Genomic DNA, 57,671 nt, shown 5'->3' with positions numbered 1-57,671 from the left:
CTCTTCCGTCAGGCCATGGCCAACATCGGCCTCAAGGTTCCGGAAAGCGGCATCGCCCGCAACATGGAAGACGTGCGCGCCTGGGGCGAAAAGATCTCCTTCCCCATCATCGTCCGTCCCGCCTACACCATGGGCGGCACGGGCGGCGGCGTGGCCTACAACATGGAAGAGCTGGAAGCCATCTGCGCCCACGGTCTCGCCCTCTCCATCAAGAGCGAGATCATGCTGGAGCAGTCCGTGCTCGGCTGGAAGGAATACGAGCTGGAGGTCATGCGGGACAAGAAAGACAACTGCGTGATCATCTGCTCCATCGAAAACCTGGACCCCATGGGCGTGCACACGGGCGACTCCATCACCGTGGCTCCGGCCCAGACCCTTACGGACCAGGAATACCAGAAGATGCGCGACGCGGCCTTGGCCATCATGCGCGAGATCGGCGTGGAAACCGGCGGCTCCAACGTGCAGTTCGCGGTCAATCCCGAAAACGGCGAGCTGGTGATCATCGAGATGAACCCGCGCGTGTCGCGTTCCTCGGCCCTGGCGTCCAAGGCCACGGGCTTCCCCATCGCGAAGATCGCGGCCAAGCTGGCCGTGGGCTATACGCTGGACGAGATCCCCAACGACATCACGCGCGAGACCATGGCCTCCTTCGAGCCGACCATCGACTACTGCGTGATCAAGATTCCCCGGTTCACCTTCGAGAAATTCCCCGGCTCCGAGGATTACCTGACCACGGCCATGAAGAGCGTGGGCGAGACCATGGCCATCGGCCGGACCTTCAAGGAAGCGCTCCAGAAGGGGCTGCGTTCCCTGGAAGTGGGCATGCCGGGCCTGGGCAAGGATTTCGAGACCTGCCCCCAGGACAAGGACGAGCTGCTGACCCTGCTGCGCAAGCCCAATTCCCAGCGCCTCTACGCCGTGCGCAACGCCATGCGCTGCGGCTTCAGCAACGAGGAGATCCACGAGACCTCCAAGATCGATCCCTGGTTCCTGCGCCAGATCCGCGACGTGCTCGGCATGGAAGAAAAGCTCAAGGACTACGGGATGCTGCACGGAGTGGACGAAAAAGATCCCGAACTGCCGATCTTGCTGCGCAAGGCCAAGGAATTCGGCTACTCCGACCAGCAGCTGGCCACGCTCTGGAAGATGTCGCACAAGAGCGTGCGCGCCCTGCGCCAGCGCCTGGGCATCACCCCGACCTACTACCTCGTGGACACCTGCGCCGCGGAGTTCGAAGCCTTCACTCCCTATTATTATTCCACCTACGAGAGCGGCGACGAGATCCGGCCTGCCGAGGGCAAGAAGATCATCATCCTCGGCGGCGGTCCCAACCGCATCGGCCAGGGCATCGAGTTCGACTACTGCTGCTGCCACTCCTCGTTCCAGCTCCGCGAAATGGGCATCAAGTCCATCATGGTCAACTCCAACCCGGAAACCGTGTCCACGGACTACGACACCTCGGACCGGCTCTACTTCGAGCCGCTGACCTTCGAGGACGTGCTCAACATCGTGGAGTTCGAAAAGCCCGACGGGGTCATCGTCCAGTTCGGCGGCCAGACTCCCCTGAACCTCGCTGTTCCTCTCATGGAAGCGGGCGTGCCCATGATCGGCACCTCGCCCGACGCCATCGACCGCGCCGAGGACCGCGAGCGCTTCAAGCGGCTGCTCAAGCAGCTGCACCTCAAGCAGCCGCTCAACGGCACGGCCATGAGCCTGATCCAGGCCAAGGAAATCGCCGAGAAGATCGGTTTCCCCCTGGTGCTGCGGCCGTCCTACGTTCTCGGCGGGCGCGGCATGGACATCGTCTACTCCATGGACGAGTTCGAGCGCTATTTCCGCGAGTCCGCGCTGGTCAGCCCGGAACATCCCGTGCTCATCGACAAGTTCCTGGAACACGCCGTGGAAGTGGACGTGGACGCCCTGGCCGACGGCGAGGACTGCTACATCGGCGGCGTCATGGAGCACATCGAGGAGGCGGGCATCCATTCCGGCGACTCCGCCTGCGTTCTGCCGGCCCATACCATTCCCAGGGAGCTGGTGGAGGAGATCGAGCGTCAGACCAAAGCCATGGCCCTGGAGCTGGGCGTGGTCGGCCTGATGAACGTGCAGTACGCCATCAAGGACGGCGAGATCTACATCATCGAGGTCAACCCCCGCGCCTCGCGCACCGTGCCCTTTGTTTCCAAGGCAACGGCGGTTCCCCTGGCCAAGCTGGCCACCCGCATCATGCTCGGCGAGAAGCTCAAGGATCTCGATCCGTGGTCCATGCGCAAGACCGGCTGGGTCGCGGTCAAGGAGGCGGTCTTCCCGTTCAACCGCTTCCCCAATGTGGACGTGATCCTCGGACCGGAAATGCGCTCCACCGGCGAGGTCATGGGCATCGACGGCAGCTTCGGCCTGGCCTTCATGAAGGCGCAGCTCGCCGCCGGACAGGTGCTGCCCAGCCAGGGCACGGTCTTCGTGGCCGTGAACGACTGGGACAAGCCGCTGATCCTGCCCGTTGTGCGCAAGTTCCAGGAAATGGGCTTCCGCGTGCTTGCCACGCGCGGCACCGCGACCTACCTGTACGACAACGGCCTGCGAAAGGTGGAGCCCGTGCTCAAGGTCTACGAAGGCCGGCCCAACGTGCTCGACCACATCAAGAACAAGGAGATCAGCCTGGTCATCAACACCGTGTCCGGTCGCAAGACCGTCCACGATTCCAAGGACATCCGCCAGGCTGCATTGCTTTATAACGTTCCCTACGTGACCACGCTCGCCGGCGCCAAAGCCACGGTTCAGGCGATTGCCGAGGTTCGCAGCGCGGGGTTGCAGGTGCAGTGCCTGCAAGAATATTACGGCAACCGCGACGCCTAGCGCGTTGCCTCGGAGATCGTGCATGAAGAAAGAATACTGCGGCCTTTTCGGTATCGACCGACATCCCGAGGCCGCCCGCATGACGTATTTCGGCCTCTATGCCCAGCAGCACCGCGGCCAGGAATCCGCGGGCATCTGCACCTGGGACGGCCAGCGCATCCGCGAGCAGCGGGGCATGGGCCTCGTGGCCGACGTGTTCAACGAGCGGCACCTCGGCAAGGAACTCAAGGGTCAGGTGGCCGTGGGACATATCCGCTATTCCACCACGGGCGTGTCCCTGATCCGCAATGCCCAGCCCTTCCTGGTCCGCCACGGCGACTACCGCATCGCCGTGGCCCACAACGGCAACCTCGTGAATACCTACGAGCTGCGCCGCGAGCTGGAGGCCCAGGGGTCCATTTTCCAGACCACCATGGACACGGAAGTCTTCGTGCACCTGATCGCCAAGCATCTCAACGGCAGCACGCTGGAAGAGGCGATCATCAAGGCCTGCTCCAAGATCAAGGGCGCGTACTCGCTGCTGATCCTGGCCAACGACAAGCTCATCGCCATCAAGGATCCCAACGGGTTCCGCCCTCTGGCCATGGGCCGGATCGGCGAGAGCTACGTCTTCGCCTCCGAGACCTGCGCCTTCGATCTCATCGAGGCGGAGTACCTTCGCCCGCTGGAGCCCGGCGAGATGGTCGTGGTGGAGAACGGCCGGATGCGCAGCATGCGCATCTGCGAGCCGCAGCCGCGCACGTCCTGCGTGTTCGAGCTGATCTATTTCGCCCGGCCCGATTCCGTGGTCTTCGGCGAGGTGGTCTACGAGCGCCGCAAGGAAATGGGCAGGATTCTCGCCCAGGAGGCCCCGGTGGAGGCCGACATGGTCATGCCGTTCCCGGATTCGGGAAACTACGCGGCCATCGGCTATTCCCAGGAATCGGGCCTGCCGCTCGAGCTGGCCATGATCCGCAATCACTACGTGGGCCGCACCTTCATCCAGCCCTCGCAGGACATGCGCGACTTCGGCGTCCGGGTGAAGCTGAACCCGGTGCGGAGCATGATCAAGGGCAAGCGCATCCTCATCGTCGAGGATTCCATCGTGCGCGGAACCACCATCCGCACCCGCGTGAAGAAACTTCGCGAGCTCGGCGCGCGCGAGATCCACATGCGCGTCGCCTGTCCGGCCATCCGTTTTCCCTGTTATTACGGCATCGACTTCTCTTCCAAGGGCGAGCTCATCGCCGCCAACAACACCACGGAAGAAATCGCCAACTTCATCGGTCTGGACAGCCTGCACTACCTGAGCATCGAGGGCCTGCTCAAGGCCGTGAACAACAAGAGCCAGTACTGCCTGGCTTGCTTCGACGGCAATTATCCCGTGCCTCCCACGGAAACCACGGGCAAGGATTGCCTTGAGGATGTGGTGCGCCCCGGCATCGTGGGCCAATACTGCAAATAGGACGGCTGCAATGAGCTGCTGCAAGGCGGACGTGGACCTGCTGGAGGTCGCCCGCGAGGTTCTGGATATCGAGATCGAGGCTCTTTCCGAGGTGCGCAGGCAGCTCGGAGCGGGGTTCGAGGCTGCCGTGCGCCGCATTTCCTGCTGCACGGGGCGGCTGGTGGTCACGGGCATCGGCAAGTCCGGACTGGTGGGCCGGAAGATCGCGGCCACGCTTTCCAGCACGGGCACGCCTTCCTTCTTTCTCCACCCGGTCGAAGGCGCTCACGGCGACATGGGCATGATCCGATCCGAGGACGTGGTTCTTGCCATCTCCAACAGTGGGGAAACGGACGAACTCAACGCCATTCTGCCCACCCTGCGCTCCCTGGGAGCCTTCATCGTGGCCATGACCTCGCGCGAGGATTCCAGCATGGCCCGACTCGCGGATGAGGTCATCAAGGTGGCGGTGCCGCGCGAAGCCTGCCCCATGGGCCTTGCGCCCACGGCAAGCACCACGGCGACCCTGGCCGTGGGCGACGCCCTGGCGGTCTGCCTGATGCGTCTCAACGGCTTCAATAAAGGCGACTTCCGCCGCAACCATCCCGGCGGCGCCTTGGGGCAGCGTCTGAGCAAGCGCATCGCCGACCTCATGCACGCCGAAGGCCTTCCGGCGACTTCCGCTTCCGCCCCTCTTCGGGATGCGCTCGATGCCCTGAACGGAGGCGGCTTCGGGCTCGCGGCGCTCACGGACGAAGCGGGCAGGTTGCTGGGCGTGCTCTCGGACGGAGATGTGCGTCGTCTGGTCTGCAAGGGGGCTTTGCCCCTTGATCGCCCGGCGTCCGAGGTCATGACCGTCAATCCCAAGGCCGCGCGCATCGAAGAGACGGCGGCCCAGGTGCTGGACGTCATGGAAAAGCATCAGATCACGGTGTTGCCCGTGCTCGGCGAAGACCGCAAGCTCCTCGGATTCGTGCATCTGCACGACCTGCTCGGCAAGGGGCGGGTCAAATTCGCTGCGAAGTAGAGATACGAGGCGTCGTGACTTCCGATCCTTCCGTATGTAAGCGCTGCGCCCTGGAGGGGCCGACCTGCTGCCGCCTGGAGCCAGGACAGGAGGAGTTCTGTTTCCCGCTTTCCAACAAGGAAAAAGAGCGGATTCAGGAATTCCAGCCGGACGAGGGCGGCTTTGCGCTTCAGGAAAACACGGAAGGGTTCCGGCTGCATGTGTCCCGGCTTTTTCCCGGTGAACAGGGATTGATCCGGGAGCTGTTCCCTCCGCGCAAATTTCATTTTCGTCTGGCCGTGGACGAGAAGGGGGCCTGCCGCTTTCTCGGCCGCGCCGGCTGCCGGATCCCTTCGGAGCTGCGACCCTATTACTGTCGGCTCTTTCCCTTCTGGGTCGTGGACGGAACGGTCAACGTCTTTGACGCCGCTTCTTGCCTTGCCCGCAGGGAGGCGGTAAACCTTTTTCGCATGTACGATTCCTTCGGGCTGAACGCGGCCCAGGTGCGCGATCTCATGGGCCGGCTGCGGCTGGCCTGGGGTCTTCCCCCCACCTCCGGCATGAAACCGGTGAAACGCAGCTTTTAATGTGAGATTATGAAAATCCTGAAATATCTGCTGTATGCAGCTGTGGCGCTGAGTATCCTCTCGGCTGGAGCCCTTTATGGACTCTACCGCTGGGCCTCCAACGATCTGCCGAACTTCACCAAGATCACGGACTATACTCCCGCGTTGGTGACCACGGTCTATGATCGCGACGGCGGAGTGCTCGGTTATTTCTATCACCAGAAGCGCTTCCTGGTCCGTCTGGACGAGATGGACAAGTGGCTGCCCATGGCCTTTCTCGCCGCGGAGGACGCCTCTTTCTACAACCACGAGGGCGTGGACCTGGTGGCCATCTTCCGCGCCGCGCTGATCAACCTCAAGTCCGGGCGAACCAAGCAGGGCGGCAGCACTATCACCCAGCAGATCGTCAAGCAGCTCCTGCTCAGCAACGTCAAAAGCTACGAGCGCAAGCTCAAGGAGGCGATTCTCGCCTATAGGCTTGAGAACTACCTGACCAAGGAAGAAATTCTCACCATATATCTTAATGAGATTTTTCTCGGTTCCAACAGCTACGGGGTGGAATCCGCCGCGCGCACCTATTTCGGTAAGCACGCCAAGGATCTGACCCTGGCGGAGAGCGCCATGATAGCGGGCTTGCCCCAGGCGCCGAGCCGCTACAGCCCGTATGCCAACCTCGACCTCGCCAAGGACAGGCAGCACTATGTCCTGGGGCAGATGCGCAGTCTCGGCTGGATCACCCAGGAGCAATACGAAGAAGCCATGACCCAGGAAATCGAGCTCAAGCGGATGCCCGATCCTTCCTGGGGCACGGGCGCATATTATCTTGAGGAAGTGCGCCGCTGGCTCATCGACCAATACGGCGAAAACGCCGTGTACGAGCGCGGCCTTTCGGTTTACACGGCCTGCGATCCCAAGCATCAGGCCGCGGCGGAAAAGGCTTTGCGCCACGGATTGCAGGATTCCGCCAAGCGTCGCGGCTGGACCGGTCCGGTGGGCAACGTGGACGAGACTCCCGTGCTCATGGAGCGGCTGGACAACCAGGTGGTCGAGCCTGCCTCCCTTGCCGTCGGAGATCGGCTTCTGGCCATGGTCACGAGCGTGAAGCAGTCTTCGGCCACGGTCAAGGTCGGTCCCCTTTCCGGGGAGGTGCCCGTGGAAAGCATGTCCTGGTGCCGCAAGCCGGACATTCACGTTCGAGGCGCTTATGCCCCCAAGGTGACGGATGCTCGCAAGGTGGTCAAAAAGGGCGACGTGGTCTGGGTTTCGGTCAAGGCGTTGCCGCCGGAAGGGAAGGACGTCTGGACCTTCGATCTGGAAATCGAGCCGGAAGTGGAAGGTGCGGTGGTTTCCATCGCTCCGCAGACCGGCGAGGTCGTGGCCCTCGTGGGCGGCTACGACTACATGCGCAGCGAATACAACCGTGCGGTCCAGGCCCGGCGTCAGCCGGGATCGGCCTTCAAGCCCATCGTCTACTCCACGGCCATCGACAACGGCATGACCCCGGCCACCCTGATCAAGGATACGGCCATCGTCTACGAGAACGACGACGGTTCCGTCTGGCGTCCGGAGAACTACGAGGAAAGCTTCTACGGATGGCTTTCCCTGCGTACCGCGCTGGTCAAGTCCAAGAACCTGGTCACCATCCGCGTGGCCCAGAAGGTCGGCATCAACAAGATCATCGAACGTGCCAAGGCCCTTGGACTGCAAGCGGATTTCCCGCATGATCTGTCGGTCGCCCTGGGCTCGGCCTCGGTGACGCCGCTGAATCTCTGCTCCGCCTACACCGTGTTCCCGCGCGGCGGCTCCTGGGTGGAGCCGCGCATGGTCCTCGACGTCAAGGACGTCTGGGGCGAGGATATCTATACCTCGGAACTCAAATCCCATGACGTCATCAGCCCCCAGACCGCCTACATCATGACCTATCTGATGCAGGAGGTGGTGCGCCACGGCACGGGACGCAAGGCCCTCGTGCTCGGACGCCCCCTGGCGGGCAAGACCGGAACGACCAACGACGAGCGCGACGCCTGGTTCATGGGCTTTTCGCCGTATCTGCTGACCGGGGTGTACGTCGGTTTCGACGAACCGCGCTCCATGGGCGCGGGCGAAGCGGGCGGTTCCACGGCGCTGCCCATCTGGATCGAATATCGGCAGGCTGTGGAAAACGATTATCCGGTCCAGGACTTCACGCAGCCGGACGGCGTGGTCATTTCCCGCGCCACCTTCGAAGAGGGTTCCCGCGAGGGAATGCATATGGTATCCTACTTCCTGCCGTTCAAGGAAGGCACCCAGCCCGCCCCGGCCTCGGTTTCGGACGAACCCGGAGGCAGCGCGGGCAGCCCGCAGGGAGTGGACGACGATCTGCTCAAGCAGGGCTTTTAATGGGCTTTCCGATGGAGGCGCGCGGGTCGTCCGGCCCGGCGCGTCCCGTGCGGCGGAGCTGCGGAGGATCGTCCTTCGCGGCCAGTGGAACGCCCTGAGGCGTTCCGATTCCCGGACCGCCAGCAGGGGGAAGCCATGAAGCTCGACATCTTCCAGGTGGACGCGTTTTCCGCCGAGGTCTTCGGCGGAAATCCCGCCGCAGTGTTGCCGCTGTACGAGTGGCTCAGCGACGAATTGATGCAGCGCATCGCTCTGGAGAACAATCTTCCGGAAACCGCGTTTTTCGTGCAGCGCGGAGAATACTACGAGTTGCGCTGGTTCACTCCCGGCGGGGAGATCGACCTCTGCGGCCATGCCACCCTCGCCGCCGCGCACGTCCTTTTCGACTACCTTGAATACCCGGATGAGTGCATCGTCTTCGCCACCCGAAGCGGACGGCTGTTCGTGGACCGCGAAGACGGGTGCAGACTTTCCATGGACTTCCCCGCCTGGCCTGCCAAGCCGTTCCAGGTTACGGAAAGAGTCCAGCGCGCGTTGGGCATTCGCCCCGACGAGCTTTATTTTTCAAGGGATTTCATGGCGGTCTACAAGGACGAAGCCACGGTGCGCGCGCTCCGGCCGGACATGGAGCTGGTGAGCCGTCTGGACGGGCTCTGCCTGATCGTGACGGCTCCGGGAGAGGAGTATGATTTCGTCTCCCGCGTCTTCGTGCCCAGCCTGGGCATTCCGGAAGATCCGGTTACGGGATCGGCGCATTGCACCCTGGTCCCGTACTGGGCCAAGCGGCTCGGAAAGTCGGACCTGCGGGCCTACCAGGCATCGGAGCGGGGAGGCGAGCTTTTCTGCCGCGACCTCGGCGACAGGGTCAAGATCGCAGGCTCCGCCGTGCTCTATCTCCGGGGAACCATTCATCTGGAACACGCGGCTTCCTGCGGCTGATCGCGAGGGCGGGGCTGCGCGTCGTTCCGCTCCGGCGGAGCCTGCGTTCTAGAGCAGCTTGAGATCCCAGTTGAACTTGCTGCTGCGGTCCGACGGCCGGATCTTTTTCGGAAGATGCTCGCGAATGGTCAGCAGCCAGGCGTACCCGGCGCGTTCCAGCATTCTGGCCTCGGCCGAGAGATCCAGTTCCCAGTCCGGATAGATCCAGTAATTCTGCCCCAGCGGCTTGACCCAGCAGGTCTCGCCCTTGGGGCTTTTGTATGCCTCGCCGATTTTTACGCCTTCTCCGAGAACGCGGGAAATGCCCAGCGGCCAGAGTCCCTTGAGCACGACGCCGAGGGGCAGGAGGCTTTCGGAAGGCAGGCGCAGGAATTCGTCCTTGGACAGCTCCGGACTGACGAACGATCCGGAAAAGCCCAGATCGGCCAGGGCCTGCACCGCATAGGCATTGGAAATGTTGCAGTGCGGTCCCGCGATCAGCCTGGCGGCGTTGTCGGGCACGAGCCCGGCCTGCCAGGGCGCGCCGAGCACAAGGGTTTGCGCCCCCTTGTCCAGGGCGATCCTGATCATGTCGGCCCAGCGTTCCTCCTCGTTCGGCCAGATCACCGGCGGCAGCCACCACCAGACCAGACGTCCCAGGGAACGCGGAAGGCTTTCCACCAAGCGTTGCTCCAGCCAGAGCCCGGTCATGTCCTGCATCCGGCCCTTGGGCGGGATGCGCATCAGGCTGAGCTGGCGGACCTTGTCCGGTTTGGCCGTGGGCAAGGCGGCAGGGACGAAATTCGAGGCTTCCGGCGCCTCGATCTCAGGTTGCGCCGCAAGTTCCTTTTCCATGCGCCGCAGTTCCGAAATGAGTCCGGGTTCCCGGCGGTCGATGAGGAAGACCCGCATGCCCGCGCTGGCTGCCGGTCCTTTCCCCGGCGGCAGGTCCAGTCGGCCGCCCTTGGGCACGCGCTTGCGTACGGGCAGCACGCGGTGGCCCGTCTCGTCCTCGTAGCCGACCCGCAGCAGGTCGCCGGGAAAAAGGTCGATGCGCGGGTTCAGGTAGGGCCTGCGGTTCACGGTCTTGACCGGACCGATGAACATGCCCGATCCAGTATCCTTGTCCGGCTGCACCGAGGTGAAGGCCCGCTGCGGCAGGAATGCGGAATGGGTGCCGGGCCTTCCCAGGGCCTGTTCCAGCAGGCTCATGGCGTCCTTCTTGGCCTGGGCGTCCTTGGGGCGGTCGCGCAGCAGCCGATAGGCCTTGACGGTATAATAGACGTAATGCGGGCCTTTCTTGCGCCCCTCGATCTTCCAGGCGTTGATCTTGGGAACGTCCAGCAGCGGCTTGGTCAGGATGTCCAGGCTGAGGTCCATGCAGGAAAAGGCGCGGCGGCCCTGGTCGCTTTTCTCGTGGCGGTAGAGGCGGCGGCAGGGCTGCACGCAGCGCCCGCGCAGGCCGCTCTTGCCGCCCATGTAGCTCGACCACCAGCAGCGGCCGGATACGGAGTAGCAGAGAGCGCCGTGCACGAAGATTTCCAGGTCGAGATCGTCGGGGCAGGCCTCGGCCATGCTTCGGGCCTCGTCAAGGCTCAGTTCCCGGGGGATGACCACTCGGCTTGCGCCCAGGTCGCGGGCGATGCGCAGCCCCGCCGGGTGCGAGAGGTTGCCGAGGGTGGAGAGGTGCAGCTCGCCCTGAAACCCGGCTTGCCGCGCCAACAGAAACATGCTTGGATCCTGCACGATGAGCGCGTCGGGCTTCACGATCCGGCTGGCGCGGTCCACGAGTCGTCCGACCGCATCCTCGTCGCCGGGCTTGACCAGGGTGTTCATGGCGACGTACACCTTGACGCCCCGCGCGCGGGCCAGATTTGCCAGCCGCGCAAGTTCGCTGATAGAGAAATTCTGGGCCTGCATGCGGGCCGAGAAGTGTTTCAGCCCCAGGTAGATCGCATCCGCTCCCGCGGCCAGCGCAGCCAGAAAGCTGTCGCGGTCGCCGGCAGGGGCCATGATTTCCGGGGTCTTCCCATCGGACATGTTGTTGTCCTGATTCATCGTATTGCTGCTCAAGAGGGCCTCGCCCATGCTGAAAAAAATTTGCAAGGAAGTCAGAGTAGGAGAAATCCTGCCCGTCGGTCAATCATTGCGGGCCGGAGAGTTCTACGAACTCAGGCTTGAAAGTCCGGGTTGGGACGGGTGGCGTCCCGGTCAGTTCGTCATGCTGCGGCCCTCGGACTGGGATCAGTCTCTGCTCTGGGGGCGTCCCTTCTCGATTTGCCGGGGCGACGCGGATCAGAGCGGCATGTTCAGCGTCTTTTTCCAGAAGGTCGGACGCGGAACGGGACGAATGGCACATCTTCGCGCCGGTGACAAGGTTACGGTCTGGGGGCCGCTCGGCAATTCCTTCGCCGTGGAGCCGGACGTTCCCACGCTGCTCCTTGCGGGCGGGGTCGGCCTGGCTCCGTTCATAGGCTACGCCGAACGCCACCCCAGGCCTGAAAATCTGGAACTGGTGTTCGCCCATCGCGTTCCGGTGGGCTGCTACCCATATGGGGAGCTGGGCGGATTGCGGCGTTCCTGTCTGGAGGAGCGTTCTCCAGCGGATCTTCCTGGCATCATCGATGCCGTGCGCGCGAAGGTCAAGGAATACCGGGACGGGCTGATCCTCTGCTGCGGGCCGACGCCGTTCATGCGCACCGTGCAGGCGGCTGCACTGGAAATCGGCGCGCGCGCCCAGGTCTCGCTGGAAAACCGCATGGCCTGCGGCGTCGGCGCGTGTCTGGGTTGCGTCTGCAAGGACTCCGGCGGCCACCACGTTCAGACCTGCACCCGTGGTCCGGTTTTCTGGGCCAAGGACATCACCCTCTAGCCCGAATCAGGAGATCGTCATGGACCTCAGCGTGCGTTTTGCCGGGCTGGAACTCAAGAACCCCGTGCTGACCGCTTCGGGCACCTTCGGCTTCGGTTTGGAATTTTCCGGTTTCGGAAATCTGGCCGCTCTCGGCGGCATCGTCGCCAAGGGACTCTCCCTCAAGCCGCGCGAAGGCAACCCCATGCCGCGCATTGCGGAAACTCCTTGCGGCATGCTCAACGCCATCGGGATTCAGAATCCCGGGGCGGAGGTATTTGTCAGCAAGATATTGCCCGCCATGCCCTGGAAGGAGACCGCCGTCGTCGCCAATCTCTATGCGTGCGGTCCGGACGAATTCGGAGAGCTGGCCGGAGTCCTGGCTGCGGAGGAAGGCATTGCTGCCCTGGAGGTCAATGTCTCCTGCCCCAACGTCAGCCAGGGAGGTTCGCTTTTCGGCGCGGACCCCCGACAGATCGCCCTCGTCACCGAGGCCGTGAAGAAGCGTGCGGGGAGCAAGCCCGTCTGGGTCAAGCTTTCGCCCAACGTCACGGACATCGCGGTGTGCGCCCGTGCGGCAGAGCAGGGCGGAGCCGACGCACTTTCCCTGATCAACACGCTGACGGGCATGGCCGTGGATGCGAGAACCAGAAGGCCCCGTCTCGCCAACGTCGTCGGAGGACTTTCCGGTCCGGCCGTGAAGCCCGTTGCCCTTCGCTGCGTGCATCAGGCGGTTCAGGCGGTCGGAATTCCCGTGGTCGGCATCGGCGGCATCACCTGCGCCGAGGACGTGCTGGAATTCATCCTTGTGGGCGCGCATGCCGTCCAGGTCGGCACGGCCAATTTCCTGCGGCCGGACTTCGCCTTCCGGCTCGTGGACGAACTCGCGGCCCTGGTGGAACAGTGGGGGATTTCGAGTTGGGAGGAATATCGCGGGTCGCTTGAAATTCCAGGAAAAAACTGATCTCGTAATTTTTTTGCCATTTTGGGCTTGCCAGCCAAATGGTTTTATATTAGGTCAGACTTCCTCGCGGAGAGGTGTCCGAGTCCGGCTTAAGGAGCACGCCTGGAAAGTGTGTGTAGGGGAAACTCTACCGGAGGTTCAAATCCTCTCCTCTCCGCCACGATTTTAATAGGTCTTGTTTTTCAGTATCTTGCTGACAAACAAGGCCTTTTTCTTTGGACTTGCTACAGCGACTTGCTACAGAGCGAGGAGTAACAAGCATGTCCAATTACCCTGGATTAAAGCGGCGTGGTAAGAAAGGAATCTACCAAGTTAGGGTAGCTGTTCCGTCTGATTTGCAGGGCGGGATAGGGCGCAAAGAGGTCACAGTTTCTCTCCGTACTGCTGATTTCGAGAAGGCTGTCGATCGCTATTTTGTCGAAGTCGGTAAAATTCGTGCTGGTTTCAAAACCTGCCGAAATAATTCTACTGGTGAATTCTCCTTCAAGTCTGTTTTCGAGGAGAATCCCATCCAACCCCGTTCTTTGCTCCAGCTTACCCAGAAGCCTCTTGCTGGCCCTTTATTGTCACAAGCCTTTGAAGCATGGTTTTCAAGCCCAGAAACTCGCAAGTGGAAAGCTAACACTGCCAGAGACACCCAAGTTGCACTCAATCATTTTCTCAAAGCGCGTGGGGATCGTCCTTTATGTAGCTATGAGAAAAAGGATGCACGGGAATTCAAGGTTTTGGTGCAAGACCTGCCACCTCGCTGGAACCTACTCAAAATTTTCCGGGGAATGTCACTTGTAGACATTGCGAAGAAGGCGCGGTCGATGGGGATGACTAGGCAGGCAAACAGCACTCTCCGTCGAAATTTGGGCTTTATAGGGGCCTTTTTCAAGTGGGCCGAAAAGAATTACGATGAAGTTCCCCACGGACTGGCACCAATATTCACCATACCCAAGGAAGGAAACGCTAGAGCCGAGCGTAGTCCCTTCACCTTGGAAGAATTGACCGCCATCTTCCACGCTCCGACCTATACGGGATTCATTTCAGCGCGGCATAGGCACAAGCCTGGACCCAATATCATGCGAGACTGTGCAAACTATTGGGTGCCGTTGATTGCTTTGTTCACCGGAATGCGTCTTTATGAGATCGTGCAACTCTATGTCGAGGATGTTGTTGCTGTTGAGCTGGTCGAAGGCGGGAGTGTCTACTGTTTTGACATTAACAAAGAAGGCGAAGACAAAACTCTCAAAACGCCGACCTCAAAACGGCAAATTCCTGTCCACAAAATTTTGATGGACCTCGGCGTTATGTCATATGCGGATAAGATGAAAAGGGCGGGAAGCAAGCGGCTGTTCCCTGATGTTCCACAAGCAAAGAGTGATGGTACATACTCCAGCACATTCTCTAAGCGGTTCCGGCACTTTCTTGATAATTTGGGTATTAAGCACAAGAAAATCTCTTTTCATTCATTTCGGCATTCTTTCGAGGACGCTTGCCGAGATTCCAGTGTTACACAAGAAATTACAGATGCACTCCAAGGTCATGCCCAGAGAGGAATGGCAGGGCGTTATGGCAATGGCTTTTCCCTTGAGGTTTTGTCTGAGGCGATGGAACGATTTCAATATCGTGGACTGGATTTGAGCCATTTAACGAGCCGTGCTGTGATTAGTTGCAGGAGGCATGACTCACATAAAAGCTAAAAGAGAACTGCAATGGAAACGATGCTCCTGTTACTCTCTCAAAAAAGTATGCAATTAACGTCAATTTTATTGCTCACGGTGTTTATAGACTGTAGTAACTATATGACACTCATTCTCTTGACTTTGGCAGATGAAGTATTATTTACTTTATGTGTTTATTGTGTTGTAAACAGTTTTATTAATAATGCAAATTTTGGCTTGAGACAAAGATTATGTTGCTATTAAAGGGTTACAAGGCTTTTCTCCCGCTAATGATAGAATTGTTTACCTTTATACAAAAAAAAAAAAAAAATGGAGTTATTATGGTGTCTATTAGTAATATTAAATTAAATAGTTCTGATAAAATAAAAGCTATTTGGATTAGAAAGTATATTTGTGAAGATTCTGATAAATATCTTGTTGATAACTTTATTCAAAATATTCTTTCTAAAATAGATTTCTCAAATATAAAACCTCAAACAAGAATAAATTTAGTATTGGAACAATTGTTATTAAACTTCATTTACTGTTATTCTAAATATAATGAAGGAATAGTTATCCCTTTTGCATCTGATTATTGGGTTAAATCTAATGCTTATAATCCTCTCGGTTTCAGTAAGGATATAATTCAAATTGTAAACAAGTTAGCTGATTCTGGATTTTTTCAGATTCGTAAAGGCCATAACAATTTTATCTCAGAATATGATGTCAAGAAAGGGAAATGCACAATCATAACTTTAACTGATAAATTTAAGTCAGAGTATTTGAACGCACTTATCGGAAGGGTTCAATTGAGACCTGAAATTGATCCAATCTATGTGCATGAAAAAAAAGTTGAGATGAAAAAAACCGGAAAAAAGAAAAAAGATGGAGAAAGAAGAGAAAGAAAGTCAAAGTATGTGAAGGCAATAAATTATTATGAAAGAAAACCAAAGGTGAGTCACACCGGATTAGGGTTATCTTATCGTATCAATATTGAGAAGGAAGAGGAATTCATAAAAGAATACAATCAACTCTTGTCTCAATTTGAGTTTACAATGGAGGAGATGCCTGATTTCAAAAAAGCCGCATTAGTGCAGTGTGCCTTTGACAATGCTGACACCTTTGCCTTTGGTCAAGTTAGAAGGGTTTTCAATAAAATTGACGATACTAACTTTACCCACGGTGGCAGGTTTTATGGACATTTTATCCAGTGTTTGTACAACCGAAGGCTTGGGGTCGATGGCAAGCCTTTGAAGCTTCGTGAATACATTCTGATTAATGGGAAAAAAACAGTTGAACTGGATTACAACTGCCTACATGCGAATATGTTATATGCCCGTTCTAACAATAAGCCCTTTCAAGGTGATGCATATACAATCAAAGGCTATGAACATTGGCGAAATGAATGCAAAGTCGCAATGCTCATAGTGTTCAATTCGGAAAATAAAGATGAAGCCCAAAAAGCCTTTCAGAAAAAGATTTATGACAGTAACGGTTTTTTGAAAAATCTAACAACTGAAGAAATTGGCACAATTTTCGATGGGCTGATGGAGCTACATGCACCAATAGCAAAGTGGTTCTTTTCTGGAGTCGGCACAAGACTACAAAACATTGATAGCTGCATCGCATCTAATGTCTTAAAATTTTTCACAAAGCAAGAAAAGCCCTGTCTCCCCATTCACGATAGTTTTATTGTCTGGGAAGAAGATGATGAGTTATTACGGAAAAAAATGCTTGAAGAGTATCAGCGTGTGCTTAAAACAAGTAACACCATTGGAATTGGTTAGCTTGAACTGGACAGAATTCCTGCGAGTAGCTCAATGTATGCCTATTCTCTTGCTCAATCGGGCCTGTAACGAAGAAAGCATGACCTATTCAGTTGTCCAGGAGTAATTTATTAAAGTATTCACTTTGACTTTATGAATTTAATGAGGCTGGTTTAAATGTTATTATTTTTGAAATGTTAGGCGTTCCAGTCTCCCTGAGCGTTCGTGTAAACTCGTAGCTGGTAAACTGCGAACTCCCAGATAACTCCGTTGGGGTATCGGTATGGAAATGCGAAAGAGCCGTTTGGGTCGTGAGAAGCAGATCCGTTTGATTGAGCATTTTGTAGCCGGGACAATAGCACTATGTGCCGCTCCATGTCCTGCGACAGGGGAGGCGCGTCAATCTTCCTAAAAATCCAACTTAACAAGCGAAACGAGGAGCATTTTTACGTTTCAGCGATCAAATTGTCCCCTTACACACCATTTTTGGAGTCAATCTTCACCCAGTTTTTGCCGAGGAAGGCTTCAATGAGATCCATCCGCTCGATTTAGGATATAGCATTTTTTGAATAACCACCTGAATCTATAACTTCTTCTCTTGACCATTCTTCCATTGCTATTTGACCTCCAAAATTCAGATACACGTCAAGATAGAAAGAAGCAAAGAAAAGCCCATTGTTACATGGGCCTTTGGGAGTTGATTCATATCTTGTTAAATCTTGATAAGCCTGTAGAGAGTCTGCCTACTAATCCCGAATTCCTCAGCTAGCGTCTTCTTTTCCTCGCCTTCCTCACTGCGCAGCTTGATCTCGCTCATTTCCTCCTCAGAGAGCTTGGGCTTCCTGCCTTTGTACTTGCCCTTGGCCTTGGCCTTGGCAATCCCTTCTGCCTGTCGCTCCCTGATGATAGACCGCTCAAATTGCGAGACAGCCCCAAGCATTTGAAAAAGAAGTGTCTGGGTAGCGTCCATCTTTCCGTTGAATACCCATCCTTCCTTGTGGAATTGAACTGTCACGCCTCTTTCGGTGAGTTCCTTCACTGTGTCTTCAATATCTCTCATGCTTCGCGCAAGGCGGTCCATTGAATGGATGTGAAGGGTATCGGCGTCCCTCAGATAATCCAGACAGGCTTGAAGCTGAGGCCGCTTTGTGGTCGCTCCGCTGATCTTTTCCTCATAAATCTTGTCGAGGTCCACGCCATCAAGTTGACGCTCTGTGTTCTGATCTAACGTGCTGACTCTAATGTAACCAATATGCTTGCTCATGCTGACGATCTCCGGGGGTTGGTTGCTTCAATGTGTTACAAATAGATTTAGACCCAAATGAGAATTGTGTCAACAAAATAAAAATCAACCTTAATGTTACACGAGTACCCTTGCTTTTCAGGGAGTCTGATCGTGTATCATTTGAGTACACCCTAATGAGACAAACTAAACGAAAGGGAAAGAAGAGGGTAGAGAAGCAATCCAAACGTGCCTTAAAAGCCCCGTTGTAGCGATAAACTCAGAGCGTAGACGCATCCTAGAGCTAAAATGGTATTCACCTACCAGAACAGACCTAAAACGCCTTAAATTAATACGAGAGATTGAATATATGGCACTTTTTGAATAATCTTCTAAATTGATTGAAATGAGAAAAACAGAGAACCGAGGTCCACCATGCCCCCCCCCTCGTTTGAATCTTTGAGTACTCGGTATGTTCTATTCGTTCAGGGACTTGGGCATAGATTTTTTGAAGGTTTAATAATTGTGAAACACTGAGCGTACCGATAATTTGCTACCAATTGGTCCGAAGGACTGAGGCTACCTTTAGGTGTCTTCAGTACATTTTCTTTTTCATAGGTAGGAATCAAAGCACCATTGTGCCTATTGTCTGTGTTCTGGTATATGCGTACCCTAGTTCAAAGTCGTCGTAATTCATGAATACTCCTCCAGGGTTAAATTGGTTGAAATCTGAAGGGTATCATCGGCTTTAAGATGTGGTCACGGGTGAATTGCCAGTCCTAATCCCGTGCTGGTGGAAGTCGTAAAGCAGAGAGGGGCAAATGCCAAAAATAAAAAGTGGGAGATTCTGAAAGGCAGTGGATTTACCCAAGCTGCTTTCAGGAAGAAAAAAAGTTTGCCAATAGTGTGTCCAGAAACAGGGATTCGACCTCAAAATGAATCTCCGTTTCATCAAGAGTGCATCGACTCATCAAGAGAAGCTGAAGCGGGTGGAATTTGATAAAATCAAGAAAAAAGATCGAGATGCTTTTCAGGCCGAGCTAGCTGTTTTGGAGCAGAAGATGTCTGAAGTGTATAACAAACTGCTTGTGCCGAAATTTAAATTCAGATGGGAATTAGGTAATGATTGAGATCGTAGTTGTTGTTGCAGTCCTTATTCTATGTGCTGTTGGATTTGCAATAAAACGGAAATATTTAGCAAATCAAAACAAGACAACATTGTTTGATCAAGAAAGTGCAGCAATAGACTCACCTACTAAAAATCAAGAATCAGATTTATATTCAGATAAAAAAATAAATAGTGACGTTCTAGAAAGTGATAAAGTAAGTAATGTAGCTTTTTCACAAGAATTGACGGATTTTAAGATAGATTGTTGCTCAAATTTTGAGGATTCTACTGAAGATTGTTGGATACTACCTGGTAGAGATATTGTTGTTGGCGACAGAAATATCAAATCTGGAATGATTTATGTCAAAGGCCTTTTGTCGACAAAGGGAAAGGATGAAAATTCAGCAGAGTTAATCGACCTTAGGCTTAAGAGAGATCCATCTGGTGCGTATTTTAAAGAATACAATCTACATTCATGGCGTTCATATAGCAACATCTCTCCAAAAGCCCGTGGAGCTTATATTAACTGGCTTGCAGATGGGCGTCCAATTGATGAGGTCAGGGTTGGCTACATCAACATGTTCTTTTCAGGTCTAGAGCGAAGAGTACTTGGCGAAAAACCAAAAAAAAATGAGTTGGAGAGCATTGCTAATGAAGTTAAGCGACTGATGTCTGACTGTCAATACAACACGTATATCCCAGAATATGATTCATTTTGCAATCGAGCTAAGAAGTTTTTGCAGTATATAAAGCTAGAGATAAATGATTGGATGCACACTACAGTAATTAACTATAATCATCTTGGAAAAGAAGTCTTTCCTGTCACATTTGTAATGGCTTTAGGTCGAATGGTTGAGGATAAAAAACCACTGCCGTGGGAATTAGCCCTTGAATGGTCATTCCGATATTTAAAAAATAGGATTCGTAAACCAGCAAAGCAATGCCCTTCAGAATTGGCTTTATTGTTTAAGAAGAGATACCTAGACAAATTTGGTGAGGGACTTGTTGTCTCTCAATACGAAAAACGTGAGGTTGTTTTATACTATCCAGTGAATCCATCAATCGGAAATTCTGTTGTTCAGGTATCTGATGCAAGTAACTTTCTGGACACATATACAGAATTAAGACTCATAATTGATTCATGTTTAGAGCAGCTAGACAGCCTTAGTCGTTTTAAGAGTAAAGTAAAATTATCAGAGCATACACTTATGAGTTATGCTCTCTTACCTCACGAGATTGTATGCGAATTTGAGCCTAATGATTTGAATCAGCTACGCCATATTTGTGAAATCTCTTTTGAAGATGGTGCAGAGATAGCAAATATCTCTGTTGACACTATTACGGATTTGTGGATGCCAACCGACAGACGGATGAGCCATACAGATTCACAGCTGCTTGCAGTTGTTTTAGATAGGATTGGATATGGGATGGAACCTGATGTCAGATATATGCGTCCACTCAAAACAATAGGAAAAGGGATTTGTATTTTTAACAACTCAAATGCTCACGAAGCCCTCTCCAATATGAATTTTGAACTCATATTAGTTGTTGCACATTTGTCAGCACTAGTCGCATTGGCAAATGGTAAAAATCATCATGGGAAGAAATATGTGCTCAATCAGCTCAAGTTGTTTTTGAGTTTGAATTCTACCGAAGAAAAAAGAACGACTGCATATTTTGAGTGGGTCTTTGAATTTTCACCAAGCCTGACGGGGTTGAAGCCCTTGGTTAATAAACTTGATGAATCCGAACGGAAAAAAATCCTCAGCTTTTTATTAGGCATTATAGGTGGAGATGGAATTATACATTCAGACGAAATTAACATGTTGGAAAAAGCTTACAAAACGTTAGGACTGAACTCAGCAGGTATTCAAAATAGTTTGCACCGCCTGCTCACCATGAATGAAGGTCAGCCTGTTGTTGTTAAAGAGGCTACAAGCGAAGATCATAATTACTCCATTCCTAGCGTGCCGATTAAAGGCGATCATGTCGGTGTGGAATTGGATGCGGAGCGGTTACAAGCTAGGCAGAAACAAACTCTTGAAGTTGTAAGATTGCTTGACGAAGTTTTTGTTGCTGAAGAATTTAAACCAGAGCCATACCTGGAGGAACCTAATTTGCTTGGCCTTGATAGTCTCCATATGAATCTTCTGCGACGACTCAGCGAACGAGATACTTGGGATTATTTTACCTTTGAAAATATTGCGGGTGAATATGGGCTAATGCCTTCAGGAGCATTAGAAACAATAAATGATGCCGCGTTGGGATATTTTGACGATGAAGTACTTATTGACGAAGAAGATGTCATAATAAATAGAGACGTTATCGAAAGGATGTTGTCATGAGCCAGCAGATAAAAATACGAGCTAAAGAACGCAATGCAATTATAACATCATTGCGGTCTGGTGTTGTACCCCGCATCGGTTTGCAACATATTCAAGTTGGACGTGCACTCGAAGTTAAAAACATACTCAATGATATTGAAACTGTGGCTGATGGTGGTTCATCGTTTCGCCTTGTGATTGGCGAGTATGGTTCGGGGAAAACATTTTTTATGAACCTTGTCCGCACAGTCGCTTTGGAAAAAAGACTAGTTACTGTTCATGCTGATATGACACCAGAGCGGCGATTGCATTCAACTAAAGGGCAAGGTCAAGCGTTGTACAAAGAATTAGTAAGAAATCTTGCAACCAGAGCGAAACCTGAAGGTGGTGCTTTAGCTTCTGTAGTTGAAAAATTTATTTCAGTCGCCTTACAAGAATCTAGAAGAGATGGAGTAGAAGCAAGTCAGATTATTCACACTCGTCTTCATGGGCTAACAGAGTTAGTGGGAGGATATGATTTTGCCGATGTGATTAACGCGTATTGGAAGGGGCATGATTCAGGAAACGAACAACTAAAGGACGATGCTATCCGCTGGTTAAGGGGAGAATTTACTACAAAAACAGAAGCAATATCGGCACTTGGTGTTAGAACATTTATCAATGACTCCTCAATGTATGATTACCTCAAGATATTGTCGCGATTTGTCCGACTCGCTGGATATGATGGCTTGCTTGTATGTGTGGATGAGATGGTGAATATTTACAAAATTAACCACTCTGTCAGCCGGAAAAATAACTACGAGCAGTTGTTGCGTATTTTAAACGATGCTCTTCAAGGGAATTGTGAAGGACTGTTTTTTCTCATGGGAGGAACCCCCGACTTCTTGTTCGATGCCAGGCGTGGACTTTTTAGCTACGAAGCTCTTCAATCTCGCTTAGCGATCAACTCGTTTGCTTCTGGCGAATATGTAGATATGAGCGGTCCAGTCATAAACCTAGCTAAGCTTACTCCAGAAGATATGTACCTTCTACTGGAGCGATTAAGACATGTTTTCGCAAGCGGATTACAAGAAAAATATGCGCTACCTGACGAAGCGTTAACTAAATTTCTTGAGCACTGTCATCAGAATATTGGTCAGGCTTATTTTGAGACTCCGCGCAATACGATTAAAGCATTTCTCGATCTACTAGCTATTTTAGAGCAAAATCCGAATGCCTCTTGGACAGAATTATTACATTCGGTGAGTGTTGAACAAGATTATGCTGACTCTGATATGGAATTGGTGACATCCAATGATGACGAACTCGCAACATTCAGAATCTAAGGCGTTTTATCTTCTGCACCCAACTCTTCAAAGGTGGATATGGAAGCAACGTTGGACAAATCTCAGAGATATTCAAGAAGAAGCTATTCATTCCATTTTAGCAAATGATCGGGATGTAATTATTTCCGCCGCAACTGCCGGCGGAAAGACTGAAGCTGCTTTTCTTCCAGTCTTAAGTGATGTGCTTAGAACCAATTCGGAAGGGGTCGCTGTTCTTGGGATTATACCGTTAAAAGCATTGATCAATGATCAATATCAAAGACTAGAGAGTCTAACTCAAGCAACCGGCATTCCTGTTTTTGCATGGCATGGTGATGTAACTGCATCAAAAAAAAATAAAGCTCTGGCGTCTTCTGGAAGTGTGTTGTTGATCACACCCGAGTCTTTAGAAGCTCTTTTTGTTACGCGACCTGATCAAACCATGCGAGCGTTTCGATCTCTGAATAGAATAATTGTCGATGAGTTACATGTATTTATCGGCGCAGAACGGGGGAGGCAGCTTCAAAGCCTTATGCATCGTGTAGAGTACGTTGTTGGAAAGAAGATCCCAAGAATTGGTTTGAGTGCAACTCTTGGAGATATGTTGATGGCTTCCGATTTTCTACGGCATGATAAGACTATGCCGTGTGATACTTTGCAAGCAAAGACTGGCGGAAGAGAGTTACGTGTCCAGCTACGAGGTTATCACAGAGAAATTTCTGACGATAAAAGTAATAATATACTGGAATCCAAAAAGGATAAAGCATTAGCGAAACATCTATTTAATCACCTCCGAGGTAGCAATAATCTCATTTTTTCAAATTCTAGAATGGGAGTGGAGGGGCTCACGGATGATCTTCGTGCACTATGTGACGAGTTGAAAATGCCTAACGAGTTTTTCCCTCATCATGGAAATTTGTCGAAATCATTTCGAGAGGACATAGAAAGCCGGATTAAAAAACAGAGTCTCCCCACATCGGTCGTTTGTACTAGTTCACTAGAATTAGGAATAGATATTGGTTCTGTAAAAAGCGTTGCTCAAATTGGTCCTCCACCTTCTGTATCAAGTCTTTGTCAAAGAATTGGACGGTCCGGTAGAACTGAAGGGGCTCCTGCAATACTTAGAAACTACATAACCGAATTTGAACATGTGAACGAAAGCAAACGTTCATTGGATGAGATTCTTTTTTTAGGAATGATACAAGCAATTGCTATGATCCACTTGCTGGTGAGAGGATGGGTTGAACCGCCATATCCTGACAGGTTGCATCTTTCGACATTTGTTCAGCAGCTATTGTCGGTAATTACGCAATATAATGGAGCAAGACCTGTTTTTCTATGGAACCTTCTATGTGAAACTGGTCCGTTTTCTTCAATTACTATTAAAATATTCAAGCACATATTAACCCGTCTAGGGGAAAAGGATGTTCTTCATCAGAGTAAAGATGGTACTTTGCTACTTGGACTGAGAGGCGAAAAGATTGTTGAACATTATGGATTTTATGCGGCTTTCATGTCCCCTGAAGAGCTAACTGTCGTGGCTGGGGGTAAGGTATTAGGAACACTTTGTCCCAACAAAGATTTATGTGCTGGAGTTACGATTGTTTTTGCTGGGAGAAGGTGGATAGTCAATTCATATGACCAACAAAGAAAACAACTACATGTGTCACCTTCGTCAACTGGCAAGGTTCCTGTATTTTATGGAGGAGAAGGGCCAATTGTTCACGATGAAGTCAGAAGTGAGATGGTGCGTTGCCTAAAATCAAGCAACATTCCAATATTTCTTGATGTTAAAGCAAAAGAAATGCTTGAAAAAGCAAGATCAAATTTCGCAAAAATAAATCAAAACGGAAGAATTCTATTTCGAACAAAGAATAATACCACATTTATAATTTGGAAAGGCGACAAAGTCTGCTACACAATCCATTTACTGCTGTTAAGAGCAGGATTGTCATCTCGCATAGCGGGGTGTGTGTTTCAGGTCTCTAATGTATCACCGGACAAACTGCTTGAAATATTGGAACAGATCATATCTCAGCCTTTGCCAGAAGAGTCTGATTTAACTAAGTGGGTAGAGGTTAAAGGGCGTGAAAAATATGACTATTTGCTAGATGACTATCTATTAGATGTCTCCTGTTGTGTCGGATTGTTAGATCTAGAAGGAGCTAGAATAGCTGTTGCTGAGTTTTGTACTGCCAGTTAGTTTTTAAGAACACATCGTTTTATTCTATAGCGATGAAGTATAAAAGGAAGTAAGTTTGCTCCTTCTACATTAGAAATAGTGATTTTCGGCATAAAGGCTTCACAACAAGACAGAATAATGATTCTTGAGTTTCTTGAGAATACAGAATGGAAGAATTTTTGTGTTATAGACTATAGAAAGGCTAAAAGAACTATCAAACTAGAAGCAAATGACATCTTAGTTTAGTGAATATTGGAGAGTTTGCAATGGTTTAGTTGGCAATTATTTAATCTAAAAGTTAGAATATAAAAAAGGCGTTTGTTTCACATTAGGTCAAAATGACTCCGAGATTTGGTCAACCAAGTGGTCAATTGGCTGTCGACCAAACTCTCAAGAGCACTGAATAAAGTTGTGTTTGAGGATGTGTGAGGCCAGTATTGGGGGGAGTTTCATTGATTTTTGCTACAGAGACGTGCTACAGAACATCACAGAGTCGCTGTTGTGACATACTGAAAACTTGATCTGTCGGAACCTGATTTCTCATACATAACTATTTGAGATTTAAAGGTGTCCGAGTCCGGCTTAAGGAGCACGCCTGGAAAGTGTGTGTAGGGGAAACTCTACCGGAGGTTCAAATCCTCTCCTCTCCGCCAGATTGAAAATCAGCCCTGGAGCAATCCAGGGCTTTTTCTTTTTTGGCCGCAGCGTGTTCCCGTTGCGTTCTCAGCCGTTCAGTTCGAAGGCTTGTTCCGGTCCGTATATCTCGCAAGAATCTTCCGCATGGTGCCGTCCCGGCGCATTTGTTCTATGATTCCGTCGAACGACTGTTCCACAAGGACGGCCAGAGGGCATCTCTTCCGGACGAGCAGGTGGAATGGCATGGATGTCAGTTCGATTTTCGTATCCAGGATGTCCTTTTCCAATCCGGCGTTCTGGATTTCCGGCCACGCCCCCAGCGGCCATTCAATGACCAGGTCGCCTCGATGGTGCGCGAGCATCAGCCATACGCTGCGCAATGTCGGCGATTCCTCGACCGTGATTCCCAAGGAGGCGACATTGTCCCTGCTCCAGCCATTGGTCGTGTAGGTGATGACCGAGAATCCGAACTCCTTGATGTCCTGGAGCTTTTTTATGCCGAGGATTTCCTGGAATCTGGGGTGACCCTGGTAGGTGAAGACGTTCATGGACTTGCGGTAGAACGGCGTCGCATGGGTCAAGGTGTATTCGGACCGCTCCCGCGTGGGAACGGTGATCATGGCGTCCTGCATGCCGCCTTGCACGAGAGCCTGGCATCTAGACCAGGGAAAGGCTGTCCAGGTCGTTTCGATGTGCATCCTGCCCAGGGCTTCGGAAATAATTTCATAGAACAGTCCTTCCATCTCCCCTTGGCCGGTTCGGTAAAAAAAGGGCTTGAATTCAGGGTAGGCGATGCGCAGCGTTTCTGGCTTCGCCGTTTCGGCGAAGATCAGGAGGTGAAGACAAAGAAATATCGTCAAAAAAGCGAATTTCGACATCCCTGCTCCAGACCGGGCTATTGCTGGGTGTTGGGAATACGGTATGTTTTTGATAGCACACGGGGAAGCGATGTCACAATATGAAAGGCGAGAAGCTCGTGGCCTTTGAAATAGCGTCCACGGCTTCTGGGGCTGTAGGCGTGTCAAACTACTTGTGGACCGCCTGGGGACATATTAAGAAACCGGAGGACCAAGCTGAAATTCTTCGACATCGCTGCCGAATCATAATGATTTCAATCCACAACGTTGGAGCTCCCGCTTGATGCCTTCCCGAATCATATTTTATGGGTATGCTCTTCGTCGCTTTGCACCGCTTGCGCTTTGTCTGCTGGCGGTCTTTTTGTTTTTCGGCTGCGACGCAGGCGAGAAGGCCGGCAAGGGGGATAAGTCCGTGCCCGTGGTGGCGGCCAAGGCCGAACTGCGGGTCGTGCCCAGCGTCATCCGCGCCGTTGGAAACCTGGATCCGCTGGCCACGGTGGACGTGCGCACCCGCGTGGGCGGCATGATTCAGGAGCAGTTCGTGCGGGACGGCCAGGACGTGCAGGAAGGGGACATCCTCTTCCAGATTGATCCGCGCCCCTTCGAGCTGGCCGTGCAGGAAGCCCGCGCCCGTCTGGAGCGGGATCGCGCCCAGCTGGCCAACGCTCAGTCCGGTCTGCGCCGCTACGCGCAGCTCAAGGAGCAGAAAGTGGTGGCCGAAGGGCAGTATGACGATTCCTATGCGGCGGCCAAGACGCTGGAAGGGACGATCAAACTCGACCAGGCCACTTTGGACAGGGCGCTGCTTGATCTCGAATATTCCACTATCCGCGCCCCCATTTCCGGCCGTGTCGGAAACGTCCTGCTCAACAAGGGCAATCTCGTGGAAGCCAACGACGATGATCCCCTGGTCACGATCAATCAGATCCGTCCCATCCTGGTCACGTTCTCCGTGCCGGAAGCGCACCTGCCTTCCATTCAGGAACAAATGGCCAAGGGCGCGCTCGCGGCCCAGGCATTCGTGCAGGGCGACGAGACAAGGCCGGAAGAGGGCGAGCTCTACTCCGTGGACAACGCGGTGGACCGCGATACGGGGAGTATCCGTCTCAAGGCGCTTTTCCCCAATGACGAGGGGCGACTCTGGCCCGGCCAGTTCGTGCGGGTGATCTTGCAGCTGGGCGAGCGCAGCGGAGTGGTGGTTCCTTCGGGCGCGGTCCTCGATGGTCTCAAGGGAACCTACGTCTATGTCGTTCGACAGGATTCAACGGTGGAGGCCCGCCCCGTGAAGGTCGTGGCCGTCTTCGACAGAGTGACCCTGCTGGGCGACGGACTTGCCGACGGCGAGATCGTGGTCGCGGAGGGGCAGTTGCGGCTCGAACCCGGCACCAAGGTCGTGATCGCGGGCGATCCGCAGCCGGTTTCCGAGGTCGGTCCTTGAACCCGGCGCGCATCTTCATCACCCGGCCGGTCATGACCACGCTGGTCATGTGTTCGGTCCTCATCTTCGGGGCCATGGCCTATTTCAAGCTGCCTGTCAGCGCCCTGCCGAGCGTCGACTTCCCCACGGTGGAGGTGCGCGCGTCCCTGGCCGGGGCCAACCCGGAAACCATGGCCTCGGCAGTGGCCACCCCGCTCGAAAAGGAGCTTTCCGCCATTGCCGGGCTGAGTTCCATGACCTCTACCAGCGGGCTCGGTTCGACACGCATCACCCTGCAATTCGACCTCGATCGCAGCATCGACGGCGCGGCCCAGGATGTCCAGTCGGCCATATCCGCGGCGCAGCGCAACCTGCCTTCGGACATGTCCTCGCCGCCGACCTTCCGCAAGGTCAACCCCGCGGACAGCCCGATCCTGTATCTCGCGATCTATTCCCCGACGCTGCGGCTCTCCGACGTGGACGAATATGCGGAATCGCTCCTGGCGCAGCGGATTTCCATGGTTTCCGGCGTGGCGCAGGTCATGGTCTACGGAGCCCAGAAATATGCGGTGCGCATCCAGCTCGATCCTGAAGCCATGGCTTCGCGCGGCATCGGCGTGGACGAGGTGGCGGAGGCGGTGCGCAAGGGCAACGTGAACATGCCGGTGGGCGTCGTGGCCGGGACCGCACGGGAATACACGGTCCGCTCCAGCGGCCAGCTCATGGACGCGGCCGCGTACAGGCCGTTGGTCGTGGCTTGGCGCAACGGGTCCGCCGTGCGTCTGGACGAAATCGGCAAGGTCGAGGACAGCGTTGACGAGAGCCGTCGCCGCAACTGGTTCAACGGTCAGCCCGGCATGGTCCTGGCCGTCCAGCGGCAGCCCGGAAGCAATACCGTTCAGGTTTCCGAGGCAATTCAGGCCCTGCTGCCCGTGTTTCGCGCCCAGCTGCCCGCCGCGGTCAAGCTGGACGTGCTCTACGATCGCGCCGAGTCCATCAAGGAAAGCGTGAACGAGGTGAAATTCACGCTCGGCCTCACCGTGGTGCTCGTGGTCCTGGTCATTTTCGTTTTTCTGCGCAATCTTCGGGCAACGATCATTCCGAGTCTCGCGCTGCCCCTGTCCGTGGTCGGCTCGTTCATGGTCATGTATCTCTTCGACTTCAGCCTGAACAATATTTCGCTCATGGCTCTGACGCTTTCGGTGGGATTCGTCGTGGACGACGCCATCGTCATGCTCGAGAACGTCATTCGCCACAGGGAAATGGGCAAACCCGCCTTCCAGGCGGCCATGGACGGTTCGCACGAGATCGGCTGGACCATCATTTCCATGACCGTATCCCTGGCCGCGGTATTCATACCCGTGCTGTTCATGGGAGGCGTCGTGGGGCGGCTCTTCCACGAATTCGCCGTGACCATTTCCGCAGCCATCCTGATCTCCGGCATGGTTTCCCTGAGCCTGACGCCCATGCTCTGCAACTACATGCTCCGTTCGGACACGGGGCACGGCACGCACGGGCGATTCTACCGGCTGACGGAGCAGGGCTTCGAAGCCTTGCGTTCGGCGTATGAACGCACGCTTCGGCTCACCATTCGACATCGCCGCCTGACCATGGCGTTTTCCTTGCTTCTTCTTGTGGTTACGGCTTATCTGTTTGCCGTCATCCCGAAAGGGTTCCTGCCGAACGAGGATGCCGGACAGATCCGCATCACCACGGAAGCGGAGCAGGGCGTGCCCTTCGACGTGATGACCGAGCGGCAGATGGAGCTGGCCAAGATCGTGGCTTCCGATCCCGCTGTCGATTCGTACATGTCCGTGGTCGGCGCAGGAGGCCCGAACAGCTCCGGAAACGCCGGACGCCTGATCCTGCGTCTCAAGCCCAGGGGCGAGCGCGAAGAGATCAACGTCATCGTGAAACGGCTCAAGGCAAACCTGTCCAAGGTGCCCGGCATCAAGTCCGTGGTTTCGGTTCCTCCGCCGGTGCGCATCGGCGGGAGAAGCTCCAAGGGACAATATCAATACACGCTGCAAAGTCAGGACACGGACGAGCTGAACCGCTACGCATTGCTGCTCGAAGAAAAGCTGGCGACGATCCCCGGACTTCAGGACGTCAGCAGCGACCTGGAGTTGCGCAATCCCCAGCTTCGCGTGGAAATCGACCGCGACCGCGCCGCTGCGCTGGGCATCTCGGCCTATCAGATCGAGGATGCCCTGGCCACGGCCTACGGCAACCGGAAGGTTTCCACCATCTATGCCGCCAATAATTCCTATGACGTGATCATGGAGCTGGACTCCAGGTTCCAGTCCGGGCCGGATGCGCTCAAGCAGCTCTATGTGCGTTCGAGCACCGGAAAGCTGATTCCCCTGGAAACGCTGACGAGCCGGAGCCTGGGCGTCGGACCGCAATCCGTGAACCACTCCGGGCAGCTTCCGTCCGCGACGATATCATTCAACCTGATGCCCGGCGCATCGCTCGGAACGGCCGTGGCCGAGGTGGAACGAATGGCGCTGGAATCGCTGCCCGACACGATCACCACGAGCTTCCAGGGGGAGGCGCAAGCCTTTCAGGAGTCCATGAGCGGCTTCTGGATGCTGCTCGGCGTTTCCATCTTGGTGATCTACATGGTGCTCGGCGTGTTGTATGAAAGTTTCATCCATCCGCTCACGATTCTTTCCGGTCTTCCCTCCGCCGGAGCCGGAGCCTTGTTGACGCTGCTGCTTTTCGGGCTTGATCTGGACATCTACGGTTTCGTCGGTGTGATCATGCTCATAGGCATCGTCAAGAAAAACGCGATCATGATGATCGACTTCGCCTTGGACAATCAGCGTCGGGAGGGCAGCGGAGCGGAAGACGCCATTTTTGCCGGCGCATTGGTCCGCTTCCGCCCGATCATGATGACGACCATGGCCGCGCTCATGGGCACGCTCCCCATCGCCCTTGGCATGGGGGCGGGAGCCGAGGCGCGCAGGCCGCTGGGACTCGCCGTTGTCGGCGGTCTGCTCGTGTCCCAGCTGCTGACGCTGTACTTCACCCCTGTATATTATATCTATCTGGATAAGCTCCAAAAACGGGTGCAGCGAATCTTCGGCGGCGGCAACGGCAAGGGAGCCGCATCGCTCAAGGCGTAGCTTCAGGCTCTGGACCGGGATGCGGCTACGGCACTTGACGGGCGAGGCCAATCTGCGTAAGAACTACACCCCGGCTGCGGTCGGCTGTTCTTTGTCGTGATGATACCAGAGAAGCCGGGCGGCGGTTGCGCCGTGAACCCCGTCAGGCCCGAAAGGGAGCAGCGGTAGCGGTTGTTGCCGGGTGCCTGGCTTCTCTGAAAAGCGCGTTTGCATAACTATTTGCAAACGCGCTTTTTTTGTGCCTTGGGAGGGGGATGTGTTCAGCGCGGACGGGGGTAGCGCACCGAGCCGGAGCGTTTTCGGCCTGACGACCGTCCGGAGAAACCGGAGGAGTGGCGATTCGTCCGGGAGCGGCGTTTCGTAAAGAAGCGCAGGAGGCTCCAGGCGAGCAGGAAAACGCCGGAAACAGCCGCGTGGATCAGGAGCAGGAAGCGTGGATAGGTGCCCAGGCTCAGACCCGTGGAAGCGAGGGCCTGATCCTGCTGCGCGGCGATCTCCGGCGGGCATTGATTGGCAAGATCACGCATCCAGCGCAGCATTTCCTCTTTCTGGATATGTTTTCCGGGGCATACGCTCGGACTGACGTCCCTGTGAAACATGATTCGATCCGGCGGCACGTCGAAGCGCTTGCTGAGCTCTCGCAAAGCGCGTCCCAGAGCGGGGCGCATCTCTTCCGGAAATTCCTCCGCCTGATAATTGCCGATAATGCAAAGATGCAGGCCGCGCAGGTTGGCGCGCTGGTTCCGTGTGGCCGGTCCGGGGGAGAGGTCGCGGTAGTGTCCCGTGGGTTCGAGCGCGCCTGCCGGAAGCTCTGCGCTGCCGTTGGACATGATCAACTGATAGGCCGCGTCGTCCCAGCCGCGTTTGGCGTGCATTGCTTTGATGTCGGCGTAGTCTCCTGTCCTGGTGGCGGAGTGGTGCACCACGATGGAGTCGAACCGCCATCTTTCGGCGTTCCAGGCCAGGAGGGAATTGATTGCCGCAAGAAGCAGGAGGAGGAGGAAACCTGGGCGCATGGCGCCTTGTATCAGGAAAGGCGAGATTGTGGCAACGTTGAGGATTCGTGCGATTGTATCGTGACAAAAATCAATTTCGTAATTGACCCGTGTTACCTAAATAAATATAGTGCCAAGGAAAGCGACACCGAATTCCATCAGGAGGGAGTATGAAACTCGTTAGAATTGTTTGCGTTTCCATCGCACTTATCGCGTTTGCAGCCACCAGCGCATTGGCGCACTTTGGGATGGTCATTCCGGACAAGGACGAAGTGACCCAAAGCGACAAGAATCTGCATCTGGTCCTTTCGTTTTCCCATCCGTTTGAAGGGATCGGAATGGATCTGGAAAAACCCGCCACGTTCGCAGTGTACCAGGATGGCAAGGCACAGGATCTTTTGCCTGGGCTGAAGCAAACCAAGGTGATGGACCATCAGGCCTGGGAATCCGATTTTGCCGTAAAGCGTCCCGGCATGTATGTTTTCTTCATGGAACCGAAGCCTTATCCCGAACCGGCAGAGAATAACTACATCATTCACTACACGAAGACCGTGGTCGACGCCTTTGAGGGCGGCGAGGAGTGGAACCAGCCCATAGGGGTGAAGACCGAGATCGTTCCGTTGACCCGTCCCTTTGGAAACTATGCGGGCAACGTTTTCCAGGGCGTGGTCCTTCTGGACGGGAAACCTGTTCCCTATTCGCGCGTCGAGGTTGAGTTCTACAACAAGGACGGAAAGCGGAATGCGCCGAACGGCAGGATGATCACTCAGGAAGTGCTGGCCGACGGCAACGGCGTGTTTACGTTTGCCTGCCCCTGGCAGGGCTGGTGGGGTTTTGCCGCGCTGAACGACGCTGATTACAAGATCGAAGGCAAGGACGTAGAGCTGGGCGCGGTGCTGTGGATTGAAATGCAGTAGCCCGGATTGCCGAATACATGAAAAAGCGCCCGGTCATGGCCGGGCGCTTTTTTTTCGTCAGCGAGGAACCAGGATCAGGATTCGCTTGTTTCAGGAACAGGCTCCATGAAGTCGGCCTCGTTGTCCTGTTCATACAGAAGGCGCAGCATGTCCGGAACCATTTCGTCGGGAAACGCCCCGATGAAGCCTCCTAGCCCCGCTCCCGCGCAGGCGCTGGTCGCCGTATGCAGCTGGTCGCCTACAAGCGCCTGGATAAGGATGCCCAGAAGCGCGCCCAAAAGCGAACCGATGATCACGCCGTCGTTGCTTTGCCCCATGTAGGCGTTCAATCCCCGCATGATCCTGAAAACGTTCTTAATGAAAAAGCCGAGGAAGCTGCCGAGAAAGGCCGCGGTTCCAAGCAGGATCAACCCACTGAAAAAGTTGAATGTAAGCGCCTGATGCGACCAGTGCTGCTCGCATACTCCCGCGACTCCGCCTGTCAGCATCAATCCGAAAAAACACTTTTGACGAATCTTACCGAGAGTGTTCACACGACCTCCTGGATCTGCATGAGAGAAGTTTTTTCGATTTCTCGAGATGGATCGAAAATTAGGCCTGATGTCGGTTCTGGGGCCATGTCGACTTCCAACGCCTTACTGATCGGCAGTTTCCCGCAATTGTTTATGTTTACATTATGTTAATTTTTGGCTAAACACCTTGCGAAGTTAGTAACAAACTATTCCACGAGTTGGCCCTAGCGGCGATTTGAGTCCACCAACCCCTGAAGTGTTACCCTTCAGGGCACAGACGAGTGCGCAGATGAAGAAGGTAATTATTTGTACAATTGTGGCTCTAGGAATGTGGGCGCTCACTTTTATTGCCGTTCTTCCTAAACAGGCGGACGCGGCGGGCTTCGCGCTTTACGAATGGGACAACAGGGCCAACGCCATGGGCGGCGCAGTCATCGCGAGCCAGGATCCGAACGCATCCACCGTTGCGTACAACCCCGCTGCCATGACCCGGATCGAAGGTGCGAGCACGTTGTTCGGCGCGACCATCATCGCCCCCAGCGCGGACGTGAACATCAAGAACGGCGAACATGTGACCACCGAAGGGCAAGGTCTATACCGTGCCCCACGGTTACGGAACGCTTCAGATCAACGACTGGCTGTGGTTCGGCATCGGCGAGTTCACCCGTTTCGGCCTCGGAACGAACTACGATCACAACTGGCAGGGTTCCACGAACATTTACAAGGCCACGGTAGAAACCTATTCCATCAACCCGAACCTGGCCGTGAAGGTTACCGATGACCTCTCCCTGGCCTTGGGCGTGGAATACATCTACGGCAGAATGGACCTGCGCAAGAACATCAAGGCGCTGGGCGAGGATTGGCACCTGCTCCCCGACGGAGACGCCTGGACCTGGGATGCCGCCATCCATTACGCCCCCACCGATTGGCTTTCCTTCGGCATGACCTACCGCGACGGGTTCCGCTTCGACGCCAGCGGCGATGCCAGATTTTCCAAGAGCATCGCTGACGACACCGTTGAAATGAAGGCGAACTTCCCCGGTTCTTTGAGCATGGGCGCGGCCGTCAAACCTTATGACGACGTGACTGTCGAGCTCGACTACATCTGGACGAACTGGAGTTCGCTGACCAAGATGGAGTACACGTTCACCGACAAGACCGTTGCCAACATCACCTCCATCGCCACCAACGAGATCGACTCGTTGAAGCGCTACCGCGACGCAAGCCGGGTCCAGCTGGGCGTGGAATGGCTCATCGACGACGACATGGCCCTCCGTTTCGGCTATGTGTTTGACGAGAGCCCCCAGAACGAGAACTACGCCGACTACATGCTGCCCTCCAACGATCGTCAGATCGTGAGTTCCGGCTTCGGCTACTCCTGGGGCAACTGGACCACCGACTTCTCCCTGATGTATCTTTGGGCTGCTGACCGTGAGATCAAGAACGGCGTCACCGGCACCTTCGATACCACCATCACCAACTGTACGACCTGGCTCGGCGGCATGTCCGTGGGCTACAAGTTCTAGGCTCGCAATTTGCGGATCATGAGGCGGCTCCTTTGGGGGCCGCCTTTTTTCGTGGCTTGACCGCCTTGCCTCCGCTGTGAAACAACCTCCTCGTATCACGTTTCAATTGAATAACATTGCAACCCTGAAGCGAGCATGATTCAAATCCATGAACTCGGTTATGCCTATGCTGGCGGGCAGGACGCCTTGCGCGGGGTTTCGCTTTCGCTGGAGCGGGGCGGACTGCACGTGCTGGCCGGTGCGAACGGCAGCGGCAAGTCCACGTTGCTGGCGCTTATGGCGGGATTGTACCTTCCCTCCACCGGCACTCTTGTCGTGGGCGGGCGAAGCGGAGAAGACATTCGGGATTTGGCCCGACTCGTGATGCAGGACGCGGATTTGCAGATTCTCGGCGGCAGCGTCGGCGAGGATTTGCTCCTCGGACGCGAGAACCGCGCGGGCATGGAACAAGAAGCCGGGGCGCTGCTTGATCGGTTCCACATGCAGGGACTCTGGGACCGAGCCGTGCATACCCTCTCCGGCGGCATGAAGCGGAAACTCTGCCTTGCCGCCGCGCTCCTCGACAATCCTGAACTCTTGCTGCTGGATGAACCCATGAGCGGTCTGGATTATCCCGCCATGCTGGAGCTGCGGTCCATTCTCGCGGCCAATGCCGTGCAAGGCGTCACGCAGGTGGTCTCGGTGCACGATCTGGAGCCGGTGATCGACCTGGCGGATACGCTGACCGTGCTTTCAGGGGGAGTGGTTGCCTTGCACGGAAAACCGGAATCCGTTCTCGACGCCGTCCGGGAACACCATGTCCGTCCTCCTGCCACTTGGCAGGCTGGCCTCGGTATCCGGTCCTGGGATGTGGGCAATGATTGAAGCGTTCGACGATCCAGGCCGGGCCTGCGGCAAAAGGCGTGATTTTCTGCGGCTTTCAGGATTGGATCCACGCGTCAAGCTGCTTGCCGCATTGACTCTCGGCGTGCTCGTCTGGCGATCCTCCTGGCCGGGGCTGATCGCGTATTTCTTGTTTTTGGGTACCGTCGCTTGGAATTACAGGCATTCGTGGCCGGGAAGCAGGAATCTGATGCGGACTTACATGGCCTTTGTGATTTTTTGGAGCCTTGCCAAGTTTGGCCTCGGATTGCTGGGGGGGGCAGCGTGGGAACTCGCGGCCGGAGACGCGCTGCTGGTCGCCGCCCGGATATCTTGTCTGCTTCTGCTCGGAGCCGCATTGACAATGACGACCTCCACGCGATCCATGGGGCTGGGCCTGAGTTCCTTGCTCCGTCCCGTGATCGGCCAGGAACGTGCCTGGAGGCTGGCGCTTTCGTTCGCGCTTATGGCGCACTTTCTGCCGATGACGTGGCGAGTCGTGGAACAGGTGCGGGAGACGGTCCGCCGACGCTGTCCCAAACTGCGCCTTCGGCGTCGAGTCCCCTTGATGGCTCAGGCGATTCTGAGGAATCTGGGAAAGTTGACCTGGGATCAGTCTCTGGCCATCGCCGGTCGCGGGATGGACAAATCCGAGGCCTGGGAGAGTCGAATTCCGTTTTGCGGCCGGCAGTGGGCAGCGGGACTGTTCTTTGTCCTGGCTTCAGCGGGCGTTTCTTTGCTGTAGGAGCTGCATCCAGAATACGGCAAGGCACGCCAGCCCGATGCTTGCGTCCCGCAGCAGGTACCAGCTCGACCCGGTCGGGGCGGTGGGATCCGTGGTGAAGCACCCGCAGGCCACATCCAATCCTCGAAAGTGATTGAAGCCCAAGGCGCTCAGGAACACGGCCATGAGCACGCAGACGATCAAGGATGCGCCCCGCGCCATGACGTTGAAGATCAGGCCCAGGCCGCAAAGGAATTCCAGCCAGGGCAGAATGACGGCGACAGGATTGATCAGCAGCTCAGGAAGAATCTTGTAGTTGTTGATGATTTCAGCAAACTCTCCGGGATGTTGGAGTTTGTCGAAGCTCGCCAGCAGAAAGACCACGCCGACCAGGGTGCGCAAGACGTGCAACGTGCGGTTCATTTTCCAGCCTCCACGAGTCCGCCGGAGGCGAACCAGCCTGAGATGCCCTTGGGCATGACAGAAATCTCCACCCCCCGGTCCAAAAGCAGGCGCGCCAGATTGGCGGCCATGCCGCACTCCTCGCCATCGCAATAAAGCACCAGCTTCAGCGGTCCCTGGCGAAGCTTGGATTCGGCGTAGGAGATGTTCACGGCGCCCTGGATGTGGCCGTCCGCATACTCGAGCGGACTGCGCGCGTCGATGAAGATCGTGTCGCCGTCCATGGCGGCCTGCATGGCTTCCGCCGGGCTGAGCAGGATCAGGTTGCCGGATGCATTGGCCGGGGTCGGCGCATCGCCCAGAGGCAGGCCGTCACTGCGCAGATGGTTGACGCCGAGCGCCGTCAGGCCGGCGAGCAGCACCAGTCCGAGCGCTTCCCAAAAAAAGGACTTCCAGACTTTTTTCTTTCGCATAGCCATTGTGGGATTTTTCAGGTTATTATGACTGGCGAACCTTACACTTCGGCTTTGCGCTTGGCAATGCGGCGAGCCAGGGAGAGGAAAAAGATGAAGCAGATGGACACGATAACCGCCCAGAAACTCATAGGCCAAAAACGACCGGGGGAGCTTGAGCTGCTCGATGTGCGGCAGGAATGGGAATACTCGGAGATGCATCTTCCTGGAGCGCGTTTGATTCCGCTGGGCGAGTTGCCTGACCGGATGGATGAACTGGACCCGGACAGGCCCGTGCTCGTGTATTGCAGGTCCGGAATTCGCGGCCACGCTGCGGGGCAATTCCTCAAAAGCCAGGGGTTTGCCGAGGTCATCAACCTCAATGGAGGGCTGATGGGCTGGCAGGGGGTCATATCCGAAGGAGGCCCGGACAGCGGCATGATTCACTTCCCGGAAATCGAAGCCGTCGACGATGTCTATCGTTTCGGCTACGGCATGGAGCGCAGGCTTCAGGGCTTTTATAAGGCATTGGCAGGCAGGGCCGAGTCCGAGGAAACCCGCGATCTGTTCCTGACGCTCGCAGGCTTTGAGGACAAGCACATGCGCCAGCTCTACGCCCTCTATTCGCAGTCGGCGCAAACACCTTTATCCCTCGACGAATTCGAAGCCCAGCCGGACAGCGGAATCGGGGAAGGCGGCTTCGATCCGGAATCCTATCTGACCCAGTTGGGACACAAGACATCGGATCGCCAGGATATCATTGAATTGGCCATGGCCATTGAAGCGCAGGCTTTGGACTATTACATGCGGTGCGCGTTTCGCTCCGCTCCTGGAGAAGAAGCGGATTCTTTTCGGCGTCTTGCCAGGGAAGAGCAGGGGCATCTCCGTATGCTGACGCAGATGCTTGATCGGATGGCTTGATTTTCTGCAAGATATTTGTAGTATCGCGCGTCTTGGCTATTGAAGCTTTCTTGTGGCCTTTACTGGGAAAAGCAATGGACATATCCATAGGCGCAGCCGTGATGATGGAGTCCAGCAGTGCGCTGGACAGAATCAAATGCCACATGGTCGGGTTCCAGAGGGACGAGTTCGTGGTGCTCAAGCTTCCGCTGGTGCCCGGCATTCGGAGCCGCGTGCCGGAAGGAGCCATGCTTACGTTCCGCTATCTTCAGCGCGGCAGGCTGGTATCTTTTCGCAGCGTGGTCAAGCACTACGCCGCCACGCCGTATTCCTTGCTTTTTCTTACCTACCCCAAGCGATTTGAGCAACACGACCTGCGGCGGGAGCAGCGGTTCACCTGCAACTTCCCAGCGACGCTTCATTTCCTTGATCGGGATTACAAAGGTCTGCTGCTTGACCTCAGCACCGGAGGCTGTCGTTTCTTTTTCGACGACCAAGCAGGACCGCCGCCGCCGAATCTGCGTCGAGGGAGCAAGGTCCGCGGCGAATACAGGCCGCCCAATTCCTCGTCGCTTGAATTTCAGGCCGAAGTGGCGTCCCTGGAAGGGTATCGGACGACCCGGACGGTCAGCCTCCGCTTTGGAGAGGACGACATGCCCCTTCCGCCGGACCTCGCGGACTTTCTTCTGGAAACGCAGGTGCTCCTGGATCGGATGTACGCGCTGGGAAACGAACTTTAACGCCGGAACAGCGCCAGATATTCCTGGTTGCCCTTGGGGCCTTTGATGGCCGAGGGAATCACGCCTTCCGTCTTCAGTCCGAGTTCCGTTTCCGCAAAGACCGTCACGTTGCGGATTGCCTCTTGCCTGTGCCGTTCTTCCTTGACCACGCCTTTCTGGTTCTTTTCTGGTCCCAACTCGAATTGCGGCTTGATCAGGGCCACGATGAAGCCGTCGGGCTGGAGAAGGCTCAGGCAGGGGGGCAGAATCAGCGTCAGGGAGATGAAGGAAACATCAATGACCACGGCGTCGACGGCTTCCGGCAAGAGGCTTTCCGGCGCGTGGCGCAGATTGGTGTTTTCCATGCTGATGACACGCGAGTCGTTTTTCAGCTTTTCATGCAGTTGCGCAGTGCCCACGTCCACGGCGTAGACGCGGCTGGCTCCGTGTTGCAGCAGGCAGTCCGTGAACCCCCCGGTGGAGGCCCCTGCGTCCAGGCAGACCTTGTCCTGAAAGTCCAGGTCGAAATCCTCAATGGCCGTGAGCAGCTTGTAGCCGCCCCGGCTGACGAAGCGTTCAGCCTCCTTGATTTCAAGCAGATCGCTTTCCAGCAACTGCTGGCCGGGCTTTTCAACAGGCACCGTGGTTCCGTGCTGGTGCAAAAGCACCTGCCGCGCCATGATCAGCCGCTTTGCCTTTTCCCTGCTGTCCGCCAGCCCAAGGCTGAAGAGCAATTGGTCGGCGCGAATTCGTTTTGCCATTGTCTGGATTACTTCTTTTCTAGGCCCAGCCGACGGACCACGTTTTCTGCGGCCGCTACGGCGTATTCCTGCGGGGGCAGCGAATCATGCTTTTCCGGATCAATGATGAGTTCCGGCTTGTTGGCCATGGCGGCGTCAGGTTGGACGCCGAAGGCCGCAGGGAAGGCGTTTTGGAAATACATGTTTTGGAAGTCGATGAATTTGAGCTGATGCGCGGTGGAGTCGAGGACGGCGAGTTCGTTGGGGCCGACAAGACCCAGCTGCCCGGCGCGAACTGCTCCGGCCAGGCACTCGCCGCCCTGCGTACACGCGATGTGTCCGTTTCTGTTCGCCAGGATCATCCCGTCCATGATCTGCTGCTCGGTGACTTGGATCACCTGGAAGGAGCCCGCGCCGCCGGCCTGCTCGAAGCGATCGGCAAAGTGGCGCACGCGCGGGAAGGAAACCGGGTTGCCGATCATGGCTGCCTGGGCCACGGAAGGCTCGACGCTGACCGGGTGGAACTCGCGCAGGGCGGGATCGTCCACCGCGTAATAGCGGTAGACCGGGTCGGCGTGATGGGATTGCACGCCGAAAATGCGCGGCAGGCTGTCGATGATGCCGAGGTCGAGCAGCTTCAGAAAACCGGCCATGATGGCCGTGACGTTGCCCGCATTGCCGATGGGCACGAAAATGCATTTCCCGGACAGATCCCAGTCGTACCATTGGGCGATTTCAAATGCGTAGGATTCCTGGCCGAGGATGCGCCACGCGTTCTTGGAATTGAGCAGAGCGACGCGGTAGTTGTCCGCGAGATGTTCCACGACCTTCATGCAGTCGTCGAAAACGCCCGGCACTTCCAGCACGATGGCGCCGCTGCCGAGCGGCTGCGCCAATTGCTGCGGCGTGACTTTCCCGTGGGGCAGGATGACCACGCTTTTGACCGGACCGGCGAGGTAGGAGGCATAGAGGGCCGCCGCCGCCGAAGTGTCGCCGGTGGAGGCGCAGACCGTGAGCACCTGGTCCCAGCCGTGCTTGCGGATCAGGGCCTTGAGATAGCTGAAGGCGCAGGCCATGCCCCGATCCTTGAACGAGGCAGAGGGATTTTGGCCGTCGTTCTTGAAGGCCGTGTTCACTCCCGCGTGCTCGCGCAGGGCCGGGCTGGAGGCGACGATGGGCGTGTTGCCCTCGCCCAGGTAGAGGATGTCCTCTTCCTCAAGCACGGGGGCCATGAGCTCGTAAAACCGGAAGATGCCGCGCAGGGCCGTGTTCTTGGACGCGGCGCGTGCGTCGAAAAGGGCTCGCCATTCCGCTCCGGACGTCTCTTTCAGCTTGTCGAAGTCGAGGTTCTCCAGCAGGAATACCCCGCCGCAGTCCGGGCAGGTGTACAGCAGTTCGTCGATGGGAAAACGTCTCCCGCAACCCAGGCAGGAGTATTCCATGCGTCCGCGATACGTGGGAAAGGCGTTGGCGTCGATCATCACGGTCCCTTTATGATGCGGTTCGGTTAGGGCCAGACCCTGGGCACGCAGAGCAGGAACATGGTCAGGCCGAGAGCCAGCTTGACGGTCATGCCGAGGGATTTGCCGAAAAATGCGCCCATGGAGGCGCGGTTGGCCTCAGCTCGGGGACGGCCTTTGGTCAGTTCGAATACGAAACATCCGGCATAGGCGCCCACGAGCGCTCCTATGAGCGCGCCCACGCCCAGCAGAAACGGGGCGCCGATGACCGCTCCCACGAGCGCTCCGACGATCCCGCCGAAATTGCCGCGCCCGGAGGCTCCGTATCTCCTGGCACCCCAGGATTGCGCAGCCCACTCAACGGCTTCCCCAACCAGGGCGATGCCCGCGAGGACGCCTACAAAAACCCAGCCGAGGCCGTGATCCGGACGCAGATAGACCCAGGCCCCGGCAAAAAGCGCCAGGAGCCAGTTTCCGGGCAGGCTGAAGATGTTCAGCATCTGCGCCGCGAAGAGCAGCAGCAGAAAAAGCGAAGCCCAGAAATAGTCCATTGCTAGTTCCGCAGATCCTTGACCCGCATGGCCTTGCCCTCGGTTTTGGGAATGGATTCGGATTGCACGAGTTCCACGCGCGGGGTCACAAGGATCTCGTCGCGCAGGCGCGTGGCGATGCGCTTCTGCAGGGCCTGCAACTCGCGCATGTCCTCCACGAAGAATTCCTCGCGGATTTCCACCTTGACCCGGATCTGGTCCATGGTCCCTTCGTGGAAAAGTTCGATGAGATAGTTCTGGCCTACTTCGGGTAGGGACATCAGCGTCTGTTCGATCTGCATGGGGTAGATGTTCACGCCCTTGATGATGAGCATGTCGTCCGCGCGGCCCTGGATGCGGTCGATGCGGCGATGGGTGCGGCCGCAGGCGCAATCGCCCGGGACGAACCTGGTCAGGTCGCGCGTGCGGTAGCGGATCAGGGGCATGCCCTGGCGGGTCAGGTTGGTCATGACCACCTCGCCGACTTCGCCCTCGGCCACATCCTCACCCGTCTCCGGATTGATGATTTCGATGAGGAAGGCGTCTTCCCAGACGTGCATGCCGCTTTGTTCGGTGCACTCGAAGGCCACGCCCGGACCGTTCATCTCGGAGAGGCCGTAGGAGTTGTAAGCCTTGAGCTGGAGCATCTGCTCGATGCGCTTGCGGATTTCCTCGGTGTGCGGCTCCGCGCCGATGAGCGCGATTCGCAGGGGCAGACTCGCGGGATCGATGCCCTCGCTTTGCAGGAACTCGGCGAAATAGAGCGCGTAGGACGGAATGATGTGGGCCACGGTGACGTTGAAGTCGCGGATGAGCTTGACCTGGCGTTTGGAGTTGCCTGCGCCCGCAGGCACGGTCAGGCAGCCGAGACGTTCCGACCCGTAATGAATGCCCAGGCCGCCGGTGAAAAGGCCGTATCCGGACATGTTTTGAAGCACATCGCTCTTGCGGACGCCGCAGGCGTACATGCTCCGGGCCATGAGCGCGGCCCATTCCCGGATGTCCTCGTCGGTGTAGAAAACCGCCGTGGGCGTGCCCGTGGTGCCGGAGGAGGCGTGCAGGCGAATGAAATCTTCGAGCGGCCGGCTGAGCATGCCGTAGGGATATTCGGCGCGCAGGTCGTCCTTGGTGGTGAAGGGCAGCTTCTTCACGTCGGCCACGCTGGTGATGCTGTCGGGCGAGATGCCTGCGGCGTTCAGGACTCGGGAATAATACGGAGAGTTCAGCGCGACGGCGACGGTGTTTTTCAGGCGTTTGGCCTGGAGCTGTTCCAGTTCCTGGCGCGGGAGCGTTTCCACGGGGTCGAAGTACATGTCGCCTCCAGATTTGAGCTATTGAACCGCCGGTCCGTTTTCCGATGGGTAGGGAGTCGTGGTAAGATCCTCGAAGCGGGTCCACTGCTTGTGGAAATAGAGTTCCACATCGCCGATGGGGCCGTTTCGCTGTTTGCCGATGATGACTTCGGCCTGGTTCTTCTTGGGATTGTCCTCATTCTTATTATAGAAATCGTCACGGTAAAGAAAGAGGATAACGTCCGCATCCTGCTCGATGGCGCCGGACTCGCGAAGGTCCGAGAGCATGGGGCGGGGAGGCTTGCGCTCCTCGACCTTGCGGTTGAGCTGCGAGAGGGCGATGACGGGGATGTTCAATTCCTTGGCCAACGCCTTGAGGCTGCGCGATATGTCGGAAATTTCCTGTTCGCGGGAATCGATGCGGCGGCTGGAGCGCATCAGCTGGAGGTAGTCCACCACAACGAGCCCGAGGTTGTGCTCGGCCTTGAGCCTGCGGCAACGCGCGCGCAGTTCAAGGGTCGAAAGTGCCGGGGTGTCGTCGATGAAAAGCGGCGAATTCGAAAGGTCGTTGGCGGCGGATTGGAGCTTGAGCCAGTCTTCGTCCTGGAGATAGCCCGTGCGCAGATTGCCGAGATTGACCCGGCCCTGGCAGGCGAGCAGGCGCGTCATGAGCTGCTCCTTGCTCATTTCCAGGGAGAATATAGCGGTGGCCACGCCCTCGTTGATGGCGGCGCGCATGCCCAGGTTCAGGGCGAAGGCGGTCTTGCCCATGGAGGGACGACCGGCCACGATGATCAGGTCGGACTTTTGCAGGCCCGCGGTCATGTCGTCGTACTTGTGATACCCGGTCTTGATGCCTGTGACCGCGGACTTGTTTTCGAAGCGCTTGGTCAACTCGTCGAAGACCTGATTCACGAGGTCGCGGCTGTTGGCGATGGTTCCCGTGGTCTTGGCGTCCGCGATTTCGAAGATGGACTTTTCGGACTCGTCCAGCAGGGCGTCCACGTCTTCAGCGTCGTAGCAGCCGGAGATGATGTTGCTGGCCGTTTCGATGAGCTGCCGCAGGATGGCCTTGTCGCGGACGATATGGGCGTGGCGGGCGGCGTTGGCCGAACTGACGGGGGAATCGGCCAGCTCCGCGAGATAGACCGGGCCGCCGAGTTCGTCGAGCAGTCCCTTGGTGCGCAGCAGATCCGAAACCGTGATCAGGTCGATGGGCGTATTCTTGTTGTAGAGATCGATGAAGGTCTGAAAGACGGTCTGGTGCACCGGGGAGTAGAAGTCCTCCGGTTTGACGATGTCCACCAGGGAGTGGAAGAGTGAGTTGGTTTGAAAAACCCCCCCCAGAACCGCCTGTTCGGCTTCCAGGTTCTGAGGGGGGACATTGCGCAAAAGATCGGCGGAAGCCCTATCCAGGGCTTCGCCGTCTTTCTTGCGGGATTTCCCGTTGCTAGGCCTCGTCTTCGACAGGCTCGACCGTTCCGGCATTGCTCTCCTCAACGTCAGGCTTCACGCTCTCGGTTTTCTCGGACTCGCCGTCCACGGCGGAACCATGACGCATGACGGAAACCTTGAGCACGCCGCGCACTTCGGGGTGCAGCTTGACTTCGATCTCGTATTCTCCCAGGGAGCGGATGGGATCGTCAAGCAGGATCTTGCGTTTGTCGACATCGATGCCCTGGGCGACCACGGCGTCGGCGATCATGGCGGCGGTGACGGAGCCGTAAAGCTTCTCGCCTTCACCGACGCGGACGCGGATCTCGATGGGAGCGGCGGCCATCTTCTCGGCCACGACTTCCGCAGCGGAGCGCAGGCTGTCGGCCTGAGCCTTGAGCTTGCGCAGCTCCAGCTCGAACTGCTTGAGGTTGCCCTCGGAGACGGGCATGGCCAGTCCCTGGGGGAGGAGGTAGTTCCGGCCGAAACCGGGCTTCACATTGACGATGTCACCAAGACGTCCGAGGTTTTCGACGTCGGCACGAAGAATGAGTTTCATTGTCGGCCTCTCCTCTAGACGCTCTTTTTCTTGACATCGGTGCTGTGTACGGTGGTGTAGAACAGCAACGCCATCTGGCGAGCGCGTTTGATTTCCGTGGTCAGGCTGCGCTGGTGCTTCGCGCAGGTGCCGGTGATGCGGCGGGGAATGATCTTGCCACGATCAGTGATGAAATCCCGGAGGATATCGGTCCGCTTGTAGTCCAGGGGAAGGTTTTTGTCTGCGCAGAAGCGGCAGAACTTCTTCCGGGGGGTGAATCTCTTCCTGAAGGCCATGCTATCCCTCCTGGCTCGCGGCCTGGTTGTCCAGTTTGACGGTAATGAACTTGAAGATGCCGTCAGAGATGCGGATCTTGCGTTCCAGCTCGGTCACCAGGGCGCCCGGAGCTTCGTAGACCATCCGCATGTAAAAACCGCGGGTCTGTTTCTTGACGGGATAGGCCAGGGTGCGCATGCCCCACTCGTCCATCTCGACGATCTTTCCTTCGCCGCTTTCCAGGGTCTCGGTGAAAGTGGCGAAGATCTCGTTGCGGCGCTCTTCCTCGAGTTCCGGGGAGAGCAGCAACAAGGTTTCGTAGTTCTGCATTTCAGTCCTCCTTACGGTCATTGGTCCTTCCCAACGGGGAAGAACAAGGCAGAACGGGAGCTATAGACTCTTCATATCCAGGTGTCAAGCCTTGTCGAACGGCCTTTCCGGGTCGTCCGGCGCATCCTTGTCCTCGTCCTTTTCGCATTTTTGAGGCGGCTTCCAGCCGCAACTCGCAGGGGAGGCTCAGGTCGGTACTCCGAGCTTCGGTAAGATGAAGCGGTTCAGCAGGATGACTCCGGCGAATACGCCCACTAAAATCAAAAAATCCTTCATACGTTACCCCAGCTTCGAGCCGGTGAGGCGTTCGAAGGCTTCCAGGTATTTTTCCTGCGTCCGGCTTGCGATGTCTTCCGGAATGCGCGGAGCAGGCGGCTGCTTGTTGAAGCCGATTTCCGTGAGCCAGTCGCGCAGGAACTGCTTGTCGAAACTGGGCTGTCCATGACCCGGCTCGTAGCCGTCCATGGGCCAGAAGCGGGAAGAGTCCGGAGTCAGCACTTCATCGATGAGCAGGAGTCCGCTGTCCGTCAGGCCGAACTCGAACTTGGTGTCCGCGATGATGATGCCGCGTTCGCGGGCATAATCCCTGGCGCGGCTGTAGATTTCCAGACTGACGCTCTGGACCTTGGCCATGAGTTCGCTGCCGAGCATGTCCTTGGCCTTGTCCACGGTGATGTTCTCGTCATGCTCTCCAAGCTCCGCCTTGGTGGACGGCGTGAAAAGCGGCTCGGCGAGCATGTCGGATTCCTTGAGTCCGGCGGGCAGGGTATGGCCGCTGACTTTGCCCGTGGCTAGGTAGTCCTTCCAGCCGGAGCCGGTGATGAAGCCGCGCACGATGCACTCGATGGGCAGGGGCTTGGCTTTCCGGACCAGCACGCTGCGTCCCTCAAGCTCGGCCGCATAGGGCTGGAGCGGCGCGGGGTAGTCCGCCACGTCGGAGGCGAGAATGTGATTCGGAATCAGATCCTTGAACTTATCCATCCAGAACAGGGTGATCTGGTTGAGGATTCTTCCCTTGAGAGGAATCGGATCCGGCATGATCACATCGAAGGCCGAAATGCGGTCCGTGGTTACGATCAGCAGAGAATCCGGCGAGATTTCATAAATATCGCGGACTTTTCCGCGAGAGGCCAGAGGGTATTCCTTGATGTCGGTCTGAATAACGGGCTTCATGTCTACCTCTTAATCCTTGAAACGGATTTCCACCGAGCGGGCGTGGGCTTCGAGCCCTTCCAGCCGCGCAAGGCGTGCGATTTTGCCGCCGTGGTCGCGAACATAGGCGGGCGACGCGGCGATGACACTGGTTTTCTTGCAAAAAGCCTGTACGGACAGGGCCGAGGAGAACCGCGCCGTGCCCAGGGTCGGCAGGACGTGGTTCGGCCCGGCGAAATAATCACCCACCGGTTCGGGGCAGTGATGGCCCATGAAGATGGCGCCCGCATGGCGGATTTTTCCGAGCAGGGGCCAGGGCTCGGCCACGCAGAGCTCAAGGTGTTCCGGCGCGATGCGGTTGACCAGCTCCACGGCCGTGTTCAGGTCGGGAGTGAGGACAAGCGAGCCCCAATCCGAGAGGGATTTGGCCGCGATTTCTCCGCGGGGCAAAGCAGCGGTCTGCGCCTTGAGTTCCTTCGCGACCTTTTGGGCGAGAGCCTCCGAAGTGGTCACGAGCAGGGCGGCGGCAAGGGGATCGTGCTCCGCCTGGGAGAGCATGTCCGCCGCGAGCCATGCAGGATCGGCAGACTCGTCCGCAACAATGGCGATCTCGCTGGGACCGGCGATCATGTCGATGCCGACCTGCCCCACGAGCAGGGCTTTGGCTGTGGCCACGTAGATGTTGCCCGGACCGGCGATGACGTCGCAAGCGGGAATGGACGCTGTTCCGTAGGCGAGAGCGCCGATGGCCCAGGCGCTGCCCACCGCGAAGACGTCCTTGATGCCGAGGAGCGCGGCGGTGGCGAGCAGGTAGGGGTTCAGGGTGCCGTCCTTGCGGGGCGGTGAAACCATGATGACCTGTTCGACTCCGGCGACCAGCGCGGGCACCGCATTCATGATGATGCTGGAGATCAGCGGGGTGGATCCCCCTTGTCCGCCGGGAACGTACAGTCCCACGCGGTCGACCGGGGAAACCATCTGGCCGAGCAGCGTTCCGTCCGGAGCCGTGGTCCACCAGGAATTCTCGCGCTGCCGCTCATGAAATGCGCGGACGTTGTGAATGGCTTGTTCCAGGATCTCAAGATCGGTCTTGGGGACTTCCCGCAGGGCCGTTTCGAGTTGCGAATCCGGGACGCGCAGCATGTCGGGCGAAAAATCCGGGCAATCGAAGAGGCGGGTGTAATCGACAAGGGCCGAATCCCCTTCGGCATGCACTCGTTCCAGAATTTCTCGAACGCGGGATTCCACTTTGGAATCGGGGTTTTTCCGCGCGGCAAGCTGATCCCGCAATGGGGACCAGTCGCTTTCGTTGCTGTAGCGGATGGTCTTGCAGGGCATGTGTTTTCCTTGCTGTAGGGAGGACAGGGGGACAGGAGCTGGCCTGCCCTGTTCAAGCTGATTATTGTAGCCAACAGCGTGTCAAAAGTCGAGTCCGTGTTCCTGCCAGTGGGGGGGCTGAAAATGAGAAGGGCCGGAACCTTTCGGTTCCGGCCCAAGCGGATCGTTTCAGTGTCAGGCCGTGAGGCCTTGCTTAGAACTTGTACTCGATGCCGATGACCATACGAGCGGAGTCGGTGGCGTCGATGTTGTTGACGCCGGTGGCTTCCCAAGTCTCTTCGTCGAAGTCAGCAGCCACGTAGGACAGGCCCAGGGTGGCGGTCAGCTCGTCGTAGATCTTGTACTTGTTGACCATGGAAAGCTCCCACAGGGAGTCTTCTTCGGTCAGGGTACGGCCGTACACGGCAAGGGTGGCGCGAGTGTCATTGAAGTTCTTCGCGAAGTCCTTGTCGTTGGTGCCCTGGGCGTACATGATCGTGAAGGAGTGGGTCAGACCTTCCAGGAAGGAGATGTCCTTCAGGTTCAGGCCGAGGGCCCAGTAACCGAGCTGAGCGGTCATGTTCTGCAGGCCCTGGTCGGCAACCATGCCGCCGGAGCTGAAGAAGGTGGTGCCGAAGGCGTAGTCGCCGGAGATCGTGGGCAGACGCTCGGAATCGGCATCCTTGGAGGCGTTGCCGTCTTCACCGGTGGAGTAGGTGAAGAACAGTTCCGGGGTCACGTAGTCCAGACCGGTGTAGGCGACAGCCAGGTCGGCCAACCAGCCGGAGCGGGTGCCGTCGGAGACGGAGGGATCAGCGGAGCCGTACACGAAGCTGGCGTTCAGGGTGATCGGATCGAACATGGTCATGTTGAAAGCCAGGCCGCCCCACCACGCGGTGGTGTTCTCGCCGTTGGTGGCGAGCTGGGTGGAGTTGGCGATCATCAGGTTGTCCAGAGCGGCAGCGCCAGCAGCTTCGGCGGTCTTGTCGCCGGAGTACAGGTACGCGAAGTACGGGGTGGCGGAGATGCCGTCAAAGGTCAGGGGAACGGCGGCGAAGACGACATCCAGGGCGGTGTCGTAGTCGTTGGCGTCGTTCAGGTGGCTGTAGGGGCGAGCCCAACCAGCCAGCAGGCCGATGTTTTCGGTGATCGGGGTGGAGACGACCAGGGCAGCAACGTCGTCGTCCAGCACGGCGCTACCGGCGGCGCCGGAAGGCAGAGCCAGGGGCAGGACACCGGCGGTGATGGAAACATCGGTGTTGGGCCACACCCAGTTGATGTAGGCGGACTTGATCTCGATGTTACGCTGGTCAGCGCCCAGGGCGGCGAAGCCGGAGCCCCACTGGCTGGTGCCGATCTCGAGCTGCAGGACGCCCTTCAGGTTCTCATTGGCGGTGAAGTTGAACGAGGTGCGCAGACGCTGGTAGACGTCGAAGTCGCTCTCGGAGGTTCTGTCGTTGTAGGACTCGCCGTCGTGCCAGATGCCGGCGATGTACCAGGAACCGGTGGCGGTCAGGTCGGCAGCGGAAGCCATGGAGGCGGTGCCGATGACCATGGCGAGCAGAGCCGCCAGGACCACAATGCGTTTCATAATTTTCCTTCCTTCTTTTGCAGTTGTGCAAGTTCTACCGAAACGATCCTATCCTTCAGCGCCCTTATACAGATGTGATTTTCCATTGGCAAGGGGTTTTCGACCATTTTTTTGACTAAGGTAAAATTTTTTTTACCGTCGAATTTTTTATACTCTTGTCTCCTTGCGGATAAAAAATATTTTATTTCAATATATTGGAGTGGGAATCAACTTTTTCGGCGAGAAGCTCAGCGCGGAGTGCCGGTTTTTTGATCGTTGCGAAGTCAGGGCAATCCATCTCCAGGCATGTGGTTTGGCGTTTCGGATGACACCGAAAAAAGGGCCGGAACCTTTCGGTTCCAGCCCAAGCGGATCGTTTCGGAGTCGAACGCGGAATCTCGATTAGAACTTGTACTCGATGCCGAGAACCAGACGAGCGGAGTCTTCGGGCTCGTAGTTGTTCAGGCCGTCCTTCTCCCACACGTCTTCGTCGAAGTTGGCCGCGATGTAGCCCAGGCCGAGGGTCGCGGTCAGTTCGGGGTAGATCTTGTAGGTGTTGACCAGGGAGAGTTCCCACAGGGAGTCTTCCTCGGTCAGGGTGCGGCCGTACACGCAAAGGGCGTTGGTGGTGTAGCCCTGGGCGTCCGAGGCGAAGTCCTTGTCGTTGGTGCCCTGGGCATACATGACGGTTATGGTGTGCTTCAGTCCTTCGAGGAAGGAGATGTCCTTCAGGTTCAGGCCGAGAGCCCAGTAGCCCATGTTGGCGGCGTCGTTCTGGAGGCCGTTGTCGGAGGTCATGCCCTTGGAGCTGAAGAAGGTGGTGCCGAATGCGTAGTCGCCGGAGATCGTGGGCAGACGTTCGGAGTCGGCATCCTTGGAAGCGTTGCCGTCTTCGCCGGTGGAATAGGTGAAGAACAGTTCCGGAGTCACGTAGTCCAGCCCGGTGTAGGCGACGGCCAGGTCGGCCAGCCAGCCGGAGCGGGTGCCTTCGGAAACGGAAGGATCAGCGGAGCCGTAAACGAAGCTGGCATCCACGGTGATCGGGTCGAACATGGTCATGCTGAACGTCAGACCGCCCCACCAGGCCGTGACGTCGTTCTGCCCGCTCACGTCGAACTTGGTGGAGTTGGTGATCATCATGTTGTTGAAAGCGGCGGCGCCGGCGGATTTGCCGGTCTTGTCGCCGGAATACATGTACGCGAAGTACGGAGTGGCGGAGACGCCGTCAAAGGACAGCGGAACAGCGCCGAACAGGATGTCCAGGGAGGTGTTGTAGTCGTCGCTGTCGTTCAGGTGGCTGTACGGACGAGCCCAGCCCGCGAGCAGGCTGACGTTGTCGGTCAGCGGGGCGGAAACGACAAGCGCGGCCACGTCGGCGTCCAGGACGGCGTTGCCGGCCTTGCCCTTCGGCAGGGCCAGGGGCAGGACGCCGGCGGTGATGGAGACATCGGTATTGGGCCACACCCAGTTGATGTAGGCGGACTTGATCTCGATGTTTCTCTGGTCGGCGCCCAGGGCGGCGAAGCCGGAGCCCCACTGGCTGGTGCCGATTTCGATCTGCAGGACGCCCTTCAGGTTTTCGTTCGCGGTGAAGTCGAACGAAGTGCGCAGGCGCTGAAAGACGTCGAAATCGCTTTCAGCGGTTCTGTCGTTGAAAGACTCGCCATCGCTCCAGATGCCGGCGATGTACCAGGAACCGGTAGCGGTCAACTCGGCGGCAACGGCCACGGAGGCGGTGCCGACAAGCATGGCGAGCAAGGTCGCCATCATGATCATGCGTTTCATTCTATTCCTTCCTTATTTGGCAGAAGTTGGTTTCCGAAACGATCCAAATCCTTCAGCGCGCAATTTACGCTGCCGGAAGATCGGGATGCAAGGGTTATCATTCATTTTTTTGACGAAAATTTAAAAAATTATACCGTACAAATTATTTGACCGATGTCTGCATTGGATTCGATAACACCTTGATTGAGAACGAGTTGTGTGAATGTTGCAGAATTGCGTCGGGGAATTGCCATCCAGGGTAAAAACAATCAGACTCGAAAAATGACGACGAACGACTTCCAATTTGTCCCATCGGAATACCCGGACACTCCCGGAGTCTATTTGATGAAGGACTCGGCGGGAAAGATCCTTTACGTAGGCAAGGCCATCAGCCTGCGGAAGAGGCTATCGTCCTACTTCAGGCCGGGGGCCAAGCTGACTCCCAAAAACGAGTCGCTTGTCCGCCGCGTGAGGCGTGTGGATACTTTGCTGGCGGGAACCGAGAAGGAGGCGCTCCTGCTGGAGGCCAGCCTGATCAAGAAACACCGGCCCCGCTATAATATCGTTCTTCGCGACGACAAGCAGTACGTCCTCTTCAAACTGGAAAAGCGCAGCGAATACCCAAGGCTGCTGATCACGCGAAAGGCCGTGCGCGATGGGTCGGTGTATTTCGGTCCTTTCACTTCGGCTGCCGCGGCGAGGCAAACCTGGAAACTGCTGGGGCGGGCCTTTCCGCTCCGCAAGTGCGCGGACAGCGTCTTCAGGAACCGTGTTCGGCCCTGCCTTTACCATGACATCGGCCAATGCCTTGCGCCTTGCGTCAGAGACGTGGACCGCAATGAATATCTTGATTTGGTCCGGCGGGTGGAAATGTTCCTGCGCGGCAGATCCGGAGAGCTTCTCGACGTGTTGGAACGGGAGATGAGCGAACTGGCTGAATCCCTGGAGTTTGAAAAAGCTGCCATCCTGCGCGACCGAATCCGGGATGTTCGCCGCACAGTGGAACGCCAGGCGGTCGTGCTGCAACGGGAGGCGGATCTGGACGCGCTCGCCCTGGCGGAAACCGCCACTGGGCTGGGCTTGGGACAGGTCGTCGTACGCCAGGGCCGTCTGCTGGACGAAAAGCGCTTCTTCTGGCCCGGATTGACCCTGGAAGAAGGTCCGGAAGCCCTGCAGAGTTTTTTGAATCAATATTATGATGGGGGACGGCTCATCCCCGGACGGATCATCTTGCCGTACGACGCCGATGTCGGGACGCTTTCGGAAGTGCTTGCGGAACGCCGCGAGGGCGCGGTTCGAATCGTCACCGCGAACAGCGTTGAGGAACGCGGTCTGGTGGATCTTGCCCGCAGCGTGGCCGCCCGGGATGATCCCCGCAGCACGGACACGGATATCGCGGAGCTGCTTTCAGGCAGGCTGCGGCTTGACGCTCGCGTGGAGCGCATCGAAGGTGTGGACGCCTCCCATCTCGGCGGTGAAGGCCTCCGCGTGGGGCAGGTCTGTTTTGTTCAGGGACACCCGGCCAAGGAGGAATATCGCCTGTATGCGTTTCCGGAATTGGAAGGGGCGGGGGACGATTATGCGGCGTTGGCCGCATGGATGAAACGGCGCATCGACGCCGGGGCACCCTGGCCCGATTTGATCTTGCTCGATGGAGGCAAAGGGCAGTTGGCAGCGGTGGAAAGGGCGCTGAACGAGCATTGGCCGAACGATTCGGACGAGCCCAAGCCGGCGCTGGCTTCCATTGCCAAGGGGCCGTCGCGCAGGGCTGGGGAATTGGAGGACCGCGTTTTTCGTCCGGGCAGGAAGAATCCCATGAATCTCCTGCCTGGCAGTCCGGAGCTGTTGTTCCTGCAGCGCGTGCGGGACGAGTCGCACCGATTCGTCATCGGACGTCAGCGCAGTTCGCGAAAAACGAACGTATTGCAAAGCGAAGTGCTTTCCCTCCCTGGAATCGGTCCCAAGACGGCGCGGCTGCTTTGGGACCGGTTCGGTTCCCTGGATGCCATGCTGGAAGCTGGGGAGGAAGGACTGCGGGAGGTGCCTGGCATCGGTGCGCAGCGTGCGGCGCAGATCGCAGGACGTCTCAAGATTTTGCGCCGCTGATTAACGGCGCCGAAGAGAAAGCCGCCCGGCGCGTTTCCGCCAAGGCGGCCTTGCAGGCTATTTCCTGACCTCGACGGTTTGGCCGGGGGCGATGTGCACCAGTTCCGTGTCCGGCGCAGAATCATCAAGCTGCCTCGCGAATTCTTCGGTTCCCTGCTCCAAAATGGGGAAGGTGCCCCAATGCATGGGCACGACCTTGCGGCAGCCGAGCATCTTGCAGGCATAGGCAGCTTGTCGGGGGTCCATGGTGAAGTGTCCGCCGATGGGCAGCAGCGCGAGGTCGATTTTGTGGAAGACGCTGAAGAGCTGCATGCTGGAAAAAAGGCCGGTGTCTCCGGAATGATAGACGCAGAATCCGTCCGGGAAGGTGATGATGAATCCCGTGGCCGCGCCAGTGGCAGAAGAATGCATGGCCTGGACCATGTGCACGTTCACTCCGGCCACCTGGACGGTGCCGCCGATGTTCATTCCGATGCCCAGATCTTGCGGCAGGCCTTGGGCGAACAAACTCTTGAGCGTGTCGAAAACGCCCACGAGAGGCACTTTCCGGGAACGACAGATTTCCACCGCCTGTCCCACGTGGTCCTGATGGTCGTGGGTCAGGAGAACCGCATCGATCTTTCCGATTTCTTCATGCGTGACGGGAGCGTTTGGATTGCCGTCGAAAAAAGGATCGACGAGCAGGGTCGCCCCGTTTTGCTGCAACAGAAAGTTGGAATGGCCGTACCAGGTCAGACGCATGCCTTCCTCCTTGCGATTATGCGGATGCATCGCCCCAGCGGGGAGCCAGGTGATGCTCGATGTCCAGCTGGTCCAAGACGCGCGCGGCGATTTGCGTAAAGAGATCCGAAATGCTCAGCGGGGAGTTGTAGAATCCCGGACAGGCGGGCAGGATGGTGGCCCCGGCCCGGTGAGCCCGCAGCATGTTGCGCAGGTGGATTTCGTTCAGCGGCGTCTCTCTGGGAACCAGCACGAGAGGACGCTTCTCCTTCAGGGTCACGTCCGCAGCGCGATGGATGAGATTGTTGCCCGTGCCGTTGGCAATGGTGCCGAGCGTGGTCATGCTGCAAGGGCAGATGATCATGCCGTGGTGCCGCCAGGAGCCGCTGGCGGGAGGGGCTGCGATGTCGCCGATATGATAGGAAGCGAAGGCCGGGCCGGTGATGTCCACCGTGGACGTGCCCGTTTCGAGCTTCATGACCTGTCGGGCGGCATCGGAGATGATCACGTGCAGTTCGATGTCGTCCCGTCCGCCGAGTTCTGCGGCCAATGCCGTGGCGTACGCCGACCCGCTCGCTCCGGTCACGCCGAGGATGATACGTTTTTTCATTTGACCAAATTACATCACCGAACTCCGTCTGACAAGGCCGCATCGGCTTGCGGACACCCCGTCCGTGTTGTAAAAGATGTTGACAGGGACGCCAATGGAGTATAGCCATTGCTCCCTCGTGGGCAATTAGCTCAGATGGATAGAGCGCAAGCCTCCGGAGCTTGAGGCCACAGGTTCGAATCCTGTATTGCCCACCACGATATTTCGGGAGCCGTGTCCTTGCTGGATGCGGCTCCCCTTTTTTTGCCATGCCGCCTGCCTTGGTATCTCTCTTCGCATATTCGTTCATGCTATGATTCTAAAGCCCTTTCCCATTGCGCGCATCAGGAGTAGTGCTTCCAGGCGTCGCCGCTCTCCCGGGCGGGCATGGGGCCGGGCCGGGATGTCGGCGTATCGGAGTCAGATACGATGCTGAAGATTCTTTTTGTCGACGATGAGGTCCGACTCGGCCAGGTGCATTCCAAACGTTTCGAGCACCGGGGATATACGGTTTTGACGGCACAAAGCGCCGCAGAAGCGTTGGAGCTGGCCGCCATGCATCCCGACCTCGCCGTGGCCGTGCTCGACGTACGCATGCCCGGCATGGACGGAATTGAGCTGACTTCCAAGCTCAAACGGAAATATCCGGATCTGGCCGTCATCATACTTACCGGGTATGGATCCCCGCTCTGCCGGATGGAAACCGCGCGGTGGGGCGCTCAGGCATTCCTTACCAAACCTGTTGAAATCGAGGAACTCATCGGCGCAGTCGAGAAGGCCGCGAAGAACCGCGCGGAACGTCTTGCCATCAGGGCGCGCCGACTGGCTGTTTAATATATCCCTTGATATCCGAGAGTTCAGAGAGGAATCCGTCCTGCTCTGTCCGCAGGGAGCCGCAGAATGCTTCTGCGGTCTGTTCCTGTGTCGGCGGCCCGGCGCGCGGGCATCGTCGTCAACGTCTTTTTACCAATCCTTGAAGATGACGAAGGTCGCGAGGACGATGAGCGCGAAACCGAGAGCATGGTTCCAGCGCACGCCCTCGCCGAGGTAGAGCGCCGAGAAGGCGAGAAAGACCGTGAGGGAGATCACTTCCTGAATCGTTTTCAGCTCGACTGCCGAAAAATGGCCGTATCCGATGCGGTTCGCGGGTACCTGAAAACAGTATTCGAACAATGCGATTCCCCAGCTGATGAGCACGACCAGCGCCAGAGGCACGGCCTTGTAGCGCAGGTGGCCGTACCAGGCGAACGTCATGAAGACATTCGAGACGAGCAGAAGGCCAATGGTCGCGGCGGGAACGCCGAATCCGTTCATGGGGTACCTCGGAATGGGATACGGCACGCCTCGACGCGGGCGATGCCGTTGCGCGATATCTGCTCCTGTCCGTCTCGTCTTGCAATAGATAATCGCATTTGTTATGCGCAAAAATCCTTCCGCGTCGGGACTTCGTTCTATCCGTCTGGAATAGAAGCGGAAGAGAAAATCGGAAAATCATTTTTACGCTTGACTTGATTGCCCGGCTGAAGTAATGAATCTGAAATTGATGCCAGAGGCGTCCAAGGAGATGCGGCCGCACACGGTCGGCCAGGGCTGGTACAATCAAGACCGAGGTTAGCAAGGAGCAGTGTGGCATCTTGTTCACTGTTCCTTGTTTTTTTAGGCGCATTGGCGCTATAGAACCGTTTTACGTTTTGGAGTTTTTTTAGGAATGAGCAAGAACATTTATGTCGGCAACCTCCCCTGGAGTGCCACCGAAGACGACGTGCGTGCCTCCTTCGCCAACTACGGCGAGGTCCTTTCCGTGAAGCTGATCGAGGACCGGGAAACCGGACGCCCGCGCGGCTTCGGATTTGTCGAGATGGACGACCAGGGTGCTCTGGCCGCCATCGAAGCTCTTGACGGCAGCAATCTCGGCGGCCGCAATATCAAGGTCAACGAAGCCCGGCCCCGCGCCGAGCGTCCCCGCTGGTAACACCAGCACTCTCGCCGTTTACCGGCATTTTGAGCCCGCCCCCGACGACGGGGGCGGGCTTTCCCGTCTCTTCATTTTCGGACTCCGGCAAAGGAGGTTCAATGTCCAAAGAGGAAGGCATCACCGTACAAGGGACCGTGGAAGAAGCTCTACCGAACGCCATGTTCCGTGTGGAGCTTGAAAACGGTCACGAGGTTCTGGCTCACATCTCCGGCAAAATGCGCAAATTCCGCATCCGGGTCATGCCCGGCGACACCGTCACCGTCGAACTCTCTCCGTACGATCTCACTCGCGGCCGCATTACTTTCCGTCCCCGCTAAGGGACGGGTCACGTTTTTCCAGCAGGATCACATGAACGATTTCAAGTCCCTGGGTTTGTCGGCGGAGACGCTGCAGGCCCTGGAGAACAAAGGCTTTACCGCGCCGACCCCCATCCAGGCGCGCACCATCCCGTTACTTCTCTCCGGCGAGACCGACGTTGTCGGCCAAGCCATGACCGGCACGGGCAAAACAGCCGCCTTCGGCCTGCCCATCGTCGAGCGCGCCGTGGAAAACGCCGGGCACGTGCAGGCGCTCGTGCTCGCCCCTACGCGCGAGCTGGCCATCCAGGTCGCGGAAGAAATTGAATCCCTCAAGGGCCGCAAGCGCCTCAGCGTCGTGCCCGTGTACGGCGGACAAGCCATCGTTCCGCAGCTTACGGCCCTTCGCCGCGGCGCGGACGTGGTCGTGGGCACTCCGGGCCGCGTTCTGGACCATCTCCGGCGCGGAACCCTGAAACTTTCTCAAATATCCTTTCTCGTGCTCGATGAAGCCGACGAGATGTGCAACATGGGCTTCATCGACGACGTCCGGGAGATCTGCTCCCAGGCCGGCGAAGACCGCCGCACGCTGCTTTTCTCCGCGACCATGCCCCGCGAGGTCATGTCCATCGCGACGGAGTTCATGGGCGAGTACGAAGTCGTCAACGTTCGCAGCGAGAACGAGGCCGCGCCCCTGACCCGGCAGGTCTTCCACGAGGTCATGGCTCCGGACCGCTTCGAGGCGCTTTGCCGCGTCATCGACGCGGAACCGGACTTCTACGGTCTCGTGTTCTGCCGCACCAAGATGGAATGCGACCGTCTGGCCGAGTGGCTCTCGGAGCGCGGCTACCTGGCCGAGCCTATCCACGGGGATCTCTCCCAGCCCCGCCGCGAGGAGATTCTCAACCGCTTCCGGAAGCGCCGCGCCACCATTCTTGTGGCTACGGACGTGGCAGCGCGCGGCATCGACGTCCCCGACCTGACCCATGTGGTCAACTACGCTCCGCCGCAGAACGCC

49 protein-coding genes, 2 tRNA genes, 1 other RNA gene and 2 pseudogenes (2 of these 54 only partly in view) are annotated in these 57,671 nt (G+C 56.6%); 32 read left to right on the top strand and 22 right to left on the bottom strand.

The window, feature by feature from the left end; all coding sequences use genetic code 11:
- From carB to G452_RS0107550, 6 genes are all read left to right on the top strand, one after another.
- Positions 1-2,856 carry the 3' portion of a carbamoyl-phosphate synthase large subunit gene (carB, locus tag G452_RS0107575; RefSeq protein WP_022661663.1) on the top strand. The gene continues 390 nt to the left of window position 1, outside the view, so 2,856 of the gene's 3,246 nt are visible here — the last part of the coding sequence; its start codon lies off the left edge, out of view; it ends in the stop codon at positions 2,854-2,856.
- 22 nt (positions 2,857-2,878) lie between these two features.
- Positions 2,879-4,300 carry an amidophosphoribosyltransferase gene (gene purF / locus G452_RS0107570; RefSeq protein ID WP_022661662.1) on the top strand — a complete coding sequence of 474 codons (1,422 nt, stop codon included), beginning with the start codon at positions 2,879-2,881 and terminating at the stop codon, positions 4,298-4,300.
- A gap of 10 nt (positions 4,301-4,310) precedes the next feature.
- Positions 4,311-5,306 carry a KpsF/GutQ family sugar-phosphate isomerase gene (locus G452_RS0107565; RefSeq protein ID WP_022661661.1) on the top strand — a complete coding sequence of 332 codons (996 nt, stop codon included), beginning with the start codon at positions 4,311-4,313 and terminating at the stop codon, positions 5,304-5,306.
- A gap of 14 nt (positions 5,307-5,320) precedes the next feature.
- Positions 5,321-5,872 carry a YkgJ family cysteine cluster protein gene (locus G452_RS0107560; RefSeq protein WP_022661659.1) on the top strand — a complete coding sequence of 184 codons (552 nt, stop codon included), beginning with the start codon at positions 5,321-5,323 and terminating at the stop codon, positions 5,870-5,872.
- 9 nt (positions 5,873-5,881) lie between these two features.
- Complete coding sequence (locus G452_RS0107555; RefSeq protein WP_022661658.1) at positions 5,882-8,230, top strand: penicillin-binding protein 1A; 2,349 nt, start codon at positions 5,882-5,884, stop codon at positions 8,228-8,230.
- 135 nt (positions 8,231-8,365) lie between these two features.
- Complete coding sequence (locus G452_RS0107550; RefSeq protein WP_022661657.1) at positions 8,366-9,169, top strand: PhzF family phenazine biosynthesis protein; 804 nt, start codon at positions 8,366-8,368, stop codon at positions 9,167-9,169.
- A 48-nt stretch (positions 9,170-9,217) separates the two neighbouring features.
- Here G452_RS0107550 and G452_RS0107545 read toward each other — a convergent pair whose 3' ends face one another.
- Entirely contained in the window at positions 9,218-11,188 is a 1,971-nt protein-coding gene (locus G452_RS0107545) for a peptidase U32 family protein (protein ID WP_027189102.1), read from the bottom strand.
- A gap of 46 nt (positions 11,189-11,234) precedes the next feature.
- Between G452_RS0107545 and G452_RS0107540 the strand changes: the two genes are divergently transcribed.
- The 6 genes and pseudogenes from G452_RS0107540 to G452_RS21975 all read left to right on the top strand — a co-directional run.
- Complete coding sequence (locus tag G452_RS0107540; protein ID WP_022661655.1) at positions 11,235-12,020, top strand: iron-sulfur cluster-binding protein; 786 nt, start codon at positions 11,235-11,237, stop codon at positions 12,018-12,020.
- Positions 12,021-12,039: 19 nt separating this feature from the next.
- Positions 12,040-12,963 (top strand): dihydroorotate dehydrogenase, encoded by a 924-nt coding sequence (locus tag G452_RS0107535; protein ID WP_022661654.1) that lies wholly within the window; start codon positions 12,040-12,042, stop codon positions 12,961-12,963.
- A gap of 68 nt (positions 12,964-13,031) precedes the next feature.
- Positions 13,032-13,123 (top strand) — tRNA-Ser (locus G452_RS0107530).
- A 100-nt stretch (positions 13,124-13,223) separates the two neighbouring features.
- A complete protein-coding gene (locus G452_RS21110) occupies positions 13,224-14,651 on the top strand; it encodes a site-specific integrase (protein ID WP_081650534.1) in 1,428 nt (475 codons plus the stop codon).
- Positions 14,652-14,953: 302 nt separating this feature from the next.
- Positions 14,954-16,399, top strand: coding sequence for a hypothetical protein (locus G452_RS21445; RefSeq protein WP_162141293.1), 1,446 nt, complete (start codon positions 14,954-14,956; stop codon positions 16,397-16,399).
- Between the two features lie 268 nt (positions 16,400-16,667).
- Positions 16,668-16,751 (top strand): annotated as a pseudogene (locus G452_RS21975) (IS1595 family transposase); the annotation flags it as partial.
- 339 nt (positions 16,752-17,090) lie between these two features.
- Here G452_RS21975 and G452_RS0107515 read toward each other — a convergent pair.
- Positions 17,091-17,642, bottom strand: coding sequence for a recombinase family protein (locus G452_RS0107515; protein WP_022661651.1), 552 nt, complete (start codon positions 17,640-17,642; stop codon positions 17,091-17,093).
- 893 nt (positions 17,643-18,535) lie between these two features.
- Here G452_RS0107515 and G452_RS21675 point away from each other — a divergent pair.
- Genes G452_RS21675 through G452_RS21100 form a run of 4 tightly spaced genes read left to right on the top strand, consistent with a single transcriptional unit; the run spans position 18,536 to position 24,539 of the window.
- Complete coding sequence (locus G452_RS21675) at positions 18,536-18,730, top strand: hypothetical protein (protein ID WP_022661650.1); 195 nt, start codon at positions 18,536-18,538, stop codon at positions 18,728-18,730.
- Complete coding sequence (locus tag G452_RS21105) at positions 18,723-21,053, top strand: TerB N-terminal domain-containing protein (RefSeq protein ID WP_081650533.1); 2,331 nt, start codon at positions 18,723-18,725, stop codon at positions 21,051-21,053. The genes G452_RS21675 and G452_RS21105 overlap by 8 nt, the downstream gene beginning before the upstream one ends.
- Positions 21,050-22,357, top strand: a complete 1,308-nt coding sequence (locus G452_RS18590; protein WP_040368425.1) for an ATP-binding protein — start codon at positions 21,050-21,052, stop codon at positions 22,355-22,357. Before G452_RS21105 ends, G452_RS18590 begins: the two co-directional genes overlap by 4 nt.
- Entirely contained in the window at positions 22,326-24,539 is a 2,214-nt protein-coding gene (locus G452_RS21100; protein ID WP_040368468.1) for a DEAD/DEAH box helicase, read from the top strand. Before G452_RS18590 ends, G452_RS21100 begins: the two co-directional genes overlap by 32 nt.
- 710 nt (positions 24,540-25,249) lie before the next feature.
- Here G452_RS21100 and G452_RS18580 read toward each other — a convergent pair.
- Complete coding sequence (locus tag G452_RS18580) at positions 25,250-26,032, bottom strand: substrate-binding periplasmic protein (RefSeq protein ID WP_022661646.1); 783 nt, start codon at positions 26,030-26,032, stop codon at positions 25,250-25,252.
- Positions 26,033-26,372: 340 nt separating this feature from the next.
- On the opposite strand from G452_RS18580, the gene G452_RS18575 reads away from it, so the two are divergent.
- The 3 genes from G452_RS18575 to ffs all read left to right on the top strand — a co-directional run bounded on the left by G452_RS18575 (position 26,373) and on the right by ffs (position 30,757).
- Positions 26,373-27,449: an efflux RND transporter periplasmic adaptor subunit gene (locus G452_RS18575; protein WP_162141292.1), complete on the top strand. Its 1,077-nt coding sequence runs from the start codon at positions 26,373-26,375 to the stop codon at positions 27,447-27,449.
- The gene (locus G452_RS0107475; protein WP_022661644.1) at positions 27,446-30,556 is read left to right on the top strand and encodes an efflux RND transporter permease subunit; all 3,111 of its coding nucleotides are present in this window, start codon (positions 27,446-27,448) and stop codon (positions 30,554-30,556) included. Before G452_RS18575 ends, G452_RS0107475 begins: the two co-directional genes overlap by 4 nt.
- A gap of 105 nt (positions 30,557-30,661) precedes the next feature.
- An RNA gene (ffs, locus tag G452_RS21095) (signal recognition particle sRNA small type) lies at positions 30,662-30,757 on the top strand.
- A gap of 59 nt (positions 30,758-30,816) precedes the next feature.
- On the opposite strand, the gene G452_RS0107470 is transcribed toward ffs, so the two are convergent.
- Entirely contained in the window at positions 30,817-31,572 is a 756-nt protein-coding gene (locus G452_RS0107470) for a peptidoglycan recognition protein family protein (RefSeq protein WP_022661643.1), read from the bottom strand.
- 149 nt (positions 31,573-31,721) lie between these two features.
- On the opposite strand from G452_RS0107470, the gene G452_RS0107465 reads away from it, so the two are divergent.
- Entirely contained in the window at positions 31,722-32,468 is a 747-nt protein-coding gene (locus G452_RS0107465; protein WP_022661642.1) for a DUF4198 domain-containing protein, read from the top strand.
- A 74-nt stretch (positions 32,469-32,542) separates the two neighbouring features.
- On the opposite strand, the gene G452_RS21670 is transcribed toward G452_RS0107465, so the two are convergent.
- Positions 32,543-33,001: a hypothetical protein gene (locus tag G452_RS21670; protein ID WP_022661641.1), complete on the bottom strand. Its 459-nt coding sequence runs from the start codon at positions 32,999-33,001 to the stop codon at positions 32,543-32,545.
- Positions 33,002-33,269: 268 nt separating this feature from the next.
- Here G452_RS21670 and G452_RS21945 point away from each other — a divergent pair.
- The 4 genes and pseudogenes from G452_RS21945 to G452_RS18570 all read left to right on the top strand — a co-directional run.
- A pseudogene (locus G452_RS21945) lies at positions 33,270-33,545 on the top strand (outer membrane protein transport protein); the annotation flags it as partial.
- Positions 33,546-33,579: 34 nt separating this feature from the next.
- A complete protein-coding gene (locus G452_RS0107450) occupies positions 33,580-34,506 on the top strand; it encodes an OmpP1/FadL family transporter (RefSeq protein ID WP_022661639.1) in 927 nt (308 codons plus the stop codon).
- Positions 34,507-34,641: 135 nt separating this feature from the next.
- Entirely contained in the window at positions 34,642-35,370 is a 729-nt protein-coding gene (locus tag G452_RS0107445; RefSeq protein WP_022661638.1) for an energy-coupling factor ABC transporter ATP-binding protein, read from the top strand.
- Complete coding sequence (locus tag G452_RS18570; RefSeq protein WP_022661637.1) at positions 35,363-36,112, top strand: energy-coupling factor transporter transmembrane component T; 750 nt, start codon at positions 35,363-35,365, stop codon at positions 36,110-36,112. Before G452_RS0107445 ends, G452_RS18570 begins: the two co-directional genes overlap by 8 nt.
- On the opposite strand, the gene G452_RS0107435 is transcribed toward G452_RS18570, so the two are convergent.
- Both G452_RS0107435 and G452_RS20535 read right to left on the bottom strand, forming a co-directional pair.
- On the bottom strand, positions 36,089-36,514 hold the full coding sequence (locus G452_RS0107435; protein ID WP_022661636.1) for a MauE/DoxX family redox-associated membrane protein: 426 nt from the start codon (positions 36,512-36,514) through the stop codon (positions 36,089-36,091). The genes G452_RS18570 and G452_RS0107435 overlap by 24 nt on opposite strands.
- Positions 36,511-36,972 (bottom strand): rhodanese-like domain-containing protein, encoded by a 462-nt coding sequence (locus G452_RS20535; RefSeq protein ID WP_162141291.1) that lies wholly within the window; start codon positions 36,970-36,972, stop codon positions 36,511-36,513. Before G452_RS20535 ends, G452_RS0107435 begins: the two co-directional genes overlap by 4 nt.
- 87 nt (positions 36,973-37,059) lie before the next feature.
- Between G452_RS20535 and G452_RS0107425 the strand changes: the two genes are divergently transcribed.
- Together G452_RS0107425 and G452_RS20530 are read left to right on the top strand one after the other, a co-directional pair.
- Positions 37,060-37,866, top strand: a complete 807-nt coding sequence (locus G452_RS0107425) for a rhodanese-like domain-containing protein (RefSeq protein WP_022661634.1) — start codon at positions 37,060-37,062, stop codon at positions 37,864-37,866.
- Positions 37,867-37,940: 74 nt separating this feature from the next.
- Positions 37,941-38,585: a PilZ domain-containing protein gene (locus G452_RS20530; RefSeq protein WP_051142013.1), complete on the top strand. Its 645-nt coding sequence runs from the start codon at positions 37,941-37,943 to the stop codon at positions 38,583-38,585.
- Here G452_RS20530 and G452_RS0107415 read toward each other — a convergent pair.
- The 12 genes from G452_RS0107415 to G452_RS0107360 all read right to left on the bottom strand — a co-directional run bounded on the left by G452_RS0107415 (position 38,582) and on the right by G452_RS0107360 (position 50,988).
- A complete protein-coding gene (locus tag G452_RS0107415) occupies positions 38,582-39,325 on the bottom strand; it encodes a TlyA family RNA methyltransferase (RefSeq protein ID WP_022661632.1) in 744 nt (247 codons plus the stop codon). The two genes, G452_RS20530 and G452_RS0107415, sit on opposite strands and share 4 nt — an antisense overlap.
- Before the next feature lie 8 nt (positions 39,326-39,333).
- Entirely contained in the window at positions 39,334-40,785 is a 1,452-nt protein-coding gene (locus tag G452_RS0107410) for a pyridoxal-phosphate dependent enzyme (protein ID WP_022661631.1), read from the bottom strand.
- A gap of 26 nt (positions 40,786-40,811) precedes the next feature.
- Complete coding sequence (locus G452_RS0107405; protein ID WP_022661630.1) at positions 40,812-41,315, bottom strand: DUF456 domain-containing protein; 504 nt, start codon at positions 41,313-41,315, stop codon at positions 40,812-40,814.
- 2 nt (positions 41,316-41,317) lie between these two features.
- On the bottom strand, positions 41,318-42,607 hold the full coding sequence (locus G452_RS0107400; RefSeq protein ID WP_022661629.1) for a phenylacetate--CoA ligase family protein: 1,290 nt from the start codon (positions 42,605-42,607) through the stop codon (positions 41,318-41,320).
- Between the two features lie 18 nt (positions 42,608-42,625).
- Positions 42,626-44,074, bottom strand: coding sequence for a replicative DNA helicase (dnaB, locus tag G452_RS0107395; RefSeq protein ID WP_022661628.1), 1,449 nt, complete (start codon positions 44,072-44,074; stop codon positions 42,626-42,628).
- Entirely contained in the window at positions 44,037-44,579 is a 543-nt protein-coding gene (rplI, locus tag G452_RS0107390; RefSeq protein ID WP_022661627.1) for a 50S ribosomal protein L9, read from the bottom strand. The genes dnaB and rplI overlap by 38 nt, the downstream gene beginning before the upstream one ends.
- A 14-nt stretch (positions 44,580-44,593) precedes the next feature.
- Complete coding sequence (gene rpsR / locus G452_RS0107385) at positions 44,594-44,854, bottom strand: 30S ribosomal protein S18 (protein WP_022661626.1); 261 nt, start codon at positions 44,852-44,854, stop codon at positions 44,594-44,596.
- A 1-nt stretch (position 44,855) separates the two neighbouring features.
- On the bottom strand, positions 44,856-45,164 hold the full coding sequence (rpsF, locus tag G452_RS0107380; RefSeq protein WP_022661625.1) for a 30S ribosomal protein S6: 309 nt from the start codon (positions 45,162-45,164) through the stop codon (positions 44,856-44,858).
- A gap of 279 nt (positions 45,165-45,443) precedes the next feature.
- Positions 45,444-46,337, bottom strand: a complete 894-nt coding sequence (locus G452_RS0107375) for a phosphoribosylaminoimidazolesuccinocarboxamide synthase (RefSeq protein WP_022661624.1) — start codon at positions 46,335-46,337, stop codon at positions 45,444-45,446.
- 9 nt (positions 46,338-46,346) lie between these two features.
- Positions 46,347-47,654, bottom strand: a complete 1,308-nt coding sequence (gene hisD, locus G452_RS0107370; protein ID WP_022661623.1) for a histidinol dehydrogenase — start codon at positions 47,652-47,654, stop codon at positions 46,347-46,349.
- A 193-nt stretch (positions 47,655-47,847) separates the two neighbouring features.
- The gene (locus G452_RS0107365) at positions 47,848-49,224 is read right to left on the bottom strand and encodes an outer membrane homotrimeric porin (protein WP_022661622.1); all 1,377 of its coding nucleotides are present in this window, start codon (positions 49,222-49,224) and stop codon (positions 47,848-47,850) included.
- 381 nt (positions 49,225-49,605) lie between these two features.
- On the bottom strand, positions 49,606-50,988 hold the full coding sequence (locus G452_RS0107360; RefSeq protein ID WP_022661621.1) for an outer membrane homotrimeric porin: 1,383 nt from the start codon (positions 50,986-50,988) through the stop codon (positions 49,606-49,608).
- 261 nt (positions 50,989-51,249) lie between these two features.
- Between G452_RS0107360 and uvrC the strand changes: the two genes are divergently transcribed.
- Complete coding sequence (uvrC, locus tag G452_RS18555) at positions 51,250-53,073, top strand: excinuclease ABC subunit UvrC (RefSeq protein WP_022661620.1); 1,824 nt, start codon at positions 51,250-51,252, stop codon at positions 53,071-53,073.
- A 57-nt stretch (positions 53,074-53,130) separates the two neighbouring features.
- On the opposite strand, the gene G452_RS0107350 is transcribed toward uvrC, so the two are convergent.
- Complete coding sequence (locus tag G452_RS0107350; RefSeq protein WP_022661619.1) at positions 53,131-53,814, bottom strand: metal-dependent hydrolase; 684 nt, start codon at positions 53,812-53,814, stop codon at positions 53,131-53,133.
- A gap of 16 nt (positions 53,815-53,830) precedes the next feature.
- Positions 53,831-54,403 (bottom strand): UbiX family flavin prenyltransferase, encoded by a 573-nt coding sequence (locus tag G452_RS0107345; protein ID WP_022661618.1) that lies wholly within the window; start codon positions 54,401-54,403, stop codon positions 53,831-53,833.
- Positions 54,404-54,523: 120 nt separating this feature from the next.
- Here G452_RS0107345 and G452_RS0107340 point away from each other — a divergent pair.
- Positions 54,524-54,600, top strand: a tRNA-Arg gene (locus G452_RS0107340).
- 211 nt (positions 54,601-54,811) lie between these two features.
- Positions 54,812-55,216 carry a response regulator gene (locus G452_RS0107335; protein ID WP_022661617.1) on the top strand — a complete coding sequence of 135 codons (405 nt, stop codon included), beginning with the start codon at positions 54,812-54,814 and terminating at the stop codon, positions 55,214-55,216.
- Between the two features lie 129 nt (positions 55,217-55,345).
- Here G452_RS0107335 and G452_RS0107330 read toward each other — a convergent pair whose 3' ends face one another.
- Positions 55,346-55,696 (bottom strand): DMT family protein, encoded by a 351-nt coding sequence (locus G452_RS0107330; RefSeq protein WP_022661616.1) that lies wholly within the window; start codon positions 55,694-55,696, stop codon positions 55,346-55,348.
- A gap of 394 nt (positions 55,697-56,090) precedes the next feature.
- Between G452_RS0107330 and G452_RS0107325 the strand changes: the two genes are divergently transcribed.
- From G452_RS0107325 to G452_RS0107315, 3 genes are all read left to right on the top strand, one after another.
- The gene (locus tag G452_RS0107325; RefSeq protein WP_022661615.1) at positions 56,091-56,354 is read left to right on the top strand and encodes an RNA recognition motif domain-containing protein; all 264 of its coding nucleotides are present in this window, start codon (positions 56,091-56,093) and stop codon (positions 56,352-56,354) included.
- A 101-nt stretch (positions 56,355-56,455) separates the two neighbouring features.
- Complete coding sequence (infA, locus tag G452_RS0107320) at positions 56,456-56,674, top strand: translation initiation factor IF-1 (RefSeq protein ID WP_022661614.1); 219 nt, start codon at positions 56,456-56,458, stop codon at positions 56,672-56,674.
- Between the two features lie 31 nt (positions 56,675-56,705).
- On the top strand, positions 56,706-57,671 hold the 5' portion of the coding sequence (locus G452_RS0107315; RefSeq protein ID WP_022661613.1) for a DEAD/DEAH box helicase. The gene runs 603 nt beyond the window's last position; only the first 966 of its 1,569 coding nucleotides appear in the window; the start codon lies at positions 56,706-56,708; its stop codon lies beyond the right edge, outside the window.

Origin of the sequence: Paucidesulfovibrio longus DSM 6739, assembly GCF_000420485.1 — a bacterium.
Lineage (GTDB): Bacteria > Desulfobacterota > Desulfovibrionia > Desulfovibrionales > Desulfovibrionaceae > Paucidesulfovibrio > Paucidesulfovibrio longus.
Note: the sequence above shows the minus strand (reverse complement) of the source record. Positions and strands in the feature narration are given on the sequence as shown.

Bases quoted from the DNA above. Each gene is read 5' to 3' on its own strand.
- purF (WP_022661662.1), top strand. From the start codon at position 2,879: ATGAAGAAAGAATACTGCGGCCTTTTCGGTATCGACCGACATCCCGAG.
- G452_RS0107565 (WP_022661661.1), top strand. From the start codon at position 4,311: ATGAGCTGCTGCAAGGCGGACGTGGACCTGCTGGAGGTCGCCCGCGAG.
- G452_RS0107555 (WP_022661658.1), top strand. From the start codon at position 5,882: ATGAAAATCCTGAAATATCTGCTGTATGCAGCTGTGGCGCTGAGTATC.
- G452_RS0107550 (WP_022661657.1), top strand. From the start codon at position 8,366: ATGAAGCTCGACATCTTCCAGGTGGACGCGTTTTCCGCCGAGGTCTTC.
- G452_RS0107545 (WP_027189102.1), bottom strand. From the start codon at position 11,188: ATGTCCGATGGGAAGACCCCGGAAATCATGGCCCCTGCCGGCGACCGC.
- G452_RS0107540 (WP_022661655.1), top strand. From the start codon at position 11,235: ATGCTGAAAAAAATTTGCAAGGAAGTCAGAGTAGGAGAAATCCTGCCC.
- G452_RS0107535 (WP_022661654.1), top strand. From the start codon at position 12,040: ATGGACCTCAGCGTGCGTTTTGCCGGGCTGGAACTCAAGAACCCCGTG.
- G452_RS21110 (WP_081650534.1), top strand. From the start codon at position 13,224: ATGTCCAATTACCCTGGATTAAAGCGGCGTGGTAAGAAAGGAATCTAC.
- G452_RS21445 (WP_162141293.1), top strand. From the start codon at position 14,954: ATGGTGTCTATTAGTAATATTAAATTAAATAGTTCTGATAAAATAAAA.
- G452_RS0107515 (WP_022661651.1), bottom strand. From the start codon at position 17,642: ATGAGCAAGCATATTGGTTACATTAGAGTCAGCACGTTAGATCAGAAC.
- G452_RS21675 (WP_022661650.1), top strand. From the start codon at position 18,536: ATGAATCTCCGTTTCATCAAGAGTGCATCGACTCATCAAGAGAAGCTG.
- G452_RS21105 (WP_081650533.1), top strand. From the start codon at position 18,723: ATGATTGAGATCGTAGTTGTTGTTGCAGTCCTTATTCTATGTGCTGTT.
- G452_RS18590 (WP_040368425.1), top strand. From the start codon at position 21,050: ATGAGCCAGCAGATAAAAATACGAGCTAAAGAACGCAATGCAATTATA.
- G452_RS21100 (WP_040368468.1), top strand. From the start codon at position 22,326: ATGATGACGAACTCGCAACATTCAGAATCTAAGGCGTTTTATCTTCTG.
- G452_RS18580 (WP_022661646.1), bottom strand. From the start codon at position 26,032: ATGTCGAAATTCGCTTTTTTGACGATATTTCTTTGTCTTCACCTCCTG.
- G452_RS0107470 (WP_022661643.1), bottom strand. From the start codon at position 31,572: ATGCGCCCAGGTTTCCTCCTCCTCCTGCTTCTTGCGGCAATCAATTCC.
- G452_RS0107465 (WP_022661642.1), top strand. From the start codon at position 31,722: ATGAAACTCGTTAGAATTGTTTGCGTTTCCATCGCACTTATCGCGTTT.
- G452_RS0107445 (WP_022661638.1), top strand. From the start codon at position 34,642: ATGATTCAAATCCATGAACTCGGTTATGCCTATGCTGGCGGGCAGGAC.
- G452_RS18570 (WP_022661637.1), top strand. From the start codon at position 35,363: ATGATTGAAGCGTTCGACGATCCAGGCCGGGCCTGCGGCAAAAGGCGT.
- G452_RS0107435 (WP_022661636.1), bottom strand. From the start codon at position 36,514: ATGAACCGCACGTTGCACGTCTTGCGCACCCTGGTCGGCGTGGTCTTT.
- G452_RS20535 (WP_162141291.1), bottom strand. From the start codon at position 36,972: ATGGCTATGCGAAAGAAAAAAGTCTGGAAGTCCTTTTTTTGGGAAGCG.
- G452_RS0107425 (WP_022661634.1), top strand. From the start codon at position 37,060: ATGAAGCAGATGGACACGATAACCGCCCAGAAACTCATAGGCCAAAAA.
- G452_RS20530 (WP_051142013.1), top strand. From the start codon at position 37,941: ATGGACATATCCATAGGCGCAGCCGTGATGATGGAGTCCAGCAGTGCG.
- G452_RS0107415 (WP_022661632.1), bottom strand. From the start codon at position 39,325: ATGGCAAAACGAATTCGCGCCGACCAATTGCTCTTCAGCCTTGGGCTG.
- G452_RS0107410 (WP_022661631.1), bottom strand. From the start codon at position 40,785: ATGATCGACGCCAACGCCTTTCCCACGTATCGCGGACGCATGGAATAC.
- G452_RS0107405 (WP_022661630.1), bottom strand. From the start codon at position 41,315: ATGGACTATTTCTGGGCTTCGCTTTTTCTGCTGCTGCTCTTCGCGGCG.
- G452_RS0107400 (WP_022661629.1), bottom strand. From the start codon at position 42,607: ATGTACTTCGACCCCGTGGAAACGCTCCCGCGCCAGGAACTGGAACAG.
- dnaB (WP_022661628.1), bottom strand. From the start codon at position 44,074: ATGCCGGAACGGTCGAGCCTGTCGAAGACGAGGCCTAGCAACGGGAAA.
- rplI (WP_022661627.1), bottom strand. From the start codon at position 44,579: ATGAAACTCATTCTTCGTGCCGACGTCGAAAACCTCGGACGTCTTGGT.
- rpsR (WP_022661626.1), bottom strand. From the start codon at position 44,854: ATGGCCTTCAGGAAGAGATTCACCCCCCGGAAGAAGTTCTGCCGCTTC.
- rpsF (WP_022661625.1), bottom strand. From the start codon at position 45,164: ATGCAGAACTACGAAACCTTGTTGCTGCTCTCCCCGGAACTCGAGGAA.
- G452_RS0107375 (WP_022661624.1), bottom strand. From the start codon at position 46,337: ATGAAGCCCGTTATTCAGACCGACATCAAGGAATACCCTCTGGCCTCT.
- hisD (WP_022661623.1), bottom strand. From the start codon at position 47,654: ATGCCCTGCAAGACCATCCGCTACAGCAACGAAAGCGACTGGTCCCCA.
- G452_RS0107365 (WP_022661622.1), bottom strand. From the start codon at position 49,224: ATGAAACGCATTGTGGTCCTGGCGGCTCTGCTCGCCATGGTCATCGGC.
- G452_RS0107360 (WP_022661621.1), bottom strand. From the start codon at position 50,988: ATGAAACGCATGATCATGATGGCGACCTTGCTCGCCATGCTTGTCGGC.
- uvrC (WP_022661620.1), top strand. From the start codon at position 51,250: ATGACGACGAACGACTTCCAATTTGTCCCATCGGAATACCCGGACACT.
- G452_RS0107350 (WP_022661619.1), bottom strand. From the start codon at position 53,814: ATGCGTCTGACCTGGTACGGCCATTCCAACTTTCTGTTGCAGCAAAAC.
- G452_RS0107345 (WP_022661618.1), bottom strand. From the start codon at position 54,403: ATGAAAAAACGTATCATCCTCGGCGTGACCGGAGCGAGCGGGTCGGCG.
- G452_RS0107335 (WP_022661617.1), top strand. From the start codon at position 54,812: ATGCTGAAGATTCTTTTTGTCGACGATGAGGTCCGACTCGGCCAGGTG.
- G452_RS0107330 (WP_022661616.1), bottom strand. From the start codon at position 55,696: ATGAACGGATTCGGCGTTCCCGCCGCGACCATTGGCCTTCTGCTCGTC.
- G452_RS0107325 (WP_022661615.1), top strand. From the start codon at position 56,091: ATGAGCAAGAACATTTATGTCGGCAACCTCCCCTGGAGTGCCACCGAA.
- infA (WP_022661614.1), top strand. From the start codon at position 56,456: ATGTCCAAAGAGGAAGGCATCACCGTACAAGGGACCGTGGAAGAAGCT.